Source organism: Serratia sp. BNK-10, assembly GCF_047456065.1.
Classification (GTDB): domain Bacteria; phylum Pseudomonadota; class Gammaproteobacteria; order Enterobacterales; family Enterobacteriaceae; genus Serratia; species Serratia ureilytica.
The window spans coordinates 4259275-4314851 of the sequence record NZ_CP179894.1; the positions used below are offsets into that span (position 1 = coordinate 4259275).

At 58.8% G+C, this 55577-nt stretch carries 59 protein-coding genes and 1 other RNA gene (2 of these 60 only partly in view); 31 read left to right on the plus strand and 29 right to left on the minus strand.

Annotated features, from left to right (window positions below; genetic code table 11):
* From ACMGG9_RS20445 to ACMGG9_RS20500, 12 genes are all read right to left on the minus strand, one after another.
* On the minus strand, nucleotides 1-149 hold the 5' portion of the coding sequence (locus ACMGG9_RS20445; protein ID WP_414161682.1) for a type II toxin-antitoxin system HicA family toxin. Its footprint begins 106 nt before the window's first position; 149 of the gene's 255 nt are visible here — the first part of the coding sequence; its start codon is at nucleotides 147-149; its stop codon lies beyond the left edge, outside the window.
* A gap of 364 nt (nucleotides 150-513) precedes the next feature.
* Nucleotides 514-717: a hypothetical protein gene (locus tag ACMGG9_RS20450; protein WP_414161683.1), complete on the minus strand. Its 204-nt coding sequence runs from the start codon at nucleotides 715-717 to the stop codon at nucleotides 514-516.
* Between the two features lie 342 nt (nucleotides 718-1059).
* Nucleotides 1060-1536, minus strand: a complete 477-nt coding sequence (locus ACMGG9_RS20455; RefSeq protein ID WP_197788820.1) for a Panacea domain-containing protein — start codon at nucleotides 1534-1536, stop codon at nucleotides 1060-1062.
* Nucleotides 1537-1696: 160 nt separating this feature from the next.
* Nucleotides 1697-1879, minus strand: a complete 183-nt coding sequence (locus ACMGG9_RS20460) for a hypothetical protein (protein WP_414161684.1) — start codon at nucleotides 1877-1879, stop codon at nucleotides 1697-1699.
* Between the two features lie 80 nt (nucleotides 1880-1959).
* Nucleotides 1960-4176, minus strand: coding sequence for a replication endonuclease (locus ACMGG9_RS20465; RefSeq protein WP_414161685.1), 2217 nt, complete (start codon nucleotides 4174-4176; stop codon nucleotides 1960-1962).
* On the minus strand, nucleotides 4173-4454 hold the full coding sequence (locus ACMGG9_RS20470) for a DUF5405 family protein (protein WP_060438897.1): 282 nt from the start codon (nucleotides 4452-4454) through the stop codon (nucleotides 4173-4175). The genes ACMGG9_RS20465 and ACMGG9_RS20470 overlap by 4 nt, the downstream gene beginning before the upstream one ends.
* 122 nt (nucleotides 4455-4576) lie before the next feature.
* Nucleotides 4577-4801, minus strand: coding sequence for a TraR/DksA C4-type zinc finger protein (locus tag ACMGG9_RS20475; RefSeq protein WP_414161686.1), 225 nt, complete (start codon nucleotides 4799-4801; stop codon nucleotides 4577-4579).
* Nucleotides 4801-5043, minus strand: a complete 243-nt coding sequence (locus ACMGG9_RS20480; RefSeq protein WP_414161687.1) for a DUF2732 family protein — start codon at nucleotides 5041-5043, stop codon at nucleotides 4801-4803. The genes ACMGG9_RS20475 and ACMGG9_RS20480 overlap by 1 nt, the downstream gene beginning before the upstream one ends.
* Nucleotides 5044-5106: 63 nt before the next feature.
* Nucleotides 5107-5409: a hypothetical protein gene (locus ACMGG9_RS20485; RefSeq protein ID WP_193550117.1), complete on the minus strand. Its 303-nt coding sequence runs from the start codon at nucleotides 5407-5409 to the stop codon at nucleotides 5107-5109.
* A gap of 11 nt (nucleotides 5410-5420) precedes the next feature.
* The gene (locus tag ACMGG9_RS20490) at nucleotides 5421-5600 is read right to left on the minus strand and encodes a phage filamentation protein Fil family protein (protein WP_414161688.1); all 180 of its coding nucleotides are present in this window, start codon (nucleotides 5598-5600) and stop codon (nucleotides 5421-5423) included.
* Between the two features lie 10 nt (nucleotides 5601-5610).
* Nucleotides 5611-6120 carry a phage regulatory CII family protein gene (locus tag ACMGG9_RS20495; protein ID WP_414161689.1) on the minus strand — a complete coding sequence of 170 codons (510 nt, stop codon included), beginning with the start codon at nucleotides 6118-6120 and terminating at the stop codon, nucleotides 5611-5613.
* 31 nt (nucleotides 6121-6151) lie between these two features.
* Entirely contained in the window at nucleotides 6152-6415 is a 264-nt protein-coding gene (locus ACMGG9_RS20500; RefSeq protein WP_072009646.1) for a hypothetical protein, read from the minus strand.
* A gap of 135 nt (nucleotides 6416-6550) precedes the next feature.
* On the opposite strand from ACMGG9_RS20500, the gene ACMGG9_RS20505 reads away from it, so the two are divergent.
* Both ACMGG9_RS20505 and ACMGG9_RS20510 read left to right on the plus strand, forming a co-directional pair.
* Nucleotides 6551-7138, plus strand: coding sequence for a phage repressor protein CI (locus ACMGG9_RS20505; protein ID WP_414161690.1), 588 nt, complete (start codon nucleotides 6551-6553; stop codon nucleotides 7136-7138).
* Nucleotides 7138-8136, plus strand: a complete 999-nt coding sequence (locus ACMGG9_RS20510; protein WP_414161691.1) for a tyrosine-type recombinase/integrase — start codon at nucleotides 7138-7140, stop codon at nucleotides 8134-8136. Before ACMGG9_RS20505 ends, ACMGG9_RS20510 begins: the two co-directional genes overlap by 1 nt.
* 96 nt (nucleotides 8137-8232) lie before the next feature.
* On the opposite strand, the gene ACMGG9_RS20515 is transcribed toward ACMGG9_RS20510, so the two are convergent.
* A complete protein-coding gene (locus tag ACMGG9_RS20515) occupies nucleotides 8233-9354 on the minus strand; it encodes a PIN domain-containing protein (RefSeq protein ID WP_414161692.1) in 1122 nt (373 codons plus the stop codon).
* A gap of 485 nt (nucleotides 9355-9839) precedes the next feature.
* Entirely contained in the window at nucleotides 9840-10583 is a 744-nt protein-coding gene (locus tag ACMGG9_RS20520; RefSeq protein WP_414161693.1) for a helix-turn-helix transcriptional regulator, read from the minus strand.
* A 24-nt stretch (nucleotides 10584-10607) separates the two neighbouring features.
* Here ACMGG9_RS20520 and ACMGG9_RS20525 point away from each other — a divergent pair, with 24 nt between their 5' ends.
* From ACMGG9_RS20525 to ACMGG9_RS20540, 4 genes are all read left to right on the plus strand, one after another.
* Nucleotides 10608-10958 carry a hypothetical protein gene (locus ACMGG9_RS20525; protein WP_213587964.1) on the plus strand — a complete coding sequence of 117 codons (351 nt, stop codon included), beginning with the start codon at nucleotides 10608-10610 and terminating at the stop codon, nucleotides 10956-10958.
* A 144-nt stretch (nucleotides 10959-11102) separates the two neighbouring features.
* Complete coding sequence (aac(6'), locus tag ACMGG9_RS20530) at nucleotides 11103-11543, plus strand: aminoglycoside 6'-N-acetyltransferase (protein ID WP_047026538.1); 441 nt, start codon at nucleotides 11103-11105, stop codon at nucleotides 11541-11543.
* 287 nt (nucleotides 11544-11830) lie between these two features.
* A complete protein-coding gene (locus ACMGG9_RS20535) occupies nucleotides 11831-12472 on the plus strand; it encodes a YbhB/YbcL family Raf kinase inhibitor-like protein (RefSeq protein WP_197666798.1) in 642 nt (213 codons plus the stop codon).
* A 19-nt stretch (nucleotides 12473-12491) separates the two neighbouring features.
* A complete protein-coding gene (locus ACMGG9_RS20540) occupies nucleotides 12492-13370 on the plus strand; it encodes a helix-turn-helix transcriptional regulator (protein ID WP_414161694.1) in 879 nt (292 codons plus the stop codon).
* 13 nt (nucleotides 13371-13383) lie between these two features.
* Here the strand turns inward: ACMGG9_RS20540 and ACMGG9_RS20545 are convergent, their stop codons facing one another.
* Nucleotides 13384-14100, minus strand: coding sequence for an HPP family protein (locus ACMGG9_RS20545; RefSeq protein ID WP_122004387.1), 717 nt, complete (start codon nucleotides 14098-14100; stop codon nucleotides 13384-13386).
* A 162-nt stretch (nucleotides 14101-14262) separates the two neighbouring features.
* Here ACMGG9_RS20545 and yfcF point away from each other — a divergent pair, with 162 nt between their 5' ends.
* The gene (gene yfcF / locus ACMGG9_RS20550; protein WP_004937171.1) at nucleotides 14263-14898 is read left to right on the plus strand and encodes a glutathione transferase; all 636 of its coding nucleotides are present in this window, start codon (nucleotides 14263-14265) and stop codon (nucleotides 14896-14898) included.
* Between the two features lie 73 nt (nucleotides 14899-14971).
* On the opposite strand, the gene ACMGG9_RS20555 is transcribed toward yfcF, so the two are convergent.
* From ACMGG9_RS20555 to ACMGG9_RS20565, 3 genes are read right to left on the minus strand one after another with little or no spacing between them, the layout of a single operon-like run.
* Nucleotides 14972-16213, minus strand: coding sequence for an amino acid permease (locus ACMGG9_RS20555; protein ID WP_004937169.1), 1242 nt, complete (start codon nucleotides 16211-16213; stop codon nucleotides 14972-14974).
* A gap of 58 nt (nucleotides 16214-16271) precedes the next feature.
* On the minus strand, nucleotides 16272-17726 hold the full coding sequence (locus ACMGG9_RS20560) for an NAD-dependent succinate-semialdehyde dehydrogenase (RefSeq protein WP_147880639.1): 1455 nt from the start codon (nucleotides 17724-17726) through the stop codon (nucleotides 16272-16274).
* A gap of 12 nt (nucleotides 17727-17738) precedes the next feature.
* Nucleotides 17739-19004: a 4-aminobutyrate--2-oxoglutarate transaminase gene (locus tag ACMGG9_RS20565; protein ID WP_033651276.1), complete on the minus strand. Its 1266-nt coding sequence runs from the start codon at nucleotides 19002-19004 to the stop codon at nucleotides 17739-17741.
* 121 nt (nucleotides 19005-19125) lie between these two features.
* On the opposite strand from ACMGG9_RS20565, the gene ACMGG9_RS20570 reads away from it, so the two are divergent.
* Complete coding sequence (locus tag ACMGG9_RS20570; RefSeq protein WP_033644537.1) at nucleotides 19126-20598, plus strand: PLP-dependent aminotransferase family protein; 1473 nt, start codon at nucleotides 19126-19128, stop codon at nucleotides 20596-20598.
* Nucleotides 20599-20620: 22 nt separating this feature from the next.
* On the opposite strand, the gene ACMGG9_RS20575 is transcribed toward ACMGG9_RS20570, so the two are convergent.
* Nucleotides 20621-22240, minus strand: coding sequence for an ABC-F family ATP-binding cassette domain-containing protein (locus tag ACMGG9_RS20575; protein ID WP_414161695.1), 1620 nt, complete (start codon nucleotides 22238-22240; stop codon nucleotides 20621-20623).
* A gap of 307 nt (nucleotides 22241-22547) precedes the next feature.
* On the opposite strand from ACMGG9_RS20575, the gene ACMGG9_RS20580 reads away from it, so the two are divergent.
* Nucleotides 22548-24569 carry an FAD-dependent oxidoreductase gene (locus ACMGG9_RS20580; protein ID WP_414161696.1) on the plus strand — a complete coding sequence of 674 codons (2022 nt, stop codon included), beginning with the start codon at nucleotides 22548-22550 and terminating at the stop codon, nucleotides 24567-24569.
* A 194-nt stretch (nucleotides 24570-24763) separates the two neighbouring features.
* On the opposite strand, the gene rlmG is transcribed toward ACMGG9_RS20580, so the two are convergent.
* Complete coding sequence (gene rlmG, locus ACMGG9_RS20585; RefSeq protein WP_342173943.1) at nucleotides 24764-25903, minus strand: 23S rRNA (guanine(1835)-N(2))-methyltransferase RlmG; 1140 nt, start codon at nucleotides 25901-25903, stop codon at nucleotides 24764-24766.
* Nucleotides 25904-26052: 149 nt separating this feature from the next.
* On the opposite strand from rlmG, the gene ACMGG9_RS20590 reads away from it, so the two are divergent.
* The 5 genes from ACMGG9_RS20590 (at nucleotide 26053) to sstT (ending at nucleotide 31043) form a co-directional block, all read left to right on the plus strand.
* Nucleotides 26053-26559: a M48 family metallopeptidase gene (locus tag ACMGG9_RS20590; protein ID WP_033632026.1), complete on the plus strand. Its 507-nt coding sequence runs from the start codon at nucleotides 26053-26055 to the stop codon at nucleotides 26557-26559.
* Nucleotides 26560-26609: 50 nt separating this feature from the next.
* Complete coding sequence (locus tag ACMGG9_RS20595; RefSeq protein ID WP_089192275.1) at nucleotides 26610-27590, plus strand: Gfo/Idh/MocA family protein; 981 nt, start codon at nucleotides 26610-26612, stop codon at nucleotides 27588-27590.
* A 1-nt stretch (nucleotide 27591) separates the two neighbouring features.
* Entirely contained in the window at nucleotides 27592-28323 is a 732-nt protein-coding gene (locus tag ACMGG9_RS20600; protein WP_033651270.1) for a glutamine amidotransferase, read from the plus strand.
* A 252-nt stretch (nucleotides 28324-28575) separates the two neighbouring features.
* Nucleotides 28576-29550 (plus strand): TerC family protein, encoded by a 975-nt coding sequence (locus ACMGG9_RS20605; protein WP_033651269.1) that lies wholly within the window; start codon nucleotides 28576-28578, stop codon nucleotides 29548-29550.
* A 257-nt stretch (nucleotides 29551-29807) separates the two neighbouring features.
* Nucleotides 29808-31043, plus strand: coding sequence for a serine/threonine transporter SstT (gene sstT, locus ACMGG9_RS20610; RefSeq protein WP_028128305.1), 1236 nt, complete (start codon nucleotides 29808-29810; stop codon nucleotides 31041-31043).
* A gap of 52 nt (nucleotides 31044-31095) precedes the next feature.
* On the opposite strand, the gene ACMGG9_RS20615 is transcribed toward sstT, so the two are convergent.
* Nucleotides 31096-32583 carry a UxaA family hydrolase gene (locus ACMGG9_RS20615; RefSeq protein WP_103101392.1) on the minus strand — a complete coding sequence of 496 codons (1488 nt, stop codon included), beginning with the start codon at nucleotides 32581-32583 and terminating at the stop codon, nucleotides 31096-31098.
* Between the two features lie 20 nt (nucleotides 32584-32603).
* Nucleotides 32604-34016: a glucuronate isomerase gene (uxaC, locus tag ACMGG9_RS20620; RefSeq protein WP_047026549.1), complete on the minus strand. Its 1413-nt coding sequence runs from the start codon at nucleotides 34014-34016 to the stop codon at nucleotides 32604-32606.
* Nucleotides 34017-34300: 284 nt separating this feature from the next.
* Between uxaC and ACMGG9_RS20625 the strand changes: the two genes are divergently transcribed.
* The 11 genes from ACMGG9_RS20625 to ACMGG9_RS20675 all read left to right on the plus strand — a co-directional run bounded on the left by ACMGG9_RS20625 (nucleotide 34301) and on the right by ACMGG9_RS20675 (nucleotide 41834).
* A complete protein-coding gene (locus tag ACMGG9_RS20625) occupies nucleotides 34301-35599 on the plus strand; it encodes an MFS transporter (RefSeq protein ID WP_033651266.1) in 1299 nt (432 codons plus the stop codon).
* Between the two features lie 118 nt (nucleotides 35600-35717).
* Nucleotides 35718-36494 (plus strand): transcriptional regulator ExuR, encoded by a 777-nt coding sequence (gene exuR, locus ACMGG9_RS20630; protein ID WP_033651265.1) that lies wholly within the window; start codon nucleotides 35718-35720, stop codon nucleotides 36492-36494.
* A 186-nt stretch (nucleotides 36495-36680) separates the two neighbouring features.
* A complete protein-coding gene (locus ACMGG9_RS20635) occupies nucleotides 36681-37127 on the plus strand; it encodes a hypothetical protein (RefSeq protein ID WP_033644524.1) in 447 nt (148 codons plus the stop codon).
* 136 nt (nucleotides 37128-37263) lie between these two features.
* On the plus strand, nucleotides 37264-37944 hold the full coding sequence (locus ACMGG9_RS20640; protein ID WP_033644523.1) for a DedA family protein: 681 nt from the start codon (nucleotides 37264-37266) through the stop codon (nucleotides 37942-37944).
* Nucleotides 37945-37976: 32 nt separating this feature from the next.
* Nucleotides 37977-38315: an EnvZ/OmpR regulon moderator MzrA gene (mzrA, locus tag ACMGG9_RS20645; RefSeq protein WP_033644522.1), complete on the plus strand. Its 339-nt coding sequence runs from the start codon at nucleotides 37977-37979 to the stop codon at nucleotides 38313-38315.
* Nucleotides 38316-38555: 240 nt separating this feature from the next.
* Nucleotides 38556-38927, plus strand: coding sequence for a DUF1090 domain-containing protein (locus ACMGG9_RS20650; protein ID WP_033644521.1), 372 nt, complete (start codon nucleotides 38556-38558; stop codon nucleotides 38925-38927).
* Between the two features lie 164 nt (nucleotides 38928-39091).
* Nucleotides 39092-39397, plus strand: coding sequence for a DUF883 family protein (locus ACMGG9_RS20655; RefSeq protein ID WP_147880646.1), 306 nt, complete (start codon nucleotides 39092-39094; stop codon nucleotides 39395-39397).
* A 2-nt stretch (nucleotides 39398-39399) separates the two neighbouring features.
* A complete protein-coding gene (locus ACMGG9_RS20660) occupies nucleotides 39400-39801 on the plus strand; it encodes a phage holin family protein (protein WP_015379160.1) in 402 nt (133 codons plus the stop codon).
* Nucleotides 39798-40085: a YqjK-like family protein gene (locus tag ACMGG9_RS20665; protein WP_033644520.1), complete on the plus strand. Its 288-nt coding sequence runs from the start codon at nucleotides 39798-39800 to the stop codon at nucleotides 40083-40085. Before ACMGG9_RS20660 ends, ACMGG9_RS20665 begins: the two co-directional genes overlap by 4 nt.
* A gap of 295 nt (nucleotides 40086-40380) precedes the next feature.
* Nucleotides 40381-40776, plus strand: a complete 396-nt coding sequence (locus ACMGG9_RS20670; protein WP_033644519.1) for a DoxX family protein — start codon at nucleotides 40381-40383, stop codon at nucleotides 40774-40776.
* Between the two features lie 71 nt (nucleotides 40777-40847).
* Nucleotides 40848-41834: a glutathione S-transferase family protein gene (locus ACMGG9_RS20675; RefSeq protein WP_414161697.1), complete on the plus strand. Its 987-nt coding sequence runs from the start codon at nucleotides 40848-40850 to the stop codon at nucleotides 41832-41834.
* A gap of 51 nt (nucleotides 41835-41885) precedes the next feature.
* On the opposite strand, the gene ACMGG9_RS20680 is transcribed toward ACMGG9_RS20675, so the two are convergent.
* Entirely contained in the window at nucleotides 41886-42782 is an 897-nt protein-coding gene (locus ACMGG9_RS20680) for a LysR family transcriptional regulator (RefSeq protein WP_025304355.1), read from the minus strand.
* Between the two features lie 107 nt (nucleotides 42783-42889).
* Between ACMGG9_RS20680 and ACMGG9_RS20685 the strand changes: the two genes are divergently transcribed.
* Complete coding sequence (locus ACMGG9_RS20685) at nucleotides 42890-43591, plus strand: pirin family protein (protein ID WP_147880647.1); 702 nt, start codon at nucleotides 42890-42892, stop codon at nucleotides 43589-43591.
* Between the two features lie 57 nt (nucleotides 43592-43648).
* On the opposite strand, the gene rnpB is transcribed toward ACMGG9_RS20685, so the two are convergent.
* Nucleotides 43649-44026: RNase P RNA component class A (gene rnpB, locus ACMGG9_RS20690), an RNA gene on the minus strand.
* A gap of 41 nt (nucleotides 44027-44067) precedes the next feature.
* The gene (rsmI, locus tag ACMGG9_RS20695; RefSeq protein WP_004937108.1) at nucleotides 44068-44931 is read right to left on the minus strand and encodes a 16S rRNA (cytidine(1402)-2'-O)-methyltransferase; all 864 of its coding nucleotides are present in this window, start codon (nucleotides 44929-44931) and stop codon (nucleotides 44068-44070) included.
* 62 nt (nucleotides 44932-44993) lie between these two features.
* Here rsmI and ACMGG9_RS20700 point away from each other — a divergent pair, with 62 nt between their 5' ends.
* The 4 genes from ACMGG9_RS20700 to dolP are packed head-to-tail and all read left to right on the plus strand — an operon-like array spanning nucleotide 44994 to nucleotide 48610.
* On the plus strand, nucleotides 44994-47033 hold the full coding sequence (locus tag ACMGG9_RS20700; RefSeq protein WP_033651260.1) for a penicillin-binding protein activator: 2040 nt from the start codon (nucleotides 44994-44996) through the stop codon (nucleotides 47031-47033).
* Nucleotides 47030-47383, plus strand: coding sequence for a YraN family protein (locus tag ACMGG9_RS20705; protein WP_089192279.1), 354 nt, complete (start codon nucleotides 47030-47032; stop codon nucleotides 47381-47383). The genes ACMGG9_RS20700 and ACMGG9_RS20705 overlap by 4 nt, the downstream gene beginning before the upstream one ends.
* 51 nt (nucleotides 47384-47434) lie before the next feature.
* Nucleotides 47435-48025, plus strand: coding sequence for a DnaA initiator-associating protein DiaA (gene diaA / locus ACMGG9_RS20710; protein WP_004937103.1), 591 nt, complete (start codon nucleotides 47435-47437; stop codon nucleotides 48023-48025).
* Between the two features lie 9 nt (nucleotides 48026-48034).
* Nucleotides 48035-48610 carry a division/outer membrane stress-associated lipid-binding lipoprotein gene (dolP, locus tag ACMGG9_RS20715; RefSeq protein ID WP_021505102.1) on the plus strand — a complete coding sequence of 192 codons (576 nt, stop codon included), beginning with the start codon at nucleotides 48035-48037 and terminating at the stop codon, nucleotides 48608-48610.
* 39 nt (nucleotides 48611-48649) lie between these two features.
* Here the strand turns inward: dolP and mtgA are convergent, their stop codons facing one another.
* The 4 genes from mtgA to ACMGG9_RS20735 all read right to left on the minus strand — a co-directional run bounded on the left by mtgA (nucleotide 48650) and on the right by ACMGG9_RS20735 (nucleotide 53639).
* Nucleotides 48650-49381, minus strand: a complete 732-nt coding sequence (mtgA, locus tag ACMGG9_RS20720) for a monofunctional biosynthetic peptidoglycan transglycosylase (protein ID WP_033651258.1) — start codon at nucleotides 49379-49381, stop codon at nucleotides 48650-48652.
* Nucleotides 49378-50031, minus strand: coding sequence for an isoprenoid biosynthesis glyoxalase ElbB (gene elbB, locus ACMGG9_RS20725; protein ID WP_033644510.1), 654 nt, complete (start codon nucleotides 50029-50031; stop codon nucleotides 49378-49380). Before elbB ends, mtgA begins: the two co-directional genes overlap by 4 nt.
* Nucleotides 50032-50268: 237 nt before the next feature.
* Nucleotides 50269-52608 (minus strand): aerobic respiration two-component sensor histidine kinase ArcB, encoded by a 2340-nt coding sequence (gene arcB, locus ACMGG9_RS20730; protein ID WP_033644509.1) that lies wholly within the window; start codon nucleotides 52606-52608, stop codon nucleotides 50269-50271.
* A gap of 92 nt (nucleotides 52609-52700) precedes the next feature.
* Nucleotides 52701-53639, minus strand: coding sequence for a TIGR01212 family radical SAM protein (locus ACMGG9_RS20735; RefSeq protein WP_142003145.1), 939 nt, complete (start codon nucleotides 53637-53639; stop codon nucleotides 52701-52703).
* 691 nt (nucleotides 53640-54330) lie between these two features.
* On the opposite strand from ACMGG9_RS20735, the gene gltB reads away from it, so the two are divergent.
* Nucleotides 54331-55577, plus strand: the 5' portion of a protein-coding gene (gene gltB / locus ACMGG9_RS20740; RefSeq protein ID WP_089192283.1) for a glutamate synthase large subunit. Its footprint extends 3214 nt past the window's final position; 1247 of the gene's 4461 nt are visible here — the first part of the coding sequence; it begins with the start codon at nucleotides 54331-54333; the stop codon falls past the right edge of the window.

Below are 55577 nucleotides of genomic sequence, written 5' to 3' on the forward strand. Positions count from 1 at the left end.
TTCAACAGCACCGCGATCCTAGAACCTTCCCTTTCGTGAATCTCCGCCCCTAATGCGGTAAAAAGCGCCTCAATATCAGACCACTTTATAGAACCGTTGACAGGCCGGGTAAACACATCTGACAGCGTTTTTTGGTGTCGTTTGTTCATGGGGTTTATAGTATCACTTTATGACACCACTGCAAGAATATTTTGGTGTCATTTTTTGGTGTCATTAATTGGCGATGTTATGCAGTGCGCTGCAAGCGCCTGAGAGCGCCACCATGGCGCCACGAAATCACACCTCATTCTCATGCAAGTATTGCGATAAATCGCCGTGACGGGACGCTGGCGGCTCTTTGGGGAGGGGTTCAACACGGCTTGCGCGCAATGCTATCCCCGCCTCGCCTGCGCGCTTTATGTGTCGCTTTTAATGCAGTTGCATGATCCGGCGCGATCCGCGCCACTGCTGGCGCTACGGGGGTAAAAATAACACCGGATCATCATGCAGATTCATGCACTATGTGCATGCAACTTATTTTTGCTCTGCTTTGGCACTTTTAAAAAGGCCACTGACAACAAATCCAACCAGTCCAATAATGCTAATAGTACATGTTCCTAACAACGCCAAAATGACTTCTGTTGGTGGATCGCCATCATGCTTTGCAACATAAATAAAAAGTATCAATGCCACGAAAGCACACCACCGCTCCATAAAGCAGAAGGTTTTATCAGCCATATCTTTACGTAGCGAATTATCAGTATGCTTTCCATCTGCTTCAGCATGTTTAACAGCGGCAGAAGCACTAGCCTCAATTAATTTAACCCTAGAATCCAGGCTCGATAACCAAGCATTTTGTAATTCATCTTCTTCGCTTGTTTTATCGGGACTATCTGATGCACATGACTCTGCTGGTCGTATGGGACCATGAAGTGGGGGGGAGGCTCTGGTAGTTTTCCTAGCGGGGCAACCCCCGTAACAGCCCGCTCCGTAGCTTTAGTTTCTTGTTTTAATTTTGAAGCTTCAGATTCAGACATAAAAAAATCCCGTTCAAATAAACGGGATTAATCTTAAAGATGCTTAAAGCCCAATGCAAGATCGGTCTTGCGCCATAAGCCTCTTATAATAGCTGTCTATCAGTGAGTCGTGAATAATGCTCTGCCCAGCATGATAGGTCTGATACCAAGGTGTCCCCTGACGGTGAGTAAACTCTGATAAGACCTCTCCGCTGTACCCACCATAAGTATCATACACTGCTTTAACAACTTGATTAGCATAAGCTTCAAGGCTCGGATCAGGCATGAAATACGAGTTATCGGGCACCTTGCAATTTATTGGGTTAGAACCAAAATGCTTTAGAGAATGGTAAAGCGATGGTGTCACAGGCCCATAACGCCATGCGCTGATTGGTTCCTGCAGTAACCCAACTCCTCTATGACCAAGCGAAATACCATGGGCGATGTAAGTGAGTTTTTGGGCTTGCATTGGGGTGATTGGGCGCCCATTTGAGATCCCAAGCTCTATGAATTTGTTAGCGATTTGCTCAGAGCTATACATACTCCCTCCCGCAACACTTCTAGCACGCTGCATGATTAACATAACTCAAGCTAACTTAAACCGGTATAAGACGTCAATCAAAAGCGCGCGAATTATAGAGATATGATGGCCGTTAATCAATGTCTTTCTGTCACATTTATTGCCATACGGAACTAGTGACTCACCGGTTCAGAGCACAAATATTTGTATCAGAAAAATTTTCGGTTTTAGCACTAATGCTTATCTCCCCAGCCAATTCTGAAATCCATATCAGTGCAATATCTTTATCTTTTGCTTGGCTCTCATAACAAACTCCCAGACGGGCGATGAGTTCAATTCTTTCTAAAACAACCACTTCATCCACTGCTTGCACCCTTTCCCTCCGATGCCCAATTACTGTATGCATATACAGTATATGCCTATCAGGTTTAATTGCGCAAGAAATTATTGGAAGCCCGCCCAATCGCTAACCGCTGGATAGTGCATTGAAATATCACCAAATTTGACTTTAGCGCCGCGCGCCAGTGCCTCAAGTTCCCAGCGCGTCGGCTCGATGCCATGTAGTGTCAGCTCTGAGTAAATTCTGGTTACACGATCGCACTCAGCGGTGGTCAATCTGGCCGATGCAGCAGGCTCTACGCGCTTATATGGATCAATTCCCCTTTGCTGCCTGTTTATCTGCGGAGCATTTGCCCGTAAACGCGTCATAACAGACCGTGCAACGGTCATGTCATCCCAGTCAATTGGGGTGTCTGTATGGTGTTCCATCACCGCCACGGCCTCTACAGGCTCCCCATCCTGCGTATTTTCGGCACCACCGCTGCCGACCAACCCACAGTTATTGACAGGACTCCGAGGCGCGCCGGAGGCGCTTTTCAAAGTCAAAGGCTCAACGGCAACGGCTTTCGCGACAATGCGCCATTGCGTGGTACGGGTTTCATAAACGCGATCGGCGCCGATGTGCGGAGCAAAAATCCCCGCGATTTTCTGCACTTCTTCGTCATAGGAGTTGCGCTCGTCGGCAACCCTGCGGGCTACACGCACAGTCTGATCGTCGCGGGCAACGTTAGGGCCACCCTGCGCCAGAATGTAAGCGGCAAAGTCACCGGCATCAGCAGCAGCGCGCACCGCCTCAACGGTTTCGTCAAACTCATCGGCCAGACTGACAGAGCGGATCTTCCGGCACTCACGCCATGCGCCGCGCGACGGCAGGCCGATAAAGTGGAATTGAGGGATACGCCATGTTGACGCCCACGCGGTGACGGCGGCTGCTGTATCAGTCAACAGCTCGCCGGTTTCATGATCGCGTTCGCCGTCCAGCGCGTAGCCGTCGATGTTTTTTGCAATGTATTTGGCGATATAGCCCGCAGCACCGCCTTTGTTCAGGTGCTTGCAGTCAAACCGGTTTTTGGCGGCACCGCGCTCGTCCCCATCTTCAGCCATGGCATAACGGCGCATGATGTCGATCACCTGCTGGCGCTGCTGTTTGGAGGTAAACAGCATCATATGCCAGTGCGGCGTCGCATCATGGTGCGGTTCGACAACGCGCACGCCGTAGACCTGCAGGCCCGCATCTTTAAACGCTGTGCGGATCTTGCTAAACAGCTTCACAAGATAGCGCTGGCCGTCTTTTGGTGTGTACGCCTCTTCATCCCATTTGTGATTAAAATGCACCTTCGGGCTGTTCTTGCCGACGGCGCGCGTCGGATGATATTTGGATGGGGTGGTGATGGTGATAAACATCCCTTTATCGCCACGGATAGCGGCGGCCTGCTCAACACCGGCGATCATCGCCATTAACTCCATACGACGAATTTCCGGGTTAGAGATACTTGCCATCACCTTGTCGATGAGGCTGAAGCGTTCGCCGGTTTCGACGTTCTCAAGCTCGCGGCTGTTCAGATAATCAAAATTGGACTGGCGGCGCGCTTTTACATCCCGAATAGCCTGCTTACTGGCATACGACGACGCCCCGCGGTTCACATTACCCAGGGCGATCAGCAACGCCTCGCGCCAGCGCGTGCGCTGGGCCTTCAACTGGCGCTCCCACCACTCGGAATTAACCAACCGTGACAAACTGGCAATCGCTGACCGGGCATCCAGTTTGCCTTTGCGGTATTTGCGCCAGTGCATCGGGGTGATGTTAAAAGCGCGCGCCATACCGGCAATGCGGCCATAGAATTCTGATTGGGTGGCATCTTCGAAAAGCCCGGCATTGTCGCCGCCGTTCTCCGCCACAAACTCATCGCAGTAATCTGCGTAATTCTGCAGAAGCTGACCGGCCACGCGATCGGCAAGGCGGCGTAACTCTTTGTCATCCATGCCGGGTAGAGCTGCATAGTTATCGACTTCAGCAGAAAACCGCATTGACGCGGCGAGGTTCATCGCGTTCTTGGCGCTCACCGTTTGCAGGCGCGGCCAGATGCGGCGATCGAACTGGAATACCAGCCATTTGTTGGCGTCGTGCAACCCTTTGCTCTTGAGCAAGTTGGTGTAACGCGTCAGGAACATGGCGCTGAGGAAGCGCGGCAGGCGGCGGATATTGGTTAAAACAGCTTGCCCCTGAGCGAGTTCCTCACGGGTAAGCGGTCTTACCGGCCCGGCAACAGCCGGGCGCGGTTCGTTCCATGGGTAAGCGTAGGCGTTAGCCGCTTGGCTCATTGAACTTTCGCCGCCTCACATGCAGCAAAAGCCTCTTGGCACAGGTTGCCAATGCGACCAATTTCAGCGCCCAATGATGCAATGCTATTAACACTGGAATTGCGGACGCTGTGATGAATAAGGCCGTTTACAAGCTGGTTAATCGTAGGGTAATAGCCGAGAGCCTCGTAACGCTCTTGACCTTCGCTTTTTCCTGTTTTACCAACCTTCACCGTATTGAGAATGAATTGCAGGTTATCGCTGGTGATAACAAACTCATTGCCGATTTTAATTTCCATGTTATTTCCTTAATCGTAATTTTGGTTTTCTGGTCTGCGTGCAAATTCTGAATCGCTCAAATCAGCCGCAATAAAATGACCTGCCAGCAACGCCAGCAGGCCGAACAAAATAGAGAACTCCGTCATGCCTTCCCCGCGTAAAGGTGATTTTGCGTCTCGCGGATCTGCTGACAGCTTACGCATGTATCAACGCCGGGAACGGCAGCGCGGCGCGCGGCAGGAATCGGAGCGTCACATTCTTCGCAAACAAAGGCAGAAGGCAGTGCAGAGGATTTACGGGCATTGATAATCTGCGCCTCCAATACCAGCGCCTGCCGCTCCTGTTCGTAGTCCATCAAGTCGGCCATTAGTGCACCTCCTGCGCTTGATGCTCGATGGCTTCAGCCTCTTGGCGGAGCAGCTCAACAGCTTCAATAGCCGTTAAACCGTTCTTAGAGATATGTGCAGCCAAACGCACCAGACGAGCAGCGGCGAGATCGGCTTGATTCTTACGCTCATCAAGGCGGGCGTGGTCAAGCAACACAGCCACCTGTGAAATATCGCTACCTTGCTTTGCCGGGTCTAAACCCATAAAAATCACATTCGACATATTTAATCCTTATTTCAGACAAAGCGATGCCCGGCGGGTTAACGCCAGAATTACGCAATGCGGTTAATTAACGTTTAATTCGCAATCATCATCACTGATAAATCGCGGTAAGGTTTTTGATAAATCAATCAGGTCATTCAGCGCCCACACGATTTGTTTACGCTCTGAATAAATCATTTCTGCAAACTTCATTTTTATATGCCGCTCTTTCAGCCCGGCATGAAAACAAACAGTTCTGCGGATATGTTCCGGCGACTTATCAAAAGCCTCTTGCGCCTGATTCTGCTTATGCGGGAACAGCTCACGCTTAATTTGTGAAATGCGCTTAATGCCGATCGCTTTTTGTGTTTCAGTAGCCAACAACATGACAGCCCCAATTAACGGCAGAAAAAAAGGCGCAGCGGTGAAAGTGGCTTAGCCGTTGACAGGCCACGCAGCAAGGCAGACTGATCGTGACGTGGGCGCCAGCGCTTGCCGCCCGGCAGTTCAATAAAACCGTGTTCAAAATGCCGCGATGGGCTTTGTTGTTTCAGCAGTGGAGCGATAGAAATAACCATGGTGATCACCTCAGCTTAAACCAGCAACAGCACTCAGCCCGCTGATCACGTCAACGGTGGAGGCCAGAGCCGGGGTGCATTGGATGCGGTTCTGAACGGTCAAGCCGATCAGCGACAAATGGCGGATCGCCGTGTTGACGCTTTCAAGCAGTGCGGTTTTGCGTACCGGCGTTTTGTGGTCGCCCTGAACGGCGGCGGCGGCAACGTTGCCAACTGCGGCCGTAGCCTGCAGTGCATACGTTGGAATATTCCCGGCGCAAGCCTCATTGACAGGCACGGACGGCATGCAGTTGATTTGTGCCAGCAAGGCATCAATCAGGCTGGAATCTTCTGTAGCGTCAGTGATCGCCAGCAGTTCGGCACAAGTGAGCTGATGCGGCTGGCCCGGACTCAATTTGTTGCGCAGCGTCTGGGCGTTCATGCCGAGCTGTTTAGCAAGCACCGTCACATTGTGGCGAGCTGGAAACTGTCGGCAGGCTTCATCGAAGTGCGGATGTTTAGAAATGGCGTAATCAAACATACTTTACCCCCATGAATTCACTTAAAGTGAATCACGCACCGATAACGAGTTGAAAACGTGAATGACCTAGCGCTTTACGTAACTGATCTTCTTTCCAGCGGGCGTAGTAGATACGGATCGGGCCACCTGCTTTTGTGCAGCCTTTACGGATAGTGCGGGGTTCGATGGGTAACTGCGGGTTGTCTCCAGTTGTCCAACGATAGACAGTTCGAAGAGAGACACCTTCCAACTCGGCAAATTGCTCGGTAGTTACGATCGGTGCGGGTACTTTGAAGATTGCGATTTCAGAAGCCATATTGCATGATTCCCTATTTGCCAATACTTGCAATTAATGGTCATCCGTTTGCCAACATTTGCCATTAATTACCTTAGGTTTAGCCGCATACTAATGCGCAAAAGCCGCAACAGTCAATACGTGGATGCGAATTTTATGGAAATCGATTCAGGAATCAGTAACGAGCATGTCTTAGACAGGATTTGTGATGTCTACGGTTACGCCCAAAAAATACAGCTCGCCCGGCACTTCAACATCGCCGCCAGCTCCCTGCAAAACCGCTACACTCGGGGCAGTATCTCTTATGACTTTATCGTCCATTGCGCCCTCGAAACTGGTGCCGACATTGGATGGTTACTTACCGGGAAAGGAGATAAATTCGCAAATGGCAAAACTCCGCCCGCTTTCAAAACTGAGGATTTATTCATCAAAGCATTCACATTAAGTGAAGGAAAACTAGTTGATGAGTCAGAAATGCGAATTTCAAAATCACTCTTTAGTCGCGTTCCCCTTAATCCACAATGCCTCCGTTCAGACAACGTGATTCACTTCCTTGAGCTTGAAGCCTCGCTCTCTGATGGCTCATGGCTTGTAGATATTGAGGGGGCAAAAAGCATCCGTGAGTTAACAGTTCTACCGGGAAAAAAGTTACATGTGGCCGGCGGCAAAGTACCGTTTGAGTGCGGGATTGATGAGATAAAAGCGATTGGTAGGGTAGTAGGAATATACAGCGAGGTTAATTGATGGCTGTCCGTAAAAATCCCGGTGGCGGCTGGGTTTGTGAACTTTATCCAAACGGGGCAAAAGGGCAACGTATAAGAAAGAAATTCGCCACCAAAGGTGAAGCCCTAGCCTTCGAGCAATACACGGTTCAAAACCCGTGGCAGGAAGAAAAAGAAGACAGACGCACGCTTAAAGATTTAGTTGACGCTTGGTATAGTGCCCACGGTATCACTCTGAAAGATGGTCTCAAACGTCAATTAGCAATGCACCACGCTTTTGACTGCATGGGTGAACCGCTTGCAAGAGATTTTGATGCACAGATGTTCTCTCGCTACCGTGAAAAAAGGCTTAAAGGCGAGCATGCGCGCTCAAATCGCGTGAAAGTAGTTTCTCCGCGCACACTTAATCTTGAATTAGCCTACTTTCGGGCTGTATTCAATGAGCTAAGTCGCCTTGGAGAATGGAAGGGTGAGAACCCTTTAAAAAATATGCGTCCCTTCCGTACAGAAGAAATGGAAATGGCTTGGCTCACTCAAGACCAGATCAGGATACTGCTTGCAGAGTGCAAACGCCATGAGCATCCAGATTTAGAAAACGTTGTGAGAATATGCCTCGCCACTGGTGCTAGATGGTCTGAGGCTGAGGGATTGCGTAAAAGGCAGCTCGCTGAATGCAAAATTACTTATACAAACACAAAGGGTAGGAAAAACCGAACCGTACCTATCAGCAAAGACTTCTATAATTCTCTACCTGAAGATAAAAAAGGTCGGCTCTTTTCTGATTGCTATGGCGCATTTCGTTCCGCTTTGGAAAGAACAGATATTGAATTGCCAGCGGGACAACTTACCCATGTTTTGCGCCACACCTTCGCGAGTCATTTTATGATGAATGGCGGTAACATTTTGGTATTGCAGCGCGTACTCGGCCATACTGATATCAAAATGACGATGCGATATGCGCACTTTGCTCCAGATCACTTAGAGGATGCAGTAAAGTTTAATCCACTTAGCGAGTTATAGTTAAAATCAACAAGCATTTAAAATAAAATCATTAAAAAATGAAGATTTAGGGTATAAAAAGCGATAAGCAGAACCACCTGCTTATCGCAAACTTATTTAATTATAATCATTATATTCTAATTCTAGGTATCCAAAATGAATTGATTTCAATTTATCAATAACCTCAACATTATCTATTTCAAGGTAATCTGTGTCTTCTTTAGCCTTATCAAGATCACCTTCAAAGGTAATGAGAATTCTACATTCAAAACTCTCCTCTACATCTTTTGTAACGCTATCTAAGTAAAGTTGGTCATGATCAATCGAGTCATATTGATAAAGTGAAAATGTGCCTTCAGCATTAAGTTCAACATTAATCAAAGCTTCTACAACTATCGATGATTCAGTTTTCTCAATTAGTTTTAATTTATCATCGGATGTTGTGAAGTCTTCAAAGGTTACATCAACACCTTCTGGTTCCCAATTGAAAGGTGAATCTGCATCTTGATCAACATAGTATCCAGTAAATACACTTTCCAACTGACCTCTCAATTGCACTCCAAATTTACTAGTATTTAATAGTTGGAATTCAGACTCTAACTTTTTCACCACTATAAATGGCGCATCTTTATTATTGAAGTAATCTAATGCATCAGCAAGACTTTCATTATAATCAAGACATTCCGAGTCTTCACAATAACTTTTCCAATCTCCATCTTTTGCAACAGCATAAATAACCTCACCATTTTCTTTCGCCCAATGCTCTAATGCAAGTAAAGCTATAGCATCAGGGAATTCATTTTTCTTTTTCCCAGTAACCGCAAATGGTGGTTTATTATTAAAGTAATTATCCCTTAATTCAGCAACGCTAACATAGTCAGCCGAATCAAGAACAATAGCTCCAGTCCTCTCCAGGAATGCATTGACTCTTGAATTCGCTAGATCATTTATTTCTGGACTATCAATTAATTGCTGTTTTGCATCAATCAACAAGCTGCCTTCGAAGAACAGATGCTCATTAGCCTCCTCAAGCGCTTTTTGCAAAGATGTTTTGCTATTGATAGTTTTCTCATGCAAATGCTTTACAAGCTCATTAACGATGATATCTGTCAGAACAAACTTCGTCGGCGAATCATTAAATTGCTTTAATTTCCCAAGTAGACCTTTCTCTAGTTTTAATGCATTACCATCAAATATTGAGGTATCTAAAGTTATCGCTGTATAATTTTTCTCATTCATTGCAAAACTTCCTATCTATGATGGTTTGATTCGTTCGAATTTTATCATTGGCCTAATGAATGAAAAACCACGAAATCGTGATGAACATCACACCAATAGTCAAAGAATAAATTTCTCAGATTCGCAGTCTTAAACATATGGCGATAAAGTGGCGATAGAAATGGCAAATAAAGAGCAATCGCTGGCAAATAGTGGCAATGTATGTCAATGATAAACAACGTAAAGTATTGATTTTCTGTTGTTCTGGTAGGAACTCATAATCGCTTGGTCGTTGGTTCAAACCCAACAGGGGCCACCAAATTTTAGCTTTAAAATCATATAAAAAAGCCACTTTTCTCGAAGTGGCTTTTTTATTTCTTGCTCACAGTGGCGGTACGAGTCTACCCAATGCCCTCAAATGGCAGGTATTTAAATAGTCCGTCGTTATTGTGCCACCCACACAATGGCTCGTCGTGCCATTATCGCCAAAGCCGTCTCCATAGCGCCTATGCTGCCGGTAAAGATTTAATATAATCTTCAAAACGTTTACCTCTTTCCTGTCGAAAACGCTCGCCGGTGTCCGTCAACGATAGAATGCCATCAACGCGCAGATTGCGGAAATCGGCTTTGGTCTCGCACCATATGGTCAGCAGCCATACGGCGTCAAACATCGTCAATCCTAATGGCCTGATATTTCTTCGGCTTTCATTACCTTTAAGGTCGCGATAGCGGACGGCCAACCGCATTCTGCCTCGAATAGCCACGCGCAATGGCTCCAGATGCCTGTCGGCCAGTTCATACTCCAGAGTCCTGCGCGAGACGGCGCGCAATGGCATATCCTCATAGCGTTTCTTCGTATCGTCATCCAATATGGCACCTATTTTTGCTGAAACGCGACGTGCCGCTTCACCCAGTTGCGCGTCACCACGAGCCGCAATCAGACGAGTGCCCAGTATTATGACCTCCAGCTCGTTAGCGTCAAAATGCAGCGGCGGCAAGAAATACCCCTTTTCCAACTGGTACCCCAATCCAGACTCGCCGCGGATCGGAGCGCCCATCGCCTGCAACGTGCTCATATCTCGATAGATGGTTCGCACCGAAACATCCAGCGTCTGGGCCAGAAACTCCGCCGAAACCGGGCGTTGTCTGCCACGCAGTTGGTCGAGTATTGAAAATAACCTGACGGTCCTCACTGAATGCCTCCGACACCCCTGACAAAAATTGGCAGGGTCGCGGCCTATGATAGTCACTCACCCATTACTGGAAAAATTACCATGACATCCCCTAATCACATAGCAGCATATTCCCCCGCCAGTGCCGGCCATGGCGTGGAACTGGGCCGCTTCAGACTAAGAAAAGGCATTACCGAAGAGAAGATGTACGCGGCCTATTGCCAAATGGTGCAACATCATCTGTCTGCGCAACCAGGTTGGCTACATCAGTATTTACTTAAACTGGACGGAGACGTTTTCGTCGATGTGGCCATTGCAGAAAGCTATGCACAGTCACAGGCCATCTGTACCAGTTGGCATGGCCAATCACATTGCGAAGGCTTCCTTAGCCTTATCGAGCCGGAGAGCATGCTCTTTGGAACGTTAATGTGCGTTCCACTCATTGTTCGATAAGCACACCGGTCTCGGCGAGCTCATGAACACGACGATCATTATCATAAGTGAGAGAAATGGCGAGATAGCGATGGAGAGATTGAGCTTGCACGCCGAGACCTGCTACGCTCGCGGGTAACAAAAATCACCGCTAAGGGCCCCCGCATGATCGTCAACTGCGACCACGACAACCTCGACGCCTGGCTGGCGCTGCGCTCGGCGCTGTGGCCCACCTGCCCGCGGGAAGAACACCGCGCAGAAATGCGCGAAATATTGGCTTCGCCGCACCACACCGCGTTTATGGCGCGGGGGCTGGACGGCGCTTTCGTTGGCTTTGCCGAGGTCGCGCTGCGCTACGATTATGTCAACGGCTGCGAATCGTCGCCGGTGGCGTTTTTGGAAGGGATTTATACCGTCGAACGCGCCCGCCGCCAGGGCTGGGCGGCGCGTTTGATCGCGCAGGTGCAGGAGTGGGCCAAGCAGCAGGGGTGCAGCGAGCTGGCGTCGGATACCGATATCGCCAATCTGGACTCCCAGCGCCTGCATGCGGCGCTGGGCTTTGCAGAAACGGAACGGGTGGTGTTTTACCGAAAAACGCTTGGCTGATCAGGCACCTTGTGTTGCCGCTGATGCACCAACTGCTCGGCGCGCAGCAGCCTCTTCCCCACCAATATTAACCAACCCCCATCCCCATCCAGCGTTTGCCGTGGCACTCTCACCGGCACAGCAACCGAATCGGTCGCCCATCAACATAAGGCTATCAAATACAATCACAATGAGCGTAATTGGTTCTATTTTGATTGGATTTGTCGCCTTACTTTATTTTGAAAAACTTATAATGGGGACATCACATACCCGCAGATACCGCTCAATAGAACAGGAGATTGGCATTTATGAAACTGACCAGCCAAAGCTTTAAAGAAGGAGAGTTCATTCCCGGTGAGTTCGCCTTCGCTGTCCCCGATGCCGCCAACCATGTCGCTTTATCGGGAAATCGCAACCCCCATCTGGCCTGGAGTGAAGTGCCTGCAGGCACGCAGTCTTTCGTGATCGTCTGCCATGATCCCGACGTGCCAAGCCGTGGTGATGATGTGAATCAAGAGGGTCGGGTTGTGCCCGCATCGTTGCCGCGCGTTGATTTCTTTCATTGGCTGCTGCTGGATATTCCGGCCAGTACCGTAGAAATTGCGGCGGGTTCTCAATCCAACGGCGTAACGCCGCGTGGCAAAGCCGGGCCAAGCGCCCCCTCAGCCTATCGCCACGGCATCAATGACTATACCGATTGGTTTGCCGCCGACGAGCAGATGAAGGGGGAATACTACGGTTACGATGGCCCATGCCCACCGTGGAACGATACGTTAGTTCATCATTATATTTTCACGGTTTATGCGCTTGCTACCCCCGGTTTGGATGTGCAGGGGCCTTTGACAGGGGCTAATGTGAATGCCGCCCTGGCGGAAGCGCCGGTGTTAGCCCAGGCAAGCCTGACAGGGCTCTACAGCCTGAACCCTAACGTAGCGCCGAGGGTGAAATAACCCCATGAAGGAGCCGAGCATGAACCGGAACAGTTCCTCCAGGCCAATGAAAACCAGACGCGAGCCAGATGCGAAGCGCTTGCCTTGGTATTCTCCTTCGGGGGCTCCGGTGTCAAGGCGCCGGCTATGCGGGGTGTGTCAGCCGACATTGAAACGCCAGCTGCATACGCCGCAATTCGTCTTCCATGAAGCGACGGTCTTGTTGATCGTGGCCGGCCAGCTCGATATTACAACGGCCTCACACCACTTCTCTCTGGAGAACCCCAGCGAACTGGTCTTGATCGCCCCCAATACCCGTGCAGATTTGGTCAAAACACCGGTCGACATAGCTCGGCCTTTTCGCTCGATATTCCTGACGCTGTCGGCAGAATTGCTGGATACCTTTCACCGAAACCGGCAAGCTTCGGCCCCCATTCGCTATACAGACTACGCGTGTAACACGCTGCCTCTGAACGAAGATTTGTCGGCGACGTTTTATCACGTGATTGAAAGCGTGGAAAAACAGGAAGTCAGCGATATTCGCCTGCAATATCGCCTGTTGGACTTTTTGACCGCGCTGGCCGAACGGGGGCATGTTTTCACGCATTTGCCATTGGATAGCGCATCACAGCGCCTGCGCACCTTGATTTTTGAGGCTCCGGAACAAAACTGGACGGCGGAAACAGCGGGAAAAACGTTAGCGATGAGCCCGGCAACGTTGCGGCGGCGTCTTGCCGCCGAACAGACGCGCTTCGAAGACTTGCTGATAGACGTCCGTATGCATCACGCCATGATGTTGGTTCAAACCACCCGATGGGATATGACCCGCATTGCAGAAGCTTGCGGCTACAAATCCAGAGCGCGTTTTAGCGAACGCTTTCAAAAGCGTTTTGGTTACGCGCCTTCCGCCATCAGATAAAACGCTGGGCTGATCAGGCGGCCTTGCTTTGCCGCTGATGCGCCAGCTGCTCGGCGCGCAGCAGGATCTCCTGCAGATCGTCCTCGTCGATATCGAACAAATCTCCCTCCATCAGCGCCTCGTGCAGATCGGCGCGGGTGATGGCAACGGCATCGATCGGCAGATTGGCCGGCTTGGCCTCCGCCGGCGCCAGCGCGTGCGGGTAGCGTCGCCCGGCCAGGTTATTGAACAGAATGGCCAGCGCCGCCAGCAGCACCGAGTTCAGCAGCACCGGGTACAGCACAAAGTGATAGCCCATCTGGTGAATGCCGGGGCCACCGAGGATGGCGGTCAGCGCCACCGCGCCGCCCGGCGGATGCAGGCAGCGCAGCTTGAACATCAGGCCGATGGCCACCGCCGCCGCCACGCCGCAGGCCAGGCCCGGATCGGGGATCAGCAGACCGGCGCTGACGCCCACCGTCGCCGCCAGCGCATTGCCGCCGACGATCGACCAGGGCTGCGCCAGCGGGCTGTTGGGCACGCCGAACAGCAGCACCGCCGAAGCGCCCATCGGCGCGATAAACCACAGGTTCACCTCACCCAAAATAAAGTGGCTGATCCAGCCGGCGAGCATCAGCCCCAAACCGGCGCCGACGCTGGAAATCAGCATCTCTCGCTTGCCCACCGCCAGCGGGTGCGGCCACAGGCGCGCAACTCCCACTCTTACCCGTTCTATCCACTGCGTCTTCATGTTACCCGATACGGCCCAATTCACGTGTTGGCAACAAATATATCACGTCGCGCCAGCGCCGCCGTCCGCCGCGTCATAAAAGAACTTTTAGGCTAACAGATTGATTTTTAGCCTCCCCTCAACAATGATGAATGTTCCCCCCTTAACCCCGAGGAACCGCCGATGTCTCAACCGATCACCGAGCTTTATACCGACAGTGAATTTTTCAGCCCGTACGCCATGTCCGCCTTTGTCGTGCTGACGGAAAAAGGCATTCCGTTCACCGTGAAGCCGGTGGACCTGGCGAAAGAAGAGAACAAAGAGGCGGCCTACGCGGCGCTGTCGCTCACCCGCCGGGTGCCGACGCTGGCGATCGGCGAGTTCCAGCTCTCGGAGTCTTCGGCGATCGCAGAATACCTGGAAGACATCCATCCAGCCCACGCCGTATACCCGCGCGACGTGAAGCTGCGCGCCAAGGCGCGCGAGATCCAGGCCTGGCTGCGCAGCGATCTGCTGCCGATCCGCGCCGAGCGCTCGACCGAGGTGGTGTTCAACAACGGCAAGTTCCCGCCGCTGTCCGAAGCCGCGCAGGAGGCCGCGCGCAAGCTGATCGCCGCCGTGGAAAAGCTGCTGAGCCACGGGCAGGACAATCTGTTCAGGGAGTGGTGCATCGCCGACACCGATCTGGCGCTGATGCTCAACCGGCTGGTGATGCACGGCGATCCGGTGCCGGAGCGCGTGCGCCACTATGCGCACAAGCAGTGGCAGCGCCCGTCGGTGCAGGCCTGGCTGGCGTTGTCGGAAAAGCGGCGCGCGTGAGAAAAAAATCGGCGGCCACGACGCCGCCGTTCTCAATGCCGAGAAACAACATCACTGCTTGAGGGAAGGCAAATCACCATCCAGAGGGCAGATAGCCTAACAATGAAGCGATGGCGTACACCGCGCTGGCCAGGTACAGCAACACAATGCTGATCTGCAGCAGCGGATGCGTGATCCAGTTGCACTGCCAGCGTGGGGTTTGGTCGCCGTGTTTGCGCGCGCCGCGCAGGATCAGCATCGGCATGATCGACAGGATCACCCCGCTGAACACCCCGGCGAAGTAGAGCGCGTTGACGAACGACACCAGCCCGCTGTAAGCCAGCGCGAACGGCGGCACCACCACCAGCAGCAGCACGCCGAAACGGCGCAGCGGCAGCTCGTCGTTGCCCAGCCGGAACTTGTCGAAGATATTGGTCAGGAAGCTGCCGCCCAATCCCCAGTACGAGGTCAGCATCGCGCACAGCGCAAAGATGTTGGCGGAGAAGAACGCCCACTGCCCCAGCGCCTGGCCCCAGGAAATGGTGGCCACATCGGAGATGTCATCCAGCCCACTGAGCGCAATCACCGACATCGGCACCGCCGCCAGCAAAATGAACGTCACCACCATGCCGACAATGATCGCCTTCGGCAGTTGCTCCGGTTTGTCGGCAAAGCCGCGCGCCATTTCCGGCACGATGTATTGCGCCGAGAAGCAGAACACCACCACGTTGAACACCGGCACCATATAGCGCCAGTCGCCGTCCAACAGGTTGCGCATCTGGGTGGTGTCTTTCAGCAGCGTCGCCGCCACCAGGGCGGTCAACATCACCACCATGCCGATGCTGATGAACTTCTCGCCGCGGCCAATCGCTTTCAAACCGAGGTACAGCACGCCGGCGGCGGGCACGAAGAACAGCAGGCTGCCCAGCGCCGGCGAGATGCCGAACAGCGATTGCAGCAGCTTGCCGCTGCCGGTCATATAGGCGGTGAGCGCCCCAACGCTGTTGACGCACACCGAAGCGAACATCAGCCAGGCGCCCAGGCCGCCGACGTAGCGCTTCGCCAGCCCGCTCAGCTGCAGATGCGCGCGGGTGCGCAGCGTGGATTCGGCAACGTACAGCATGGTGATGGTGGTCAGGCTTCCCACCAGCACCAGCCAGAACAGCAGCGGCAGAAAGCCGGCCTTGCTGGAGGCGTAGGCGATGGAGAGCACCCCGGCGCCGATGTTGGTGCCGACGATCATCGCCACCCCTTCGAGGAAACTTAACGATTTGGCGGGTGCAGGTGCTCGCACCCCGGCGGCAAGCGCCGGAGAAACAGAGATATTATCAGACATGCATCATCCTTTATCGCCCGGCGACGCTGGCCGCCGGGATGGGTTAACGTCCTGACGCTCAACAGCTCACATCGATACACAGGTATTTCAGCTCCAGATATTCTTCTATCCCGTAGCGCGATCCTTCACGCCCGAGCCCTGACTGTTTCACGCCGCCGAACGGCGCCACTTCGTTGGAAATCAGCCCGGTGTTGATGCCGACCATGCCGTACTCCAGCGCCTCCGGCACGCGCCACTGGCGCGCGGCGTTCTGCGTGAACAGGTAGGCGGCCAGGCCGAATTCGGTGTCGTTGGCCATGGCGATGGCTTCTGCCTCGTCATGGAAGCGGAACAGCGGCGCCACCGGCCCGAAGGTCTCTTCTTTGGCGAAGCGCATCTTCTGCGTTACGCCGGTCACCACCGTTGGCTGGAAGAAGGTGCCGCCCAGCGCGTGCGGCTGGCCACCGGTGGCGATCTGCGCCCCTTTGATCAGCGCGTCGTCGATATGGCTCTGCACCTTCGCCACCGCATCGCTGTCGATCAGCGGCCCCTGGGTGGTGCCTTCCTGGCTGCCGTCGCCGACTTTCAACTGCTCGACCGCCGCCACCAGTTTCTCCGCCAGCCGCTCGTAGATGCCGTCCTGCACGTAGATACGGTTGGCGCACACGCAGGTCTGGCCGCTGTTGCGGAATTTGGAGGCCATGATGCCCGCCACCGCCGCGTCCAGATTGGCGTCGTCAAACACGATGACCGGCGCATTGCCGCCCAGCTCCAGCGACAGTTTCTTGATGCTCGGCGCGCACTGCGCCATCAGGATGCGGCCGACCTCGGTCGAACCGGTAAAGCTCAGCTTGCGCACCACCGGGCTGTCGCACAGCACTCTGCCCACCTGCGCCGCTTCGCCGGTCACCACCTGCAACACGCCGGCGGGAATGCCGGCGTCCTGTGCCAGCTTGGCCAGCGCCAGCGCGGTCAGCGGCGTTTGCTCGGCCGGTTTGACGATGATGGCGCAACCGGCCGCCAGCGCCGGCGCCACCTTGCGGGTGATCATCGCCGCCGGGAAATTCCACGGGGTGATGGCCGCGCACACGCCGATCGGCTGCTTCACCACCACCAGGCGCTGCGAAGCCTGCGGCGCCTGCAATACCGCGCCGTCCACCCGCTTGGCCTCTTCGGCGAACCAGGTGATGAACGACGCGGCGTAGGCCACTTCGCCGCGCGCTTCCGCCAGCGATTTGCCCTGCTCGGCGGTCATCAGCTGCGCCAGATCTTCCTGCGCGGCCAGCACCTTGTCGGCCCAGGCCAACAGCAGCGCGGAACGCTGCTTGGCGGTCAGCTGTTTCCACTCGTTTTGCGCCCGCTGCGCCGCCGCGATCGCCTGCTGGGTTTCCTCTTCGCTGACCAGCGGAATGCTGGCCAGCTCGGCGCCGGTGGCCGGGTTGATCACCGCTTCGCGCTTGCCGCTCAGGGCATCGCACCATTCGCCGTTGATCAGACACTGGCTGCGCAACAGCTCGGGATTGTTCAATTTCATGCCGATCGCTCCTTAGTGGGCCAGCGCGCGGGACAGAATGCCCATCGCCTTGGTGAACTGATCGTCCGGGATGGTCAGCGGGTAGAGGAAGCGGATCACGTTGCCGTTCACGCCGCAGCTCAACAGCAGCAGCCCTTCCTCCATCGCCTTCTGCTGCACCTGACGGGTGATCTCCGCCGAAGGCTTGCCGGTAACCGGATCGTTGAACTCCACCGCCACCATCGATCCCTGCGCGCGCACATCGGCGATCGCCGGGCTGGTTTTGCGCGCCTGCTGGAGCACTTCCACCAGGTGCTGACCCAAGCGCTGAGCGCGCTGGCACAGCTGCTCTTCGTCGATCACGTCCAGCACCGCGTGCGCGGCGGCCACCGCCAGCGGGTTACCGGCATAGGTGCCGCCCAGCCCGCCCGGCGCCGGCGCGTCCATCACCTCGGCGCGGCCCGCCACCGCCGACAGCGGCATGCCGCCCGCCAGGCTTTTCGCCATAGTGATCAAATCGGGCTTAACGCTGTAATGCTCCATGGCGAACAGCTTGCCGGTACGGGCGAAGCCGGTCTGCACTTCGTCGGCGATCAGCAGGATGCCGTGCTGGTCGCACAGCGCGCGCAGCGCCTGCATGAAATCAGCCGGCGCCACGTTGAAACCGCCCTCACCCTGCACCGGCTCCAGCACAATGGCCGCCACCTGCTTGGGATCGATATCCGCTTTAAACAGGCGATCCAGGCTGTTCATCGCGTCTTCGGTGGTCACGCCGTACAGCGCGTTCGGGTACTGGCCGTGGAACACCGAGCCGGGGAATGGGCCAAAGCCCAGTTTGTAAGGCGCCACTTTGCCGGTCAGCGCCATGGTCATATAGGTGCGGCCGTGGAAGCCGCCGCCGAAGGTGATCAAGCCCGGACGGCCGGTGTAAGCGCGGGCGATCTTCACCGCGTTTTCCACCGCTTCCGCGCCGGTGGTGAAGAAAGCGGTTTTACACGGACCGGCGATCGGCGCGCGCTGGTTGATGCGCTCCGCCAAAGAAACATAGCTTTCGTAAGGAACGATCTGATAGGCGGTGTGGGTGAAGGCCTGCAGCTGCTTTTCAATTGCGGCGATCACCTTCGGGTGACGGTGCCCGGTGTTCAGCACGGCGATCCCCGAAGCAAAGTCGATCACTTCTTTGCCTTCCACATCCCACAGCGTGGCGTTCTCTGCGCGCTCGGCGTAAAAACCACACATCACGCCCACTCCGCGCGGGGTGGCGTCCTGACGGCGTTGGTTCAATTCTGCGTTTTTCATGCTGTTCTCTCCGGTCGATGCCAGTTACACGTTTCGTTCACATTCGTGAAACAATGCCGTTTATTTACACAGGATGTGGCCCTATAATCGAGTGCCAGTTACGAATAATTGAGGGATCCAATTGCGCTCATTGAGTGGTGATCTGTTGCTGCAGCGCCTCGGCGAACAGCCCGATGACAAGCTGCACAAGCGGCTTTACAACGCGATCCGCACCAGCATTCTCGACGGCAGCCTGCCGCCCTCCAGCCGCCTGCCCGCCTCACGCGATCTGGCGCAGGAGCTCAGCCTGTCCCGCAACACCGTGTTAACCGTTTATGAACAACTGCTGGCGGAAGGCTACGTGTCGGCGCGCGCCGGCAGCGGCACCTTCGTCGCCGACACGGTGCCGGACAGCTGCCTCTCCACCGGCGGCGCCCCGGCGGACGGCAGCGGGCAACCGCGGCGCGTCGAACTGTCGGAGCGCGGCGCCACGCTGCTGCACCACGCCAGCGCCAGCCCCAAACAGTGGGGGGCGTTCATTCCCGGCGTCCCTGACGTCAACGCCTTTCCTCATCAGCTGTTCAGCAAGATCCAGGCGCGCCTCAGCCGCCGCCCGACGCCGCAGCGGCTGACCTACAGCAATCAGGGCGGCAGCCCGGAGCTGCAGCATGCGTTGGTGGAGTATTTACGGGTGGCGCGCTCGGTGCGCTGTTCGCCGGAACAGATCCTGATCACCGAGGGCATCCATCAGGCGATCGATCTGGTGACGCGCATGTTGTGCAATCCGGGGGATGACGCCTGGATCGAAGAGCCGGGCTATTGGGGGATCCGCAATATTCTGCGCATCAATGCGCTGAACATCTGCCCGCTGGCGGTGGACGAAGCCGGGCTGGTGCCGCCGGAGCAGCCGACCAACCCGCCGCGGCTGATCTTCGTTACCCCGTCGCATCAGTATCCGCTCGGCTCGGTGATGAGCCTGGCGCGCCGCCAACGGCTGCTGGCGCTGGCGCGCAACGCCGGCGGTTGGATCGTCGAGGACGACTACGACAGCGAATTCCGCTTTTCCGGCCAACCGATCCCGGCGCTGCAAGGGCTGGAAGCCGACGCGCCGGTGATTTACATCGGCACCTTCAGCAAAACACTCTACCCGGCGCTGCGCCTCGGCTATGTGGTGTTGCCGCCGCCGCTGGTGCAGGCGCTGAAAACCGCCCACGCCGAGCTGTACCGCGGCGGGCACCTGCTGATCCAGAGCGCGCTGGCGGAGTTCATCCAGGCGGGGCACTACACCGCGCATATCCGCCGCATGCGGCTGCTGTACGCCCGGCGGCGCGCCTTCCTGACCGGCTTGATCGAACGGCACCTCGGCAAACAGGCGCTCAGCGAGTTCAACAGCAACGCCGGATTGCACCTGATCCTCAACCTGCCGGACGAGGCCGACGACGTGGCGATCGCCGCCGCCGCCGGCGCGCAAGGGGTGCTGGTGCGGCCGCTGTCGCGCTACTACATGCTGCCCAATCGGCGGCGCGGCCTGCTGATGGGTTTTGCCTGCGTGCCGGAAGAGCAGATGGCCGCCGCCTTCACCCAACTGCTGGCCTGCATCAACGCCCCGCACTAAGTCAGAGCGCCGCCCACCTGCCTCACCAGGCCTGAAGCCACCAGCCGTCTGCCTGTCGGTGCAGGCGGTGCGTCGGCCGCAGCGCCTGCAGGAAGTCTTCGTCGTGCGACACCACCATCATCGCGCCGGGGAAATCCGCCAGCGCGGTTTCAATCGCCAACGACGACGCCAGATCCAGGTGGTTGGTCGGCTCGTCGAGCAACAGCAGCTGCGCCGGTTGTCGCCGCCACAGCGCGCAGGCCAACGCCGCCTTGAGCCTTTCACCGCCGCTCAGCGAGCCCAGCGGCAACGCGATGCGATCCGCGCCAAGCTGCAACTGTGCCAGCCGGGTGCGCAACGCGCCTTCCGCCAACGGCGAATCCTGTAGCCCCAGATGCTCCATCACCGACAGGCCCGGGTCGAGCTGCGACAGGGTTTGATCGAGGTAGGCGGTCGACAGCGGACAATGACAATGGCCGGAAAGCGCCGCCAGCCGGCCGAGAATAGTCTTCAGCAAAGTGGATTTGCCGCAGCCGTTGGGGCCGGTCAACGCCACGCGCATCGGGCCGTCGATACGCAGATCGAGCGGCGGCGCGCTGACGAACGGCAGCTGCAGCCGCTCGAGCACCAGCACCTGCTTGTTCGCGTTCACTTCGCTGCCCGGCAGCGCCAGCAACACCGGCGGTTCCTCTTCCACCCGCTGGTAGGCTTCGCGCACCGCCGCATCGAGGCTGTCGCGCCGATCCTGATGCTGTTTGCGCAGCGTGCCGAGGCTCTCTTTCGCCGCCGACTTGTAGGCCACCCGCTCGAAAGAGGCGATATTCAGCGTATCGACGACGCGCAGCGTTTGCGCCGAGCGCCGCTGGCTCATGTCGTGCTCTTTCTGTTGGCGGGCGCGGGTGCGGCGGCGCTCCTCGCGCGCATGCTCCAGATCGGCGCGCGCCGCCTGCTGCTCTGTATCGCGCTGGCGCCGGTAGTCATCATAGTTGCCGCCGTAGCTGCGCAGCGCGCCGGGCGTCAGTTCGACGATGCGCTCCATGCGCGCCAGCAGCTGCCGGTCATGGCTGGCGATCAGCAACCCGCCCCGCCACTGATCCAGCTGCTGATACAGCCAGGCGCGCCCGACGCTGTCGAGGTGGTTGGTCGGTTCGTCCAGCAGCAGAAAATCCGCCTCGCCGAGCAAGGCGCCGCACAGCGCCGCGCGCATCCGCTCGCCGCCGCTCAGCGAACTGGCGGATCGCAACGGATCGAAGGCCGGCAGCCCGGCGGCGGCGAAGGCGTTTTGCAGGCGATCGTGGAGATCCCATCGCCCTTCCAGACGATCGATATCGTCCGCCAGCGGCCGCCCCTGCTCGAGACGCGCCAGCGCGGCGAACGCCTCGCCATAGCCCAACAGCTGGGCCAGCGTGGTGTCCGCGGCGATCTCCGGTTGCTGTGCAACGTAAGCTACTGCGGCATGAGATTCGACGTGCCCGTTGCCCGGTTGATCCAGCCCGGCGATCAGGCGCAGCAGCTGGGTTTTGCCGACGCCGTTGCGCCCTACCAGGCCGCAGCGCTGCCGGTCGAAAGCAAGATCCAGCGGGCCGAACAGCGTTTCGCCGTCAGCAAATTGGCAGGTCAGTTGATGTAAAACGAAATAAGGGGACTGCGCTGAATGAGCCATAAGCACTCCTGAATGAGATCAAAACATCCCCACAGGGCGCGAGAGCGCACAGCGTGGGACACGATATCAACAGGTGTGGGTGTTCATTTTCGGTAATGGCTCCGCAGAGAGAAGGAATTTACAACGCGTAAAGGCTAACCGATCTTTTGTTCGTTATGCAAACAGAGTCTGAGATTCATGACATCTATCACATTCGGCGCAACGCAGATTCCCAAGCGGCGTGACAACGGCTAGATTTATCTCATCCGACCACTTGTGTTCACATAATTATAACAACGGGCCCCGATTTCACCCGATGGAGAGTGCAATGAGCAATTACCCTCACCTGCTGGCGCCGCTGGATCTCGGCTTCACCACCCTGAAAAACCGGGTGCTGATGGGATCGATGCATACCGGCCTGGAAGAGCTGCCCGACGGCCCGCAGCGCCTGGCCGCGTTCTATGCCGAGCGCGCCGCCGCCGGCGTGGCGCTGATCGTCACCGGCGGCATTGCCCCGAACGAACAGGGCGTGGTGTTTCGCGGCGGTTCGATCCTCAACAGCGAGGCGCAATTGCCTCACCACCGCCCGGTGACTGAAGCCGTCCACCGGGCGGGCGGCAAAATTGCGCTGCAGATCCTGCACACCGGCCGCTACAGCTATCAACCCAAGCTGGTGGCCCCTTCCGCGCTGCAGGCGCCGATCAACCCGTTTACGCCGAGCGCGCTCAGCGCAGCGGAGATCGAGCAGACTATCGCCGACTTCGCCCGCTGCGCGGCGCTGGCGCAGCAGGCCGGCTATGACGGCGTTGAGGTGATGGGATCCGAGGGTTATCTGATCAACCAATTCTTGACGACGCGCACCAATCAGCGCGACGACCAATGGGGCGGCAGCTTCACCAACCGCATGCGCTTCGCCGTCGAGACCGTCAGGGCGGTACGCCAGGCCGTGGGCCCGGAATTCATTCTGATCTACCGGCTGTCGATGCTCGATCTGGTGGAAGACGGCTCCAGCTGGCAGGAGATCGAGCAGCTGGCGCTGGCGATCGAACAGGCGGGCGCCACGATCATCAATACCGGCATCGGCTGGCACGAAGCGCGTATTCCGACCATCGCCACCATGGTGCCGCGCGCCGGATTCAGCTGGGTGACCCGCAAGCTGATGGGCAAGGTCAGCATCCCGCTGATCACCACCAACCGTATCAACGATCCGGCGGTGGCCGAGCAGGTGCTGGCGGACGGCTGCGCCGACATGGTGTCGATGGCGCGTCCGTTCCTCGCCGACGCCGCCTTTGTGCAGAAAGCCGCCGAGGGGCGCGCCGACGAGATCAATACCTGCATCGGTTGCAACCAGGCCTGCCTCGACCAGATCTTTGAAGGCAAGCTGACTTCCTGTCTGGTCAACCCGCGCGCCTGCCGTGAAACCGAAATGCCGCTGACGATGGCGGAAAAGCCGAAAAAACTGGCGGTGGTCGGCGCCGGCCCCGCCGGGCTGGCGTTTGCCACCACCGCCGCCAGCCGTGGTCATCAGGTGACGCTGTTCGACGCCGCCGAGCAGATCGGCGGCCAGTTCAACATCGCCAAGCAGATCCCCGGCAAGGAAGAATTCCATGAAACCCTGCGTTACTTCCGCCGTCAGCTGGCGCTGCGTGAAGTGACGGTCAAACTGGGCGTCAAGGTCGAGGCGGCGGATTTAAGCGAATTCGATGAGGTGATCCTCGCCTGCGGCATCGTGCCGCGCACCCCGGATATTCCCGGCATCGGGCACGCCAAGGTGCTGAGCTATCTGGATGTGCTGCGCGATAAAAAACCGGTCGGCCAGCGGGTGGCGATCATCGGCGCCGGCGGCATCGGCTTCGACACCGCCGAGTACCTTAGCCAGCACGGCGTCTCCAGCAGCCTGGATCAGACGGAATTCAACCGCGAATGGGGCATCGACGGCCGCCTTGAACAGCGCGGCGGGCTGGCGGCGCAAGGCCCGCAGGCACCGTGCGCCGCCCGGCAGATCTACCTGTTGCAGCGCAAAACCAGCAAGGTGGGCGAAGGCCTGGGGAAAACCACCGGTTGGATCCACCGCGCCAGCCTGGCGATGCGCGGCGTGAAGATGCTCAATAGCGTCAGCTATCGGCTGATCGACGATGAAGGGCTGCACATCACCCGCGCCGAGCAAGACAGCTGCCTGCCGGTGGACACGGTGGTCATTTGCGCCGGGCAGGAACCGCGCCGCGAACTGCAGCAGCCGCTGCTGGCGATGGGGAAAACCGTGCATCTGATCGGCGGCGCCGACGTGGCCGCCGAGCTGGACGCCCGCCGCGCGATCGATCAGGGCACGCGGCTGGCGATGGCGCTGTAAAAAAGGGGCGCACCGCGCCCCTGATATTGATGACAAACCTCATCCCTATGCCGGGGTGGCAGAGAGCAGCGAATAGAAAACAAGGAAAATCAATTTATTGATTTTCGGCTGATAACCACAAAGGGGGAAAAACCACGCTTTTTCCCCCTTTGTCTACAGCCTGAGGGGCGCATCGCGCCCCTTGTTATTCACGCTCAGCGACGCGCGCCGGATTTCACCGCTCTCAAGATCACGAACTTCTTGTTCGAGGCCACCAGCGTGCAGTTGCCGAACAGACGTTTGAGCTTCTGATGGTAGTCGAGGTGACGGTTGCCGACGATGCGCAGTTCGCCGCCCACTTGCAGGCAGCGCTTGGCGTCGCAGAACATCTGCCAGGCGGTGTGATCGGTAATGGCGTGTTGCTGGTGGAACGGCGGGTTGCACAGCACCGCCTGCACGCTTTCGCGCTCGATGCCCGCCAGCGCGTTGTTCACCTCAAACTGGCAGCGGTCCAGCTCTTGCGGCAGGTTGTGCTCCACGTTCAGCTCGCTGGAAGCCACCGCCATGTAGGATTCATCGACGAAAGTCACCTGCGCGTCCGGATTCTGCGCCAGCGCCGTCAGGCCAATCACGCCGTTGCCGCAGCCCAGATCGACGATATGGCCGTTCAGGCCGCGCGGCAAATGATCCAGGAACAGGCGCGCGCCGATATCCAGGCTGCCGCGCGAGAAGACGTTGGCGTGGTTGTGGATCAGCCAATCGGTGCCGTCCAGCGTCCAGTTGGTGGTTTCCGCCGCCGCCGGCGGGACGATGTCCGCCGCCTGGCAGAAGATCAGGCGCGCCTTCTTCCACGCCAGGCTGGTGCGCGTTGGGCCCAGCACCTTTTCAAACAGCTGCATCGTCGAGGTGTGCACGTCGCGCGCTTTGGCGCTGGCAACGATCAGCGTGTCTTTGGTCACGACGTGGCGCAGCGCGCGCAGCTGCTGTTCCAGCAGCGCCAGCGCTTTCGGCACGCGAATCAGCACCACCGCCGGCGCCGCCGGCAGCTCGGCCAGGCTGTCCAACAGTGTGACCTGCTCAGGATCCAGACCGTTGAGCTTGAGGTTGTGACGCGTCGCCAGCTGGCTCATGTACGAGTCGCTGACGCTGTAAGGACGATGCGCGTGCAGCGCACAGGCCAGGGTGCCGAAGTTATCGTTGAAAATCAGCACCGGGCGGCCACCGATATCTACGTTTTCAAGCTGTTGCAGCAGATATTCGTCCGCCGCTTCCCACGCCTGCAGTTGGGTGGATTCTTCCTGTTGGGGATAACGCTCCAGCTCAAGTTGCTGTGTTCCCAGATCGAGTTGGCTCATTGCCCCTCCTGACTGATAAAATTTGGGCTGTTTATCCCCTAAAAACGCCCGTCAGTAAAATGTTTTTTCGGATAAATTGCGTCTGTCAGGATTTGAGCGAAAAAACAGCATAGAATGACCGGCTGAATGACCGTTGATACGGAACAAGAATGTCTGAATTGACCTACCTGCAAGGCTACCCGGCGCATCTGCAAAGCCAGGTGCAGCAATTGATCCACCAGAACCGGCTGGGAGACGTGCTGCTGCAGCGCTATCCGCAGGTGCACGACTGCACCACCGACAAATCGCTGTATCAGTTTACCGTCGATCTGAAAAACCAGTATCTGCGCAACGCCCAGCCGCTGAGCAAGGTGGCCTACGACAGCAAGATCCACGTCATGAAGCACGCGCTGGGCCTGCACACCGCCATCTCCCGCGTGCAGGGCGGAAAGCTGAAAGCCAAGGCGGAAATTCGCGTGGCGACGGTGTTCAAGGTCGCGCCCGAACCGTTCCTGCGCATGATCGTGGTGCATGAGCTGGCTCACCTGAAAGAGAAAGATCACAACAAGGCGTTCTACAGCCTGTGTTGCCATATGGAACCGGATTACCACCAGCTGGAGTTCGATACCCGGCTGTATCTGACGCACCTTTCGCTGTTCGGCGAGCTGTATGCATAGCGAATGAGGGCGTGATAATCTGCGGTTTTAAGCCTGGACCGGAGCTCGCCATGATTCGCTTTGCCGTCGTCGGCACCAACTGGATTACGGAACGTTTTATTGATGCCGCCCATGAAAGCGGCAAACTCAAGCTGAGCGCCGTGTATTCACGCTCGCTGGAACAGGCGCAGGCGTTTGGCGCCAACTATCAGGTCACGCAGTTTTTCGACTCGCTCGAGGCGATGGCCCAGTCCGACGCCATAGACGCGGTATATATCGCCAGCCCCAATTCCCTGCACTGCCCGCAATCGCTGCTGTTCCTGCGCCATAAAAAGCACGTGATCTGTGAAAAACCGCTGGCCTCCAACCAGCGCGAAGCGGAACAGCTGGCGGCCTGCGCGCGGGAAAATCAGGTGGTGCTGTTCGAAGCGTTCAAAAGCGCCTATCTGCCGAATTTTCTGGCGCTGCAGCAGGCATTGCCGAAAGTCGGCCGGCTGCGCAAAGCCTTCATCAACTATTGCCAATACTCTTCGCGCTACCCGCGCTACCTGGCCGGCGAGAACCCCAACACGTTTAACCCGCAGTTCTCCAACGGCTCGATCATGGATATCGGCTACTACTGCCTGGCCAGCGCGGTGGCGCTGTTCGGCGCGCCGCAGTCGGTGCTCGCCAGCGCCACACTGCTGGAGACCGGCGTGGACGCCCACGGCACCGTCTGCCTGAACTACGGCGATTTCGACGTCACGCTTTCCCATTCCAAGGTCAGCGACTCGACGATCCCCAGCGAGATCCAGGGAGAGGAAGGCACGCTGATTATCGACAAGATTTCCGAGTGCCAGGGCGTGGCGCTGACGCCGCGCGGCGGCAACCGCCAGGATCTGAGCCAGCCGCAGCACATCAACACCATGTTGTATGAAGCGCTGGCCTTCGCCGAGCTGGTGGAAAATCACCGGGTGGAACATCCGGGGCTGGAGAATTCGCTGATCGTCGCCCGCCTGCTGACCGATATCCGCCGCCAGACCGGCGTCGTCTTCCCCGCCGACGGAGAATGAGATGAAACCGCTGCTCGTGATGCAAACCGGCGACGCGCCGCAGGCCATTCGTCAGGAATTGGCCAACTTTGATGGCATGTTCCTGCAACAGGGCAATATCGACGCCGAACGCGCGCACATCGTACACTTGCCTGCCGGCAAGCGGCCGTTGCCGCCGGCCGCCTATTGCGGCGTGGTCATCACCGGCTCGCCGGCGATGGTGACCGAACAGCTGCCGTGGAGCGAGGCGGCGGCCGAGTGGCTGCGCCAGGCGATGGCGATCAAACTGCCGCTGTTCGGCGTCTGCTACGGCCACCAGCTGTTGGCCTACGCGCTCGGTGGCGAAGTGGGTTACCACCCGCAGGGCATGGAGGTGGGCACGCTGGAGATCGAACTGCTGCCCGCCGCGGCCGAAGACCGGCGGCTCACCCTGCTGCCACCGCGCTTCAAAGCCAACCTGATCCACTCGCAGAGCGTGCTGACGCCGCCCGCCGGCGCGCAGACGCTGGCGCGTTCGCAGCAGGACGCGCACCAGATCCTGCGCTATGGCGATCATGCCCTGACCACCCAGTTCCACCCGGAATTCAACGGCGCGGTGATGAGCCAGTATCTGCAGTGGCTCGGCGAGCTGCATCCCGAGCAGCAGGCCCGCTATCAGCAGCAACAACAACAGGTTAGCGACACGCCGTTCAGCCGCCTGCTGCTGCAGGGATTCGTCGTCAGCCTGGGCGCGCAAAAAGCGTTGGCCGGCTAACGCGATTCACGTTGACCGCCGACACATTTTGCATTACTTTCTGCTCTGCAAAGGGGAGTAACTTCATTGCCGGTCAATCGTCATTACGATGCGCAAGCATCCGGTTACCGGGCAACCTGATGTCAAAGGTGTAACCACCTTCATCAACGTTGTAAGTGAGACCTTGCCGGAAGGCGAGGTTTGCTTGCAGCGTTCACAGAGCGGCTGGCGTCTTCCGACGTTGGCCGTTTTTGTTTTTGAAGGATACCTCTGATGATGAATTCCGTTGGCACACCGTGGTTGTGGGGCAGCTTCGCCGCCGTCATAGTCGTGATGCTCGCAATCGATCTCCTGTTGCAGGGCCGTAAAGGCGCGCACACCATGACCCTGAAGCAGGCCGCCAGTTGGTCGCTGGTGTGGGTCAGCCTCTCTCTGCTGTTTAATTTCGGTTTCTGGTACTACCTGAATGAAACCGCCGGGCGCGCCGTCGCCGATACCCAGGCGCTGGCCTTCCTGACCGGCTACCTGATCGAAAAAGCGCTGGCGGTGGATAACGTGTTCGTCTGGCTGATGCTGTTCAGCTACTTCGCCGTGCCGGCCAACCTGCAGCGGCGGGTGCTGATCTACGGCGTGTTGGGGGCGATCGTGCTGCGTACCATCATGATCTTCGCCGGCAGTTGGCTGGTCAGCCAGTTCCAGTGGCTGCTGTATCTGTTCGGCGCTTTCCTGCTGTTCACCGGTATCAAGATGGCGCTGGCGAAGGAAGACGACTCGGCAATCGGCGACAAGCCGCTGGTGAAATGGCTGCGCAACCGCCTGCGCATGACCGACAGCCTGGAAGGAGAGCGTTTCTTCGTGCGCCGCAACGGCATCCTGTTCGCCACCCCGCTGGTGCTGGTGCTGATCCTGGTGGAACTGAGCGACGTGATTTTCGCGGTGGACAGCATCCCGGCGATCTTCGCCGTGACCACCGACCCGTTCATCGTGCTGACCTCTAACCTGTTCGCCATCATGGGCCTGCGCGCCATGTACTTCCTGCTGGCCAACGTGGCGGAACGTTTCTCGATGCTGAAATACGGCCTGTCGGTGATCCTGGTGTTTATCGGTATCAAAATGCTGATAATCGACTTCTTCCACATCCCGATCGGTATCTCGCTCGGCGTGGTGGCGGGCATCCTGACGCTCACCTTGCTGATCAACGCCTGGGTCAATCGCCGCAACGATCGCCTGGCGAAGAAACAACCATAATCTGTTATCCGGGGCGCTAGTCGCCCCGCGATTGTTTGGCAATTCCCCCAAAACGCCAAACGTTATTACGATCACACAAATGTAACCAGTATGTTATCAAGTGTTGATCCGCGCTCAGAATTTCACCCTCGCCTCTTTCCAACATCATTCGATTACTGAATACTGATTCGGCAAACACACTTAGTTACAGAATCATATAAAGCTGCCCGGCGTCGTTCCCGCCGCGGCGGCCAGATAACATCAGGAAGAGAAGCACTATGCAAAAACTACTACAAAGGATGACTCAGGGCAGCCTGGTTAAACAAATCATGGTCGGCCTGGTGGCCGGCATTCTGGTGGCGCTGGTTTCGCCGGCGGCCGCGGCGGCCGTCGGCCTGCTCGGCACCCTGTTCGTCGGCGCGCTGAAGGCGGTAGCGCCACTGCTGGTGCTGATACTGGTGATGGCCTCGATCGCCAACCATAAACAGGGGCAGAAAACCAACATTCGCCCCATCCTGTTCCTCTATCTGCTGGGCACCTTCGCTGCGGCGCTGGTGGCGGTCGTCGTCAGCTTTATCTTCCCTTCCACGCTGGCGCTGACCACCGGCGCAACCGACATCACCCCGCCAGGCGGCATCGTGGACGTGATGAAGGGCCTGTTGATGAGCGTGGTGGCCAACCCGTTCCATGCGCTGATTAACGCCAACTACATCGGCATTCTGGCGTGGGCCGTCGGGCTGGGGCTGGCGCTGCGCCACGCTTCCGAAACCACCAAGGGGCTGATCAACGACATGTCCCATGCGGTCACGCTGGTGGTGCGCGCGGTGATCCGCTGTGCGCCGCTCGGCATCTTCGGCCTGGTGGCCTCCACGCTGGCGGAAACCGGCTTCGGCGCGCTGTGGGGCTATGCGCAACTGCTGATGGTGTTAATCGGCTGCATGCTGCTGGTAGCGCTGGTGCTCAACCCGCTGATCGTGTACTGGAAGATCCGCCGCAACCCGTATCCGCTGGTGTTCGCCTGCCTGCGCGAGAGCGGCGTGACCGCCTTCTTCACCCGCAGCTCCGCCGCCAACATCCCGGTGAACATGGAGCTGTGCAAAAAGCTGAACCTGAATGAGGACACCTACTCGGTTTCCATCCCGCTGGGCGCCACCATCAACATGGCCGGCGCGGCGATCACCATCACCGTGCTGACGCTGGCGGCGGTAAACACGCTGGGCATCGCGGTGGACGTCCCGACCGCCCTGCTGCTGAGCGTGGTGGCCGCCCTGTGCGCCTGCGGCGCCTCCGGCGTGGCCGGCGGCTCGCTGCTGCTGATCCCGCTGGCGTGCAACATGTTCGGCATTCCGAATGACGTGGCGATGCAGGTGGTGGCGGTCGGCTTTATCATCGGCGTGCTGCAGGATTCGGCTGAAACCGCCCTCAACTCCTCCACCGACGTGCTGTTCACCGCCGCCGCCTGCCAGGCGGAAGACCAGCGGCTGGCGAACGAAGACCCGCTGAAGGTGCGTTAATCGCGCGTTGCTTCATAAAAAGGCGCTCCCTCGAGCGCCTTTTTTGTCAGCTTTACAGCGTCACCCCGCTTTTAAAGATCGCCAGCTCGCGAAAGTCGTTGGTTTCATTACGCGCCGGACGCCCGTTGGCAATCTCGACAATCAGATCGATGAAGCGGCTGAGCAACGTCTCCATCGCCACGCCGTGGATCAGGCTGCCGGCGTCAAAATCGATCCAGTGCGGTTTCTTCGCCGCCAGCTCGCTGTTGGTCGCCAGCTTCACCGTCGGCACAAAGCCGCCGTACGGCGTGCCGCGCCCGGTGCTGAACAGCACCATATGACAGCCGGCGCCGGCCAGCGCGCTGGTCGCCACCGCGTCGTTGCCCGGCGCGCTGAGCAGATTCAGCCCCGGCACGCGCAGCCGCTCGCCGTATTTCAGCACGTCCACCACCTGGCTTAGCCCCGCCTTTTGGGTGCAGCCAAGCGACTTCTCCTCCAGCGTGGTGATGCCGCCGGCCTTGTTGCCCGGCGACGGATTCTCATAAATCGGCTGCTGATGGGCGATGAAATAGCGTTTGAAATCGTTGATCATGTCGACGGTTTTGTCGAAGGTTTCTCCATCGCGGCAGCGGCTCATCAGAATGCGCTCGGCGCCGAACATCTCCGGCACTTCGGTCAGCACCGTGGTGCCGCCGTTGGCGATCGCATAGTCGGAAAAGCGCCCCAGCAGCGGGTTGGCGGTAATGCCCGACAGCCCGTCCGAACCGCCGCATTCCAGGCCGAACTTCAGCTCGCTCAGGCGGCCCGGCTCGCGGCGATCGTGGCGCATCTCCCGATACAGCTCGTGCAACAGCGCCAGCCCGGCCTCCACTTCGTCGTCCTGCTGTTGGCACACCATAAAGCGCAACCGCCGCTCGTCCCCTATCCCCAGCGTGGCGCGAAAAGCATCCACCTGATTGTTCTCGCAACCCAGCCCGATCACCAGCACCGCGCCGGCGTTGGGATGGCGCGCCATGTTCTGCAGCATGATGCGGGTGTTGGCATGATCCTGCCCCAGCTGCGAGCAGCCGAACGGGTGGCTGAACAGATGCACGCCGTCGATCCCGTCCGCCTGTGTTTGCTGCAAAAAGCGCTGCTGGATCTGGCGAGCGATACCGTTGACGCAGCCGACGGTCGGCACGATCCACAGCTCGTTGCGGATCCCCACTTCGCCGTTGGCCCGGCGGTACAGCTGCACCTCGCGATCCGCCGCCTGCGGCGGCAGCGTCGGGAACTGCGGCTGGTAACGGTAGCTGTCCAGATCGCTCAGGTTGGTTTTGACGTTTTGCGAATGAATATGCTCCCCAGGCGCAATGGCCGCGAGCGCATGGCCGATCGGCTGGCCATATTTGATGATGTCTTCACCCTCGGCGATCGGGCCGAGCGCAAATTTATGCCCACGCGCCACCGGCTGCGCCAGTTTGACGACCGCGCCTTCCAGCTCAACGCGCTCTCCGGCAGCCAGATCGCGCAGCGCCACCGCCACGTTATCCTGCTCGTGAATCTTTATCGTACTTTGCATAAACCGGTCCCGGATAACGGCTACGCCAGTTCAATGGCGAAATAGTTTTTGGCGTTGTCGAAGCAGATGTTTTTCACCATCTCGCCCAGCAGCGCGATATCCGCCGGCGCTTCGCCGTCCGCCACCCAGCGGCCGATCATCTGGCAAAGGATGCGGCGGAAGTATTCATGGCGCGTATAAGACAAGAAGCTGCGGCTGTCGGTCAGCATGCCGACGAAGCGGCTCAGCAGCCCGAGCTGGGCCAGCTGCGTCATTTGGCGCTGCATGCCGTCCTTCTGATCGTTGAACCACCAACCGGAGCCGAACTGCATCTTGCCCGGCGTGCCTTCCCCCTGAAAATTGCCGATCATGGTGCCGATCACTTCGTTATCGCGCGGATTGAGGCAATAGAGAATGGTTTTCGGCAGACCGCCCTGCCGCGCCTGAGCATCCAGCAGCCGCGACAGCGGTTCCGCCAGCGGCCGGTCGTTGATCGAGTCGAAGCCGATATCCGGCCCGACGGCGGCCAACATGCGGCTGTTGTTATTGCGCAGCGCGCCGATGTGATACTGCTGCACCCAGCCGCGACGCCGGTATTCGCCGGCCAAAAACAGCAGCACCGCGCTTTTGAACTGGGCGCTCTGTTCCGGCGTCGGCAGCTCGCCGTTCAGGCGGCGCAGCAGGATCGCATCCAGCGCCGCTTCATCGGCCTCGCCGAACACCACCACGTCCAGCGCATGATCGGCCACCTTGCAGCCGTGGGCGGCAAAGTGATCCATGCGCTTGTACAGGGCGTCGCACAGCGCGCTAAAGCGGCCGATGGCGGTGTCCGCCGCCGCCTCCAACTGCTGCAGATAGTCGTTGAAGCCGGGCGCATCGATGGTGAAAGCCTTGTCCGGCCGCCAGCTCGGCAGCACTTTGATAGCGAAACTGCGATCGTCGGCGATCGCCCGATGATGACGCAGATCGTCGATCGGATCGTCGGTGGTGCCGACCATTTTCACGTTCATTTGCTGCATGATGCCGCGCGCGCGAAACGCATCCTGCGCCAGCAGCGCATTGCCGCGCTGCCAGATTTCATCCGCCGTGGCCGGCGATAACAGCATATCCGTGATGCCGAACGGGCGGCGCAGCTCCAGATGCGTCCAGTGATAGAGCGGGTTGCCGATGGTGTGCGGCACCGTGGCGGCCCAGGCGTCGAATTTCTCGCGATCGCCCGCATCGCCGGTGCATAACCGCTCCGCCACGCCGTTGGTGCGCATCGCCCGCCATTTGTAGTGATCGCCCCGCAGCCAGATATCGTACAGGTTGCTGAAGCGGGTATTCTCCGCGATCTGCTGCGGCGGCAAATGGCAGTGGTAATCGAAAATCGGCTGCTGCGCCGCGTAGTCGTGATACAAGCGCCGGGCAAATTCGCTGTCCAGCAGGAAATCTTCGCTCAAAAACGTCGCCATCTCGGGCTCCTTACTTGCCGTGCGGCACGGGGTTCGAATCACAAAAGTTATCACACCAATTTTCACTAGCGTCCAGCAAATTTTTCCCGAGGTCTGCCGTTCATCCTCTCTCTACGCCTTTTTTCGCTCAATTTACCGGCAAAAATGCCCTATTTCACCGGCCACAGTATTGCTCAGGCGAATAATTCCTTTTGTGATATCACTCAACTTTTAAACCTGTATGACAGGTTATTGTCTCGCCAGCCGCATCGACGGCCACACCTTCAAACGGGGAGACACTTCGGATGCGTAAAATTAAAGGGTTACGCTGGTACATGATCGGACTGGTGACCATCGGCACCGTGCTGGGTTACCTGACCCGCAACGCCATCGCCGTGGCGGCGCCGACGCTGGAAGATACGCTGCACATCACCACCCAACAGTATTCCTATATCGTCGCCGCCTACTCCGCGTGCTACACCGTGATGCAACCGGTGGCGGGCTACGTGCTGGACGTGCTGGGCACCAAGGTCGGTTACGCCATGTTCGCCATTCTGTGGGCGCTGTTCTGCATGGGCACCGCGTTGGCCAACAGTTGGGGCGGGCTGGCGTTGGCGCGCGGCGCGGTCGGCATGGCGGAAGCGGCGATGATCCCCGCCGGGCTGAAGGCCAGCAGCGAATGGTTTCCGGCCAAAGAACGTTCGATCGCCGTCGGCTATTTCAACGTGGGCTCGTCGATCGGCGGCATGATCGCCCCGCCGCTGGTGGTATGGGCCATCGTCGCGCACAGCTGGGAGATGGCGTTCATCATCACCGGCGTGCTGAGCCTGATCTGGGCCATCTGCTGGCTGCTGTTCTACAAACACCCGAAAGATCAGAAGAAACTGAGCCAGGAAGAACGCCGTTACATCCTCGAAGGCCAGGAAGCGCAGCACCAGACCTCTAACGCCAAAAAGATGTCCGCCTGGCAGATCGTGCGCAACCGCCAGTTCTGGGGCATCGCGCTGCCGCGCTTTCTGGCGGAGCCGGCGTGGGGCACCTTCAACGCCTGGATCCCGCTGTTCATGTTCAAGGCCTACGGTTTTAACCTGAAAGAGATCGCCATGTTCGCCTGGATGCCGATGCTGTTCGCCGATCTCGGCTGCATCGTCGGCGGTTATCTGCCGCCGCTGTTCCAGAAGTATTTCAAGGTCAACCTGATCGTCTCGCGCAAGCTGGTGGTGACGATGGGTGCGGTGTTGATGATCGGCCCCGGCATGATCGGCCTGTTCACCAGCCCTTACGCGGCTATCGCCCTGCTGTGCGTCGGCGGCTTCGCCCATCAGGCGCTGTCCGGCGCGTTGATCACCCTCTCTTCCGACGTGTTCGGCCGCAATGAGGTGGCGACCGCCAACGGGCTGACCGGCATGGCGGCCTGGACCGCCAGCACGCTGTTCGCCCTGGTGGTCGGCGCCCTGGCAGACACCCTCGGCTTCAGCCCGCTGTTCGCCGCGCTGTCGGTCTTCGACATTCTCGGCGCCATCGTCATCTGGACGGTGCTGCAAAACCGCCCGGCCGCCGAACCGCAGCCGGCCGCGCTGCAGCCTGCCCCGGCGCGCAGCTGATCCCCCGCCCGGCCGCTGCGCCGGGCCCCTTGCTCCTCTGGCAGCGGTGCCGAATAAGTGGTATAACAAATCCGATGGCCACGCGCCCCTTCCCACCGCACCGTATAGAGCATTCACTATGGAATTCACTGAAACCAGACGCCTGTATCAGCAACTGGCCGCCGAGCTGAAGCAACGTATCGAAAGCGGCCGTTACCCGGTAGGCGACAAGCTGCCGGCCGAGCGATACATCGCCGAAGAGATGAATGTCAGCCGCACCGTGGTGCGCGAGGCGATCATCATGCTGGAAGTGGAAGGCTATGTGGACGTGCGCAAGGGATCCGGGATCCACGTGGTGTCCAACCAGCAAAAGCACCTGGTGGTGCCGGGCGACAGCATCGAGTTCGCCACCGCCGGCCCGTTTGAGCTGCTGCAGGCGCGCCAGCTGATAGAAAGCAACATCGCCGAATTCGCCGCCACCCAGGTGACCAAGCAGGATATCGTGCAACTGATGGAGATCCAGGAGCACGCCCGCAAAGAAGATCGTTTCCGCGACTCGCAGTGGGATCTGAAGTTCCACGTGCAGGTGGCGCTGGCCACCCAGAACACCGCCATGGCCACTATCGTGGAAAAAATGTGGGTGCAGCGGGTCAACAACCCTTACTGGAAGAAACTGCACGAGCATATCGACGAACGCTCGATCGCCAGCTGGTGCGACGATCACGATCAGATCCTCAAGGCGCTGATGCGCAAAGATCCTTACGCCGCCAAACTGGCGATGTGGCAGCACCTGGAGAACACCAAGCAGATGCTGTTCAACGCCACCAGCGACGACTTCGAATACAACGCCGACCGCTATCTGTTCGCCGAGAACCCGGTGGTGCATCTGGACGGCGTGAGCCACGAGCAGAAATAGCCACGGCGGTCAAAAACCGTCGGCTTATGTCAGGTAATGTAAAATCCGCTGAATCGATGCCGGAACCGCCGTTTGCCGTGTACTATTTCACCGTCGGCAACGTAGATTTCCCTGTTGCCAATCGTGCTATTTTGGTAGAGTTAGCCCACTTTTTTACCCATTGCTGCGGGGGCGGGACGCGAATAAATGCGCTGGTTGTTTGCCATGCTGATTGCTCTTTTCTGCTGGACCGGTTCGGTCTCCGGCCAACAGCTATGCGTGGCGTCATCCAAGCCCACCCCCAGCGCGCTGAGCAGCCTGCCGCTGCTGGCGGAGCCGGCGCTTTCCCCCTATGATCATGTGTATCGGGCACCGGCCGAAGCGCGCCGCAAAGCGCCCGGCAAGTTGCCGCTGCTGCTGCCCAGAGCGTACTCTTTCCCCGGTTCGCTGCTCGCGTCCTCCCTGCCGGCGCCGGTCTATACCCTGGCCGCAGAGCCGGGCTACCGAATTCGTTTCCCCCGCCAGGACACCCCGGCCCCCAACCGGCTTGCCCAGGTCGACTGGATGCTGGACGCCTCCAGGCAACAAAGTCGGCAGGCCGGCTGGAAAGAAAGCAACATGCAGTACCGTGGCACGCTGACTTACCACCTATGACCGGTGTCGCACCGCTTAGAAACCTTAAAGCAACGCCGTTTCATCGTTATCAGCATTCAGGATCGCCGCGCGCTTTCAGCCCACGCCCGCTCCGCCGCTGAGATAAAAATAAACAATGACGTTTTAGGAACACCGGATGGACATCATTAAAGAACTGATACATGCCTTATGGCAGCAGGATTTTGAAACGCTGGCGAACCCTTCGTTGGTGTGGACCCTCTACATCCTGCTGTTCATGATCCTGTTTTTGGAAAACGGCCTGCTGCCGGCCGCTTTTCTGCCGGGCGACAGCCTGCTGATCCTGGTCGGCGTGCTGATCGCCAAAGGCACCATGGGCTTCCCATTGACCATCGTTATCCTGACCGTCGCCGCCAGCCTGGGGTGCTGGGTCAGTTACATACAGGGCCGATGGCTCGGCAATACGCGAACGGTGCAAGGCTGGCTTTCGCATCTGCCGGCCCACTACCATCAGCGTGCGCATAACCTGTTCCACCGCCACGGCCTTTCCGCCCTGTTGGTCGGCCGCTTCCTGGCCTTCGTGCGCACCCTGCTGCCAACCATCGCCGGCCTGTCCGGCCTGAGCAACGCACGCTTCCAGTTCTTTAACTGGATGAGCGGCCTGCTGTGGGTCTTGATCCTGACGACGCTGGGCTTCGCCCTCGGAAAAACTCCGGTGTTCCGCAAGTATGAAGATCAGCTGATGTTCTGCCTGATGATGTTGCCGCTGGTGTTGCTGGTGGTCGGCCTGGTCGGCTCGCTGATCGTACTATGGCGCAAGAAGCGCGCCAGCGGCCAGAACCCGGGGAAAGGGGCGTGACAGCAAAGCGCCCGCGCTGGCAATACGTCCTGATGATCGCGCTCGCCCTGCTGGCGCTGGCGACGCTGTTGGTGCCCTGCATGGTGCGCACCGAGAGCGAGCTGCGCATTCGCGCCAGCCAGCAAGGGCTGTCGCTGCCCGACGGTTTTTATGTCTACCAGCGCCTGGATGAGCGCGGTATCCGCATCAAAAGCATCACGCCGGAAGGCGATGGCTTGGTTATCCGTCTGGATTCGCCGGAGCAGCAGTTGCTGGCGCGCGAAGCGCTGCAAACCATCCTGCCTCCCGGTTACCACATCGCGCTGAGCGAATCTCCCGTGCCAACGCATTGGGTGCGCGAATTTGCGCGCTCCCCACTCAATCTGGGATAATCCCCTTCAAATGAAGGGGATTCCTTTCATTGCCGTTATCTTCATTTTCATTCGCATCATTTAGCTCAAAAAACAATCAGTCGCGCCGAATTTCGGCTGATTCTTTGGGGGCGTGCCGGTTTCATGGCTATGCTGAAGGATAACTTCAGCCGGCGATGAACGCCCTCCTCTCGCGCTGCCGCCTCCGGCAGTCAGGAAAGCGGATGCCTGTTCAGGCATCCCATGAAAAGGAACTGAGAAATGAAATTTCGCCACTCACTGTTACTGCTGCTGCCACTCTGCGCGCTGCCGACGCTGTCCTCGGCCGCTGAGGGCGGCTGCGCCGCCAAAGCGCAAAATATCCAGCAGCAAATCGACTACGCGACTCAGCACGGCAACACCCACCGCGTGGATGGGCTGAAAAAAGCGCTGAGCGAAGTGCAGACCCACTGTACCGAAGCCGGCCTGCAGGCCGAACGCCAGAAAAATATCGCAGAGAAACAGCGCAAGGTGGACGAGCGCCGGGAAGAGCTGAAAGAAGCGCAACAAACCGGCAAGCTGGACAAGGTCGCCAAGAAGCAGCAAAAGCTGGCCGAAGCGCAGGCTGAATTGAAACGCGCCCAGGCGGAATAATTTTTTTACACCAGCGGATTTATCGATGAGAGCCCCATCACACGGGATTTCTTAAGCATATGGAATTGATGTCTGGTGTTATCTGCTGGTCATCACCCCTTTGCTCCGGCGAAAAAATCCGCTATGTTAAAAGTCTGTCGAAATAAACGTTAAGGAATAATCACATGGCACAAGATTCAAATGCAGAAAACTTACGCGCTGAACTGAAGTCCTTAGCCGATACGCTGGAGGAAGTGCTGAACTCCTCCACCGACAAGCCGAAAGCCGAGCTGGAGAAGCTGCGTTCGAAGGCGGAAGGCGCGCTGAAAGAGACTCGCGCTCGCCTGAGCGACGCCGGTGACAAGCTGGCTTCGCAAACCAAACAGATCGCCGGCCAGGCCGACGACTATGTGCGCGACAACCCGTGGACCGGCATCGGTATCGGCGCGGCGGTCGGCGTGGTGTTGGGCGTGCTGCTCGCGCGTCGTTAATCATGGCTGAACAACCGCAAGTGCGCGCGCAGGGCCCCGCTAAAGGGGTCCTGGATATCGGTCAGCGCATCATCACAATCCTGGTCGGCATGGTGGAAACCCGTGTCCGGCTGGCGGTAGTCGAGCTGGAAGAGGAGAAAGCCAACCTCATTCAGCTGCTGATCATGGCCGGCATGACGCTGCTGTTCACCGCCTTCGGTTTGATGAGCCTGCTGATCCTGATCTTCTGGGCCATCGATCCGGTCTATCGGCTGGTGGCGCTGGGTGCGACAACCGGCGTGCTGCTGTTCCTCGCCGTAGTCGGCACCATCTGGACGCTGGTCAAGGCCCGTCGCACCACGCTGCTGGGCGCCACGCGCAAGCAACTGGAGCTCGATCGCGCCGAACTGGAGCGAGAGCCATGAGCCGCCGCCGCTATCTGGAATGGAAAAAAGAGAGGCTGATTCGGCAGATCCAGCAACAGCGTCTGGATCTGGCCGAAAACAAGTCTCTGTGGCTGGAAAAGACCGAACGCATCGACCGCGGCTGGCAAACGGTGTTTGGCCTGCGCCGCTATCTGGTGCTCGGTTCCAGCGTCATGGCGCTGTACGGCATCCGCCATCCCAGCAAGATGATCCGCTGGTCGCGTCGCGCTTTCGGCGCATGGAGCGCTATCCGTCTGTTTAAAAAGACGTTTTCCGCCAAGTAAGCCGCTTGGTCTTTCCTTCAAACCTCCTGTTGCTCTGCCCGCATTTTCTCCCTTGATACAACGCGTCCAACCCCGGGGCCGGGCAACCTGCTGATCGGCGGCATTTTATTAGCACGCTAAAGATTCAGATTTTTTGAAAAATTACGACAGTTTTACTTGCTAACAACCTGAGCACTTCCCGCTTAACATTCACTCCATCAATACGATACGAGCCGGACAGGGCGAATGTCCTGATATACCGCTCGTTGACATGGCTTCCGCCGAACAGGCATACAAAAACACTTTGGAGTAGATGATGAAAAAATTAGAAGATACAGGTTTGTTGGTTGCTCGTATTCTGATGCCAATCCTGTTTATCGTGGCAGGCTACGGCAAAATGGGTGACGCCTACGCCGGTACCCAACAGTACATGCAATCGATGGGCGTGCCTGGCTTCTTGCTGCCGCTGACCATCCTGCTGGAATTTGGCGGCGGTCTGGCGATCCTGTTCGGTTTCCTGACCCGCACCGTGGCGCTGTTCACCGCCGGTTTCACCATCCTGACCGCGCTGCTGTTCCACACTGATTTTGCGAACGAAGTAAACCAGCTGATGTTCATGAAAAACCTGACCATCGCCGGCGGCTTCATCGTGTTGGCGGTCGCAGGCCCGGGCGGCTTCAGCATCGACCGTCTTCTGAACAAGAAATGGTAATCTAAACTGTCATTCAGGGCCCGGCATGCCGGGCCTTGTCCTTTTTTAACTCGGACACCAAGGAGATTCCCATGGGACAACTCGTCGATGGCGTTTGGCAAGACATCTGGTATGACACCAAATCTACCGGCGGCCGTTTCAAACGTTCAACCGCTCAGTTTCGCAATTGGGTGACCGCCGACGGTCAGCCGGGCGAACACGGCGTGGGCGGCTTCCAGGCCGAAGCGGGCCGTTATCACCTTTATGTTTCTCTCGCCTGCCCCTGGGCGCATCGCACGCTGCTGATGCGCAAACTGAAAGGGCTGGAGCAGATCATTCCGGTCTCGGTGGTGCACCCGCTGATGCTGGAAAACGGCTGGACCTTCGGCCAGGATTTTCCTGAAACCACCGGCGATCCGCTGTATCACGCCGACTTCCTGTACCAGATCTACCTGCGGGCCGATCCGCACTACAGCGGGCGCGTGACCGTACCGGTACTGTGGGATAAACAGCGGCAAACCATCGTCAGCAACGAGTCCGCCGACATCATCCGCATGTTCAACAGCGCGTTTGACGGCGTCGGCGCTCGGGCAGGCGACTACTACCAGACCGCGCTGCGCGGCAAGATCGATGAGCTGAACGGTTGGATTTACGATCAAGTGAACAACGGCGTGTACAAGGCCGGTTTTGCCACCAGCCAGGAAGCCTATGACGAAGCGGTCAACGGGGTATTCAACGCGCTGGAACGCCTGGAGCAGATCCTGGGGCAGCATCGTTACCTGACCGGCGATCGGCTGACCGAAGCCGATCTGCGTCTGTGGACCACGCTGGTGCGTTTCGATCCGGTGTACGTCACCCACTTCAAGTGCGACAAACACCGCATCAGCGACTACCTCAATCTGTACGGCTTCCTGCGCGACATCTACCAGATGCCGGGCATCGCCGAGACGGTCAGCCTGCCGCACATTCGCAACCACTACTACCGCAGCCACGCCACCATCAACCCGCACGGCATCATTTCCATCGGGCCGGCGCAGGATCTGGACGAGCCGCACGGCCGCGACCAGCGCTTCGGTTAAGGTGAAAAAAATCCCCTTGCCGCCCGGCAAGGGGATGTCATCCAACCGACGTTAACGCTGCGCGAACAGGCGCGGAATCTCACGCAGGAACCAGGCTTTCGCCTCCCCCATGCTGTCGCGCCGCCAGGCCATGATGATGTCGGCTTCGCGGCTGTATTCCGGCCCGACCACGCGCAGCCGCCCGGCTTCGATATCTTTCTCCACCATCGGGTACGGCATGGTCGCCACCCCCAACCCGGCCAGCAGTGCCAGGCGTTTGTCTTCAATGGTGCTCACCGTCAGGCGCTGTTGCTTGTCCAGCAGCTGTACGGTCAATACCGGGCGCTCACGGGCGGTGTCGGCCACCGCAATGCCGCGGTACTTCACGCGGGTCACTTCGGAAAGCGGCTCCGGCTCCAGGTGGATCGGGTGATCCGGCGCGGCGACATAAACGCTCATCACCTTATACAGTTTGCGGGTGTTGATCTCCGACGACGCGCGGAAATGCATGTCCGGCGCGATCACGATGTCGGCGCGCCCCTGCTCCAGCCGCTCCCAGGCGCCCGCCAGCACCTCGGTGAAAATGGACACCTGGGTGTTGGCCTTCAGCGCCAGCTTGTCAACCAGCGGGAACAGCAGACTCGGTGGCGACAGCGCTTCACTGACGATAGTCAGGTGAGTTTCCCAACCGCGCGCCAACGCTTCGGCGTCGGTAGTCAGCTTATCGGCCGCCTCCAGCAGCACCCGACCGCGTTCCAGCAACATGCGCCCCACGTTGGTGAACTTGGTGCGGTGGCCCGAACGGTCGAACAGCACCACGTCCAATTCTTCTTCCAATTTTTGCATGGTGTAGCTGAGTGCCGACGGCACTCGGCCCAATTCGTCGGCGGCCGCGGCGAAGCTGCCGCGCCGGTCGATTGCATCCATCACCCTTAGTGCCTCAAGCGTGAGCGCCCGATCTCTGGCCATCGCATCCCTCTGTCAGGAAATTTGAATATGCCGACCAGATTAACTGGCTAACAATCCGACGTCCAGATGCTTACCATTTGGATAATGAATTTAGAGAGCCGATTGCCATGATTACATGCAGAACAGCACAACAATGCGGGCAAGCTGACTTTGGTTGGCTGCAGGCTCGCTACACCTTTTCCTTTGGTCACTACTTCGATCCCAAACTGATGGGCTACGCGTCGCTGCGGGTGCTGAATCAGGAGGTGCTGGCGCCGGGCGCGTCGTTCCAGCCGCGCACCTATCCCAACGTGGATATCCTGAACCTGATCCTGCAGGGCGAGGCGGAATACCGCGACAGCGACGGCAACACCACGCGGGTTAAAGCCGGCGAAGCGTTGCTGTTGGCCACCCACCCGGGCCTGAGCTACAGCGAGCAGAACGTCAGCAGCGATAAGCCGCTCACCCGCCTGCAGCTGTGGCTGGACGCCTGCCCGGAACGCAGCAACGAACGGGTGCAGCGCCTGGCGCTGCCGGCGGCGGGCAGCCTGCTGTTGGCTTCGCCGGACGGCGCGCAGGGCAGCCTGCAGCTGCGTCAACAGGTCTGGATCCATCATCTCGATCTGCAGCCGGGCGAAGAACAAACGCTGACGATTAACGGGCCGCGCGCTTATCTGCAGTCGATACACGGCACCATCGCCGCCACCGGCGAGCGCCACGAGGAACAACGCCTGACCTGCGGCGACGGCGCCTTCGTACGCGAGGAGAATCGCCTGACGATCCGCGCCGAGACGCCGCTGCGCGCGCTGCTGATTGATCTGCCGGTGTAAGCCGGCCGGAAAACGAAAAACCCCGCGCAACTCACGTTGCGCGGGGTTTTCTTTTGTCGAGGGAGTTGACCGGTAAGCCGGGTTCTGTCGTGGACAGTCATTCCTCTAGGCCAGCAATCGCTCACTGGCTCAAGCAGCCTACCCGGGTTCAGTACGGGCCGTACCATGTGAACCCCTATTTGGCCTTGCTCCGGGTGGAGTTTACCGTGCCACGAACTGTTGCCAGCCGCGCGGTGCGCTCTTACCGCACCCTTTCACCCTTACCTGATCCCGCTTGCGCGGGCCATCGGCGGTTTGCTCTCTGTTGCACTAGTCGTAGGCTTGCGCCTCCCAGGCGTTACCTGGCACCCTGCCCTATGGAGCCCGGACTTTCCTCCCCTCCATCTGTCTCCCCGAAGAGGACGGCAATGAAGCGGCGACTGTCTGGTCAACTCCGGCGCGGATAGTAGCGTCGCGGCGGCGGCAGGTCAACCGCTTTACGGCTGTTGTTGCTCCAGCGCGTGCTTATACAGCGCATTTTTCTTCACGCCGTGGATTTCCGCCGCCAGCGCCGCCGCCTTTTTCAACGGCAACTCTTTTTGCAGCAGCGCCAGCGTGCGCAGCGCCTCAAGCGGCAGCGCATCCTCCTGCGCCTTGTGCCCTTCGACGATCAGCACCATTTCGCCGCGGCGGCGCACTTCATCTTCCTGCACCCACGCCAGCAGCTCACCCACCGGCGCGCCGTGGATGGATTCCCAGGTTTTGGTCAGCTCGCGCGCCAGCACGACATAACGCTGCGGGCCCCAAACGGTGACCATGTCCTGCAGACTTTCCAACAGGCGGTGAGTGGATTCGTAGAAAATCAGCGTGCGCGGTTCCTCCGCCAGCGCCATCAGCGTATCCTTGCGTCCCTTGGTTTTCGCCGGCAGAAAACCTTCGTAGCAGAAACGGTCGGAAGCGACGCCCGCGGCGCACAGCGCGGTAGTGGCGGCGCAGGCGCCCGGCAGCGGCACCACGCGAATGCCGGCCTCGCGGCAGCGGCGCACCAGGTGATAGCCGGGATCGTTGATCAGCGGCGTGCCGGCGTCGGACACCAGCGCGATGCTCTGGCCTTCCTGCAGTTTCGCCAGCAGCTGATCGGCCTTTTGCTGTTCGTTGTGATCGTGCAGCGCGAACAGACGCGCGTTGATCGCGAAGTGTTGCAGCAGCAATCCGGTATGGCGCGTGTCTTCCGCCGCGATCAGATCAACGCTTTTCAGTACCTCTAACGCGCGGTGGGTAATATCGCCCAGATTGCCGATTGGGGTGGGCACCACATACAGCGTTGATGCAGAAATGACTGATTGTTGGTGTTGATTCATTGTTTCATCCGGGTTGCCGATTTAATATTGAGCATCTTGAAAAAAACATCACTGGATACAGTATGCTTTCCTCAACATTCGTTCGTACCAAAGCAGGGCGTTCCAAGCCTGTCCGACTTACCGCAGTCATCGCGGCCGCCCTTTTCCTGGCAGGCTGTCCGAGTCGGGCCCCGCAAACGCCGCCCGCCAATATACAGGACGAAGCGAGCGCCAGCTCCGATTACTACCTGCAGCAGTTGCAGCAAAGCAGCGATGATAACAAGGCTGACTGGCAATTACTTGCTATTCGCGCCTTGCTGCGTGAAGGAAAACTGCCGCAGGCCGGCGACCAGTTGAATCAGCTGCCGAAAAACCTCAGCGGCGCACAGCAGACCGAACGCCAGTTGCTGACCGCCGAACTGCAGATCGCCAACAAGAGCTACGTCAGCGCCCGTAGCACGCTGGGCCACCTGGACAGCGGTGCGCTGTCGCCGAATCAAAAGGTGCGCTACTACCAGGCGCAGATCGCCGCCAACCAGGGCAAAGCATCGCTGCCGCTGATCCGCGCCTATATCGCCCAGGAGCCGCTGCTGACCGGCAAGGCGCACCAGGACAATCTGGATCAAACCTGGCAGGCCCTGCTGCAGCTGACGCCGCAGGAGATGAACAGCCTGGTGATCAACGCCGACGAGAACGTGCTGCAAGGCTGGCTGGATCTGCTGCGCGTCTATCAGGACAACAAGCAGGATCCCGATCTGCTGAAGGCCGGCATCAAAGACTGGCAGAACCGTTATCCGAAGAACCCGGCGGCCAAAACGCTGCCGGCTCGCCTGAATCAGGTGCTGAACTTCACCCAGGCCTCCACCTCGAAAATCGCCCTGCTGCTGCCGTTGAACGGCCAGGCGAAAGTGTTCGCCGACGCCATCCAGCAAGGGTTCGAAGCGGCGAAAAACGGCGGTTCCCTGCCGGCGCCGCAGCCTCAAGCCGCGCAACCGGCCGGCGCGCCGGCCCAAACGGCGCCGGCCGATCAGGCCGCTGCCGGTGACATCAACGCCAACGGCGCGGTCAGCCCTTCGGCGCAAGAGAGCCAGCCGGCCGTGACCGCCGCGCAACCCGCTACGCCGTCCAGCGCGCCGATAACGCCGCTGCAGGCCGCTAATGCGCAGGTCAAAGTGTACGACACCACCAGCCAGCCGCTGGCCGCCTTGCTGAGCCAGGCGCAGCAGGATGGCGCCACTCTGGTGGTCGGGCCGCTGCTGAAAGAGAACGTCGATCAGCTGTCCGCCAGCACCACCACGCTGAACGTGCTGGCGCTCAACCAGCCCGAAACGCCGAAGGACAATCTGAACATCTGTTACTTCGCCCTGTCGCCGGAAGATGAAGCGCGCGACGCCGCCCGCCACATCTGGGAACAACAGAAGCGTCAACCGCTGCTGCTGGTGCCGCGCGGCGCCTTCGGCGATCGCGTCGCCAAGGCCTTTAACCAGGAATGGCAGAAGCAAGGTGGACAAACCGTGCTGCGTCAGGACATCGGCTCCGCCGGTGAACTGCGCCAGATGGTGAACAGCGGCGGCATCCGCATGACCGGCACGCCGATGTCGAGCGCCCCGGCGCCGCAGAGCGTGACCATCGCCGGGCTGACCATTCCGGCGCCGCCGAGCGACGTGCCCGCCGCTACCGGCGGCAGCGTCGACGCGGTGTATATCGTCGCTACCCAGTCCCAACTGACGCTGATCAAACCGATGATCGACATGGCCACCAGCTCGCGCGGCAAACCGGCGATGTACGCCAGCTCGCGCAGCTACCAGGCCGGCGCCGGCCCGGACTTCCGTCTGGAAATGGAAGGTCTGCAGTTCAGCGATATTCCTCTGCTGGCGGGCTCAAACCCACAGCTGTTGCAGCAGGCCAGCGCGCGTTTCCGCAACGATTACTCGCTGGTGCGCCTGTATGCGATGGGGATGGATGCCTGGACATTGGCCAACCACTTTGCTGAAATGCGCCAGCTGCCGGGCTTCCAGGTTTCCGGCACCACCGGCACGCTGAGCGCGTCGCCGAACTGCGTGATCAACCGCAAGCTGCCTTGGCTGCAATATCGTCAGGGTACGGTCGTGCCGGTCTCTTGAACCCACGCGCCGCCGGGGCGGGCTATGAGTTACTGGCCCGCCGTCATCTGGAACGCGCCGGGCTCACCTTCTGCGCCGCCAACGTTGCGGTGCGCGGCGGCGAGCTCGACCTCATCATGCGCGACGGCGCCACCTGGGTGTTCGTCGAAGTGCGCTACCGCCGCAACGACGCCTTCGGCGGCGCGGCCGCCAGCGTTACCTCTCGCAAACAACAGCGGTTGCTGCACGCCGCCGCCGTCTGGCTGGCGGGGCGCGGCGCCAGTTTTGACACATCATCTTGCCGTTTTGATGTTTTGGCCATTACCGGTAGCCAGTTAGAATGGATACCCAACGCCTTCAATGCGGATTAATTGGGGTTTTGCGGCGCAGACCGGCCCTTTGACTTAGTGGATTAATACAACGTGCTGGATAGAATTAAAGTCTGTTTTACCGAAAGCATCCAAACCCAGATCGCGGCGGCGGAAGCGTTGCCTGACGCCATTTCCCGCGCTGCGATGACGCTGGTTCAATCCTTACTCAACGGCAACAAAATCCTGTGCTGCGGCAACGGCACCTCGGCGGCCAACGCGCAGCACTTCGCCGCCAGCATGATCAACCGTTTTGAAACCGAGCGCCCCAGCCTGCCGGCCATCGCCCTCAACGCCGACAACGTGGTGCTGACGGCGATCAGCAACGATCGGCTGCACGACGAAGTGTACGCCAAGCAGGTGCGCGCGCTCGGGCACACCGGCGACGTGCTGCTGGCGATTTCCACCCGCGGCAACAGCCGTGATATTGTGAAAGCGGTCGAAGCGGCCGTGACCCGCGATATGACCATCGTCGCGCTCACCGGCTACGACGGCGGCGAGCTGGCCGGGTTGCTCGGCCAACAGGATGTCGAGATCCGCATCCCGTCGCACCGCAGTTCGCGCATTCAGGAAATGCATATGCTGACCGTAAACTGCCTGTGCGACCTGATAGACAATACGTTATTCCCCCACCAGGACGATTAAGGAACTGAGATGAAGCTAAAAGCCACATTTGCAGTGCTGTCCAGCGCCCTGCTGTTACAAGGCTGTATCGCCGGCGTCGTCGTCGGCAGTGCGGCCGTCGCCACCAAAACCGCCACCGACCCGCGTAGCGTAGGGACCCAGGTGGATGACGGCACGCTGGAAGCCAGGGTAGAAAGCGCCCTGAGCAAAGACCAGCAGTTGAAGAAAGAGGCCCGGGTGGTCGCCACCGCCTATCAGGGCAAGGTGCTGTTGACCGGCCAATCGCCTAACGCCGATCTCACCGCGCGCGCCAAGCAGATCGCCATGGGCGTGGAAGGCACGACCGAAGTGTATAACGAAATTCGCCAGGGCACGCCGGTCAGCCTGAGCACCGCGTCCTCCGACACCTGGATCACCACCAAAGTGCGTTCGCAGCTGTTGACCAGCGATACGGTGAAATCGTCCAACGTGAAAGTCACCACCGAAAACGGCGAAGTGTTCTTGCTGGGCCTGGTCACTCAGCAGGAAGGGCAGTCGGCGGCGCAGATCGCCAGCCAGGTCAGCGGCGTGAAGCACGTCACCACCGCCTTTACCTATGTGAAATGATCCGCCTGGCGGGAGCGGCGCCGTGCCGTTCCCGCCCGCTTAATCCAGCTTGTTCTCTTTCAGGAAACCTTCCCCACCCAACTGGCGCATCTGACGCATAATCCACTGCTGTCGCTGCGCCACATAACCGGACGGCGCATCGGCCCTGAAGCGGTGCGGATTCGGCAATACCGCCGCCAGCAGCGCCGCTTCGGCCGCGGTCAGGCGCTTGGCCGGCTTATGGAAAAAGCGCTGTGAAGCCTCTTCCACGCCGAACACCCCGTCGCCGAACTCCACGATGTTCAGATACACCGTCAGAATACGTCGCTTGGTCCACACCAGCTCGATGCCCGACGTCAGCCCGGCCTCCAACCCTTTGCGCAGCCAGCTGCGGCCATCCCACAAAAACAGGTTTTTAGCGGTCTGCTGCGACAGCGTGGACGCGCCGCGGATGCGCGTCGGGCGCTTCTCGTTGTGGCTGAGCGCCTTTTCAATGGCCGCCACATCGAAGCCCCAATGGTCTGGAAACTTCTGATCTTCCGCCGCCATCACCGCCAGCGCCATCTGCGGCGAAATGTCGTCCATCGACACCCAGTCCGAATGAGCGACGTAGCCGAAGTCGCCGCTCAGCCAGGCGCTGATCTGCCGCTCCACCATCACGGCGGAAAACGGCACCGGCAGGAAGGCGAAGGCCACAATGCCCAACACCCACAGGCCGATAATCGCGATGACGCCGCGTTTCAGCCAATACCACGGACGCAGCCGCCGCCATCCGCCGACCGATTTGCTCATTCAGCCAGTTCCAGCACCCGCGCCACCAGTTTATCGATGCCGACGGCCGCCTGCGCGATCGACGGCGCCAGCATATAGGCTGGCGTGGTCACGATCTTGTGCTCGCTGTCCACCACGATGTCGTCCACCGGGCAAATCACCGGCTCGCCGCCCATGGCGTCAATCACTTCTCCCAGGTCGGGATCGTTGCCAATGGTCAGCCGCGCTTGTTGATCGAGCAGCTTCGGCAACAGCGCCGGTGCGATGCACATCAGGCCAATTGGTTTGTTGGCCTTATGCATCTCGCGCGTCAGACGCGCCAACGCTTCATCGACCCAACATTCCGCGCCGGCCTCGGCGAAATTGCTGAGATTCTTGGCGGCGCCAAAGCCGCCGGGCACAATCAGCGCATCCAGCTGCGCGGCCTCGGCCAGCGCCAACGGCTGCACTGCGCCGCGGGCAATGCGCGCCGATTCAATCAGGACGTTGCGCGATTCCGCCATCTCTTCACCAGATAAGTGATTAATAACATGGCGTTGCGGTTTATCAGGCGCAAAACACACCGCCTGCGCGCCGGCACGGTCCAGCGCCAGCAGCGTCAGCACCGCTTCGTGGATCTCCGTACCGTCATAAACGCCGCTGCCGCTGAGGACTACACCCACCTTTTTCATCACTCTTCCTCCTGTCGCTGCTGTCAACTGGTTCGTGCTCGGAGTTGACAAACACTAATCTACATCACACATTTTAATGAATCTTCTAACAAGAGCGCTTACATTTGCTATGTTGTTGGCTGTATGATGTTTAGGAATTCGCTACAACCTGCTCGACCAGAACACTGAAACCAATACGCAGGTTCACAATTTCCCTGGTGTTGGCGCAATATTCGCGCACCCCGGCTCACGTCGGGGTCATTTTTTTTCAGCGTTCTCTACCCAAGCCCGCAGTACCTGCACGTCGTTGCGCCACTCTTGCTTCAGCTCATCTACCCAGTCCTGCACGTTATCCCACCAAGCCGGCAGCGTCGGCGTTTGAATCTGTTGCGCCAACTGCTGCAGGTGACGCAGGCCGACCGAACCGGCGGCGCCCTTGATCTTGTGCCCTTCCTCGGTGATGCCTTTCTGATCGCGCGCCGTCATGTTGGAATCCAGCACCGCCAGATAACCCGGCATCATCTGTTCGAACATCTCCAGACTTTGATGGATCAACTGCGGGCCAACCAGGTCCATGTACTGCTCCAGCATCGCGGTATCGAGTAACGACTCATTAATCTGCATCGCCTTGTGCTCCGTTTTCTTAGAAGTGTGAGAAGGTTGATGATCCCAATAGTGTTTGATGACCTTGGTCAGCGCCGGCACCGACAGCGGCTTGCTCAGCACATCGTCCATGCCCGCCTCGAGATACTCTTTTTTGTCTTTCAGCACGTTGGCGGTCAGAGCCACCAACGGCGGCAGCGCCTGTCCGGCGTAACGCTCGCGCAGCGCCCGGGCGATATCCAACCCGGTCATGTCCGGCAGTTGGATGTCCAGCAGCACCAGATCGAACTCGTCCGGATCGAACATCGCCAGCGCGTCATGGCCGTTCATCGCCACCTCGACGCTGTTGCCCAGCTTCTCCAGCACCGAGCGCGCCACGATCACGTTCAGTTCGATATCTTCCACCAGCAGGATGTGCAGCGCCGGCAACGGCAGCTCCTCTTCCTCCGGCGCCGCGCTGACGGCTTCCTGCACCGCCGGCGCCTTGATGGTCAAAGTGAAGCAAGAACCGTGCCCTTGTTCGCTGCGCACGGTAATGTCGCCGCCCATGCTCTGCGCCAGCCGTTTGGAGACCGCCAGCCCGATGCCGGTGCCGGTGGCCGGACGGCCGCCGCGCTGATCTTTCACCTGATAATACATGGCGAAGATCTTGTCCTGCTCGTCCTGCGGGATGCCCATGCCCGAGTCTTCCACTTCGAACACCAGCTTCTCCTGCGCCTCGCGCCGCACGCGCACCACAATTTGCCCCTGCTGGGTAAATTTCACCGCGTTGCCGATCAGGTTCCACAAGATCTGCCGCAGGCGCGTGCCGTCGGTCACGATCTGCTGCGGCAGCGGCGTCTGCGGCTCCATGATGAACTGCAGCCCTTTCGGCTGCGCCAGCAGGCCCGAGAGGTTCTCCAGATCCGCCAGGAAACCGGTGAAGTCCACCGGTTGGTTGTCGAGCTGCACCTTGCGCCGCTCGAGCTTGTCCATTTCGATAATGTCGTTGAAGATATTGCCGAGGGTGATGGCGCTGACGTGAATGGTCTTCAGGTATTTCAGCTGCTCGTCGTTCAGCTCGGTATCAAGCAAAATGCGGCTCAGGCCGACGATGCCGTTAAGCGGCGTACGCAGCTCGTGGCTGATCGTGGAGATAAAGGTGGTCTTCTCCCTGCTGGCGTTCTCCAGCGCGTCCTGGTAGCGCTTACGCTCGGTAATATCGCGGCCGAAGCCCATCAGCCCGTGGCGTTTGCCCACCCGGTCGTAAAACGGGACCTTGCGCAGCTCGAAACAGGCCTTGCGGCCGTCGGGATACACCAGCCATTGTTCGTAGGTCAGCGAAACGTTGTGGCGGAACACCTTCTCGTCGGTCTCAATGACCTTTTCGGCGATCTCCTGGCCGTAGACGTCGAACGGCGTCAGGCCGATCAGCTGTTTCTCGCTCTTGCCGGTCAGCAGTTCCATCGCGCGGTTACAGCCGGAAAACTCTTTGTCTTCGTTGCGGTAGTAGACCAAATCCGGCGAGGCATCGAGGAAGGAACGCAGCAGCGCCGATTGCTGGCCCAGCTCAATCTGCGCCTGCTCGCGCTGCTCCATCTCTTCCGTCAGCTTTTCCATCACCTGCAGGCGCTCTTCTTCCGCTTTGATACGGTCGGCGATCTCCTGATTCAGCTGGCTGATATTGTCTTTGAGCTGCTGATTAAGCTCCAGATCGCGGTGGCGCATCTCTTCCAGCTTGTCCACCAGCCGCGCCAGCCGTTGGCGCGACTCTTCCAGCTGTTCCACCACCACCGAGAGAAAGTAGACCGCCCACGGGGTGATCAACAGACCGAAGAAGATTGAACGCACCACGTCGATGCTTTCCACTTCGCCGCGCAGCAGCATGGTCACCGCCATCTGCACCACCATCGCCAGCACCACCAGCGCCGAGGCCAGCAGCAGCGAGAAGCGCACCAACCCCAGTTTCACCATTAAATCAACGTAGTACTGGGCCAACACCCGGATTTGCTTCATAGCGGCTCCCATCAGACACAATCTTTTGAATCATACCGTAAAACCGCGATGAGATAAGGCGGCAAACGCCGAAGTGTGGCAAAGATTGCACTTCAGAGCGGCATTCCGGGGCGGTAGCGCCGCTTTTCATCCAGCGCGCTGCCCTGCCCGCCGTATTGCTGCAGATAAGCGCCGACCGCCTGCATGCCGCTCCAGCGGTTTTCGCACCACAGCGGCGCCAGCAGCGTCGGCCGACGGGCGCTGGCGGAAAGACGGTGGTACACCACCTCGCCCGGCGTATGGCGGATCATCTCCCCGGCGCTGGCGGCGTAAGCTTCAAGCGCCAGTTCGGGCAACCGCCCGGCATGCCACGCCCGCGCCAGGGTACTGCCGGTGACGACGTGCAGCGGATGCAGTTTGATGCCATCCACGCCGGTCTCCGTCACCCGCTGCAGCGTGAGCAGATGATCGCGCTGAGTTTCTCCCGGCAGCCCGACGATCAGATGGCAGCACACCTTCAGCCCGCGCTGCCGGGCCAGTCGCGCAGTCTGCTGATAACAGCGAAAATCATGGCCGCGGTTGATGCGCTTCAGCGTTTTATCGTGCGCCGTCTGCAGCCCCAGCTCCAGCCACACTTCATAGCCTTGCTCGCGGTATCCCGTCAGCAGATCCAGCGCGGCGGGCGGCACGCAGTCCGGCCGGGTGCCGACGCACAGACCGACCATGGCGCTCTGCGCCAACGCCTGCCGATACATCGTCTCCAGCCGTTCAACCTCCGCATAGGTGCTGGTATAGGCCTGGAAATAGGCCAGATAGCGCCGCGCCCGATCGGCCCGCGCGGCCTGCTGCGCCAGCTGTTCGGCGATGCTCTGCCGCTGCATCGCTTCATCGGCGAACGAGGCAACATTGCAGAACGTACAGCCGCCGCGCCCCAACGTGCCGTCGCGGTTAGGGCAGCTGAATCCGCCGTGCAGCGTGAGTTTATGGATCTTTTCGCCATAGCGGCGCTGGAGATCCGCGCCAAACATATTGACTAATTGCGGCAACTGCATAATCTTGGTGCTTCTCTGTGTTCAAAGCCGCGATGCTAATAAGAAACGGTTTTTCCCGCGATGACAGAGATCAACGCTTTCCCCGCAAGGCGCCATCAGGCATAACTATTCATCATAAACGCAAATCAATTCACTCTAATTCTGATGAATTATTCTAATCGTCACGCAACCGTTAACGGCAATATGACAACACGGTGAAAAATAGTCATAAACATCAACCAAGCAATATCTTATAGAATAAAATTCTGGCATTACCCTCCGCACTAGCATGGTGCAGAGATTAAGGGGTTGCACTATAGTGAGACAGCTCACACTTCTGCGGGGATCGGTGCTGCCCCACGATAGTGCAAAAATGCATTAAAATACTTATTTTTCAAATAAATAAACATCATCAATTCGATAAGAATCTATCTTAAGCCCACATTTGACCTGCGAATTCTTTCTCGCTAAGTTGGAAGTCCGCTGGAAGCTTTCTGGACGGGCAAACGTCTCGTCATATTTATGCAGTAATTGAAGACTCCCTCTTAAAACAAGTCCTATACCACTTGTGAGACCGTCACGAGAGGCCATTGATGGAGGGCGGAAAAGCAGATTGGCGGGGTTAACTTGCTGATTGGACTTCTGCCTGAAATTGGGAAGCCCCCTCGCAGTAGGTTGTGAGAGTCACGCAGAGCCTGGGGAGGTTCACGATATGTTGTACGATAAATCCCAAGAGAGGGACAACTGTGGTTTCGGCCTGATCGCCCATATAGAAGGCGAACCTAGCCACAAGGTGGTGCGCACCGCCATTCACGCGCTGGCCCGCATGCAGCACCGCGGCGCGATCCTCGCCGACGGCAAGACCGGCGACGGCTGCGGCCTGTTGCTGCAAAAACCCGATCGCTTCTTCCGCATGGTGGCGGAAGAGCGCGGCTGGCGTTTGGCCAAGAACTACGCCGTCGGCATGATGTTCCTCAGCCAGAATGAAGAGGAAGCGCGCCTCAGCCGCCGCATCGTGGAAGAAGAGCTGCAAAACGAAACGCTGTCGATCGTCGGCTGGCGCGAAGTGCCGACCAACCCGGACGTGCTGGGTGAAATCGCCCTCTCCTCCCTGCCGCGCATCGAGCAAATCTTCGTTAACGCCCCGGCCGGCTGGCGCCCGCGTGATATGGAACGCCGCCTGTTCGTGGCGCGTCGCCGCATCGAGAAACGCGTGCAGGACGACAGTTTCTACGTCTGCAGCTTCTCTAACCTGGTGACGATCTATAAAGGCCTGTGCATGCCTGCGGATCTGCCGCGCTTCTATCTCGATCTGGCGGACCTGCGCCTGGAGTCGGCCATTTGCCTGTTCCACCAGCGCTTCTCCACCAACACCGTGCCGCGCTGGCCGCTGGCGCAGCCGTTCCGCTACCTGGCGCACAACGGCGAAATCAACACCATCACCGGCAACCGCCAGTGGGCGCGCGCCCGTACCTATAAATTCCAAACGCCGCTGATCCCGGATCTCCAGGCCGCCGCGCCGTTCGTCAACGAAACCGGCTCCGACTCCAGTTCGCTGGACAACATGCTGGAGCTGCTGCTGGCGGGCGGGATGGATCTCATCCGCGCCATGCGCCTGCTGGTGCCGCCGGCCTGGCAGAACAACCCGGACATGGACGGCGATCTGCGCGCCTTCTTCGACTTCAACTCGATGCACATGGAGCCGTGGGACGGCCCGGCCGGCATCGTGATGTCCGACGGCCGCTACGCCGCCTGTAACCTCGATCGCAACGGCCTGCGCCCGGCGCGCTACGTGATCACCAAAGACAAGCTGATCACCTGCGCCTCCGAAGTCGGCATCTGGGATTACCAGCCGGATGAAGTGGTGGAAAAAGGCCGCGTCGGCCCCGGCGAGCTGATGGTGATCGACACCCGCAGCGGCCGCATCCTGCACTCGGCGGAAACCGACAACGATCTGAA

Coding starts and splice junctions, on each gene's coding strand:
- ACMGG9_RS20450 (WP_414161683.1), bottom strand. CDS start 717: ATGGCTGATAAAACCTTCTGCTTTATGGAGCGGTGGTGTGCTTTCGTG.
- ACMGG9_RS20455 (WP_197788820.1), bottom strand. CDS start 1,536: ATGTATAGCTCTGAGCAAATCGCTAACAAATTCATAGAGCTTGGGATC.
- ACMGG9_RS20465 (WP_414161685.1), bottom strand. CDS start 4,176: ATGAGCCAAGCGGCTAACGCCTACGCTTACCCATGGAACGAACCGCGC.
- ACMGG9_RS20470 (WP_060438897.1), bottom strand. CDS start 4,454: ATGGAAATTAAAATCGGCAATGAGTTTGTTATCACCAGCGATAACCTG.
- ACMGG9_RS20475 (WP_414161686.1), bottom strand. CDS start 4,801: ATGGCCGACTTGATGGACTACGAACAGGAGCGGCAGGCGCTGGTATTG.
- ACMGG9_RS20480 (WP_414161687.1), bottom strand. CDS start 5,043: ATGTCGAATGTGATTTTTATGGGTTTAGACCCGGCAAAGCAAGGTAGC.
- ACMGG9_RS20485 (WP_193550117.1), bottom strand. CDS start 5,409: ATGTTGTTGGCTACTGAAACACAAAAAGCGATCGGCATTAAGCGCATT.
- ACMGG9_RS20490 (WP_414161688.1), bottom strand. CDS start 5,600: ATGGTTATTTCTATCGCTCCACTGCTGAAACAACAAAGCCCATCGCGG.
- ACMGG9_RS20495 (WP_414161689.1), bottom strand. CDS start 6,120: ATGTTTGATTACGCCATTTCTAAACATCCGCACTTCGATGAAGCCTGC.
- ACMGG9_RS20500 (WP_072009646.1), bottom strand. CDS start 6,415: ATGGCTTCTGAAATCGCAATCTTCAAAGTACCCGCACCGATCGTAACT.
- ACMGG9_RS20505 (WP_414161690.1), top strand. CDS start 6,551: ATGGAAATCGATTCAGGAATCAGTAACGAGCATGTCTTAGACAGGATT.
- ACMGG9_RS20510 (WP_414161691.1), top strand. CDS start 7,138: ATGGCTGTCCGTAAAAATCCCGGTGGCGGCTGGGTTTGTGAACTTTAT.
- ACMGG9_RS20515 (WP_414161692.1), bottom strand. CDS start 9,354: ATGAATGAGAAAAATTATACAGCGATAACTTTAGATACCTCAATATTT.
- ACMGG9_RS20525 (WP_213587964.1), top strand. CDS start 10,608: ATGACATCCCCTAATCACATAGCAGCATATTCCCCCGCCAGTGCCGGC.
- ACMGG9_RS20535 (WP_197666798.1), top strand. CDS start 11,831: ATGAAACTGACCAGCCAAAGCTTTAAAGAAGGAGAGTTCATTCCCGGT.
- ACMGG9_RS20540 (WP_414161694.1), top strand. CDS start 12,492: ATGAACCGGAACAGTTCCTCCAGGCCAATGAAAACCAGACGCGAGCCA.
- ACMGG9_RS20545 (WP_122004387.1), bottom strand. CDS start 14,100: ATGAAGACGCAGTGGATAGAACGGGTAAGAGTGGGAGTTGCGCGCCTG.
- yfcF (WP_004937171.1), top strand. CDS start 14,263: ATGTCTCAACCGATCACCGAGCTTTATACCGACAGTGAATTTTTCAGC.
- ACMGG9_RS20555 (WP_004937169.1), bottom strand. CDS start 16,213: ATGTCTGATAATATCTCTGTTTCTCCGGCGCTTGCCGCCGGGGTGCGA.
- ACMGG9_RS20560 (WP_147880639.1), bottom strand. CDS start 17,726: ATGAAATTGAACAATCCCGAGCTGTTGCGCAGCCAGTGTCTGATCAAC.
- ACMGG9_RS20565 (WP_033651276.1), bottom strand. CDS start 19,004: ATGAAAAACGCAGAATTGAACCAACGCCGTCAGGACGCCACCCCGCGC.
- ACMGG9_RS20575 (WP_414161695.1), bottom strand. CDS start 22,240: ATGGCTCATTCAGCGCAGTCCCCTTATTTCGTTTTACATCAACTGACC.
- ACMGG9_RS20580 (WP_414161696.1), top strand. CDS start 22,548: ATGAGCAATTACCCTCACCTGCTGGCGCCGCTGGATCTCGGCTTCACC.
- rlmG (WP_342173943.1), bottom strand. CDS start 25,903: ATGAGCCAACTCGATCTGGGAACACAGCAACTTGAGCTGGAGCGTTAT.
- ACMGG9_RS20590 (WP_033632026.1), top strand. CDS start 26,053: ATGTCTGAATTGACCTACCTGCAAGGCTACCCGGCGCATCTGCAAAGC.
- ACMGG9_RS20595 (WP_089192275.1), top strand. CDS start 26,610: ATGATTCGCTTTGCCGTCGTCGGCACCAACTGGATTACGGAACGTTTT.
- ACMGG9_RS20600 (WP_033651270.1), top strand. CDS start 27,592: ATGAAACCGCTGCTCGTGATGCAAACCGGCGACGCGCCGCAGGCCATT.
- ACMGG9_RS20605 (WP_033651269.1), top strand. CDS start 28,576: ATGATGAATTCCGTTGGCACACCGTGGTTGTGGGGCAGCTTCGCCGCC.
- sstT (WP_028128305.1), top strand. CDS start 29,808: ATGCAAAAACTACTACAAAGGATGACTCAGGGCAGCCTGGTTAAACAA.
- ACMGG9_RS20615 (WP_103101392.1), bottom strand. CDS start 32,583: ATGCAAAGTACGATAAAGATTCACGAGCAGGATAACGTGGCGGTGGCG.
- uxaC (WP_047026549.1), bottom strand. CDS start 34,016: ATGGCGACGTTTTTGAGCGAAGATTTCCTGCTGGACAGCGAATTTGCC.
- ACMGG9_RS20625 (WP_033651266.1), top strand. CDS start 34,301: ATGCGTAAAATTAAAGGGTTACGCTGGTACATGATCGGACTGGTGACC.
- exuR (WP_033651265.1), top strand. CDS start 35,718: ATGGAATTCACTGAAACCAGACGCCTGTATCAGCAACTGGCCGCCGAG.
- ACMGG9_RS20635 (WP_033644524.1), top strand. CDS start 36,681: ATGCGCTGGTTGTTTGCCATGCTGATTGCTCTTTTCTGCTGGACCGGT.
- ACMGG9_RS20640 (WP_033644523.1), top strand. CDS start 37,264: ATGGACATCATTAAAGAACTGATACATGCCTTATGGCAGCAGGATTTT.
- mzrA (WP_033644522.1), top strand. CDS start 37,977: ATGATCGCGCTCGCCCTGCTGGCGCTGGCGACGCTGTTGGTGCCCTGC.
- ACMGG9_RS20650 (WP_033644521.1), top strand. CDS start 38,556: ATGAAATTTCGCCACTCACTGTTACTGCTGCTGCCACTCTGCGCGCTG.
- ACMGG9_RS20655 (WP_147880646.1), top strand. CDS start 39,092: ATGGCACAAGATTCAAATGCAGAAAACTTACGCGCTGAACTGAAGTCC.
- ACMGG9_RS20660 (WP_015379160.1), top strand. CDS start 39,400: ATGGCTGAACAACCGCAAGTGCGCGCGCAGGGCCCCGCTAAAGGGGTC.
- ACMGG9_RS20665 (WP_033644520.1), top strand. CDS start 39,798: ATGAGCCGCCGCCGCTATCTGGAATGGAAAAAAGAGAGGCTGATTCGG.
- ACMGG9_RS20670 (WP_033644519.1), top strand. CDS start 40,381: ATGAAAAAATTAGAAGATACAGGTTTGTTGGTTGCTCGTATTCTGATG.
- ACMGG9_RS20675 (WP_414161697.1), top strand. CDS start 40,848: ATGGGACAACTCGTCGATGGCGTTTGGCAAGACATCTGGTATGACACC.
- ACMGG9_RS20680 (WP_025304355.1), bottom strand. CDS start 42,782: ATGGCCAGAGATCGGGCGCTCACGCTTGAGGCACTAAGGGTGATGGAT.
- ACMGG9_RS20685 (WP_147880647.1), top strand. CDS start 42,890: ATGATTACATGCAGAACAGCACAACAATGCGGGCAAGCTGACTTTGGT.
- rsmI (WP_004937108.1), bottom strand. CDS start 44,931: ATGAATCAACACCAACAATCAGTCATTTCTGCATCAACGCTGTATGTG.
- ACMGG9_RS20700 (WP_033651260.1), top strand. CDS start 44,994: ATGCTTTCCTCAACATTCGTTCGTACCAAAGCAGGGCGTTCCAAGCCT.
- dolP (WP_021505102.1), top strand. CDS start 48,035: ATGAAGCTAAAAGCCACATTTGCAGTGCTGTCCAGCGCCCTGCTGTTA.
- mtgA (WP_033651258.1), bottom strand. CDS start 49,381: ATGAGCAAATCGGTCGGCGGATGGCGGCGGCTGCGTCCGTGGTATTGG.
- elbB (WP_033644510.1), bottom strand. CDS start 50,031: ATGAAAAAGGTGGGTGTAGTCCTCAGCGGCAGCGGCGTTTATGACGGT.
- arcB (WP_033644509.1), bottom strand. CDS start 52,608: ATGAAGCAAATCCGGGTGTTGGCCCAGTACTACGTTGATTTAATGGTG.
- ACMGG9_RS20735 (WP_142003145.1), bottom strand. CDS start 53,639: ATGCAGTTGCCGCAATTAGTCAATATGTTTGGCGCGGATCTCCAGCGC.